Annotated in this window: 36 protein-coding genes; 25 read left to right on the top strand and 11 right to left on the bottom strand. The window is 71.1% G+C overall.

The genetic code is table 11. The features are described from left to right. Positions 1 to 240 precede the first annotated feature (240 nt). From ACZ45Z_RS32630 to ACZ45Z_RS32600, 7 genes are all read left to right on the top strand, one after another. Positions 241 to 2160 carry an acyl-CoA dehydrogenase family protein gene (locus tag ACZ45Z_RS32630; protein WP_468370310.1) on the top strand — a complete coding sequence of 640 codons (1920 nt, stop codon included), beginning with the start codon at positions 241 to 243 and terminating at the stop codon, positions 2158 to 2160. 100 nt (positions 2161 to 2260) lie between these two features. Continuing rightward, positions 2261 to 3535, top strand: a complete 1275-nt coding sequence (dxr, locus tag ACZ45Z_RS32625) for a 1-deoxy-D-xylulose-5-phosphate reductoisomerase (RefSeq protein WP_468370307.1) — start codon at positions 2261 to 2263, stop codon at positions 3533 to 3535. After that, positions 3532 to 4833 (top strand): M50 family metallopeptidase, encoded by a 1302-nt coding sequence (locus ACZ45Z_RS32620; protein ID WP_468370305.1) that lies wholly within the window; start codon positions 3532 to 3534, stop codon positions 4831 to 4833. The genes dxr and ACZ45Z_RS32620 overlap by 4 nt, the downstream gene beginning before the upstream one ends. 188 nt (positions 4834 to 5021) lie before the next feature. Then, positions 5022 to 6200, top strand: a complete 1179-nt coding sequence (gene ispG, locus ACZ45Z_RS32615) for a flavodoxin-dependent (E)-4-hydroxy-3-methylbut-2-enyl-diphosphate synthase (protein WP_468370302.1) — start codon at positions 5022 to 5024, stop codon at positions 6198 to 6200. A 173-nt stretch (positions 6201 to 6373) separates the two neighbouring features. Continuing rightward, positions 6374 to 7219, top strand: coding sequence for a GNAT family N-acetyltransferase (locus tag ACZ45Z_RS32610; protein ID WP_468370299.1), 846 nt, complete (start codon positions 6374 to 6376; stop codon positions 7217 to 7219). Between the two features lie 25 nt (positions 7220 to 7244). Continuing rightward, entirely contained in the window at positions 7245 to 7781 is a 537-nt protein-coding gene (locus tag ACZ45Z_RS32605) for a GNAT family N-acetyltransferase (RefSeq protein ID WP_468370296.1), read from the top strand. Positions 7782 to 7869: 88 nt separating this feature from the next. Continuing rightward, positions 7870 to 9579, top strand: a complete 1710-nt coding sequence (locus ACZ45Z_RS32600) for a proline--tRNA ligase (RefSeq protein WP_468370293.1) — start codon at positions 7870 to 7872, stop codon at positions 9577 to 9579. A gap of 69 nt (positions 9580 to 9648) precedes the next feature. On the opposite strand, the gene ACZ45Z_RS32595 is transcribed toward ACZ45Z_RS32600, so the two are convergent. The 3 genes from ACZ45Z_RS32595 to ACZ45Z_RS32585 all read right to left on the bottom strand — a co-directional run bounded on the left by ACZ45Z_RS32595 (position 9649) and on the right by ACZ45Z_RS32585 (position 11774). Next, a complete protein-coding gene (locus tag ACZ45Z_RS32595; RefSeq protein ID WP_468370290.1) occupies positions 9649 to 10560 on the bottom strand; it encodes an aminoglycoside phosphotransferase family protein in 912 nt (303 codons plus the stop codon). A 49-nt stretch (positions 10561 to 10609) separates the two neighbouring features. Next, on the bottom strand, positions 10610 to 11089 hold the full coding sequence (locus tag ACZ45Z_RS32590) for a ferritin-like domain-containing protein (protein ID WP_468370287.1): 480 nt from the start codon (positions 11087 to 11089) through the stop codon (positions 10610 to 10612). A 154-nt stretch (positions 11090 to 11243) separates the two neighbouring features. Then, the gene (locus tag ACZ45Z_RS32585) at positions 11244 to 11774 is read right to left on the bottom strand and encodes a hypothetical protein (RefSeq protein ID WP_468370285.1); all 531 of its coding nucleotides are present in this window, start codon (positions 11772 to 11774) and stop codon (positions 11244 to 11246) included. 118 nt (positions 11775 to 11892) lie between these two features. Between ACZ45Z_RS32585 and rimP the strand changes: the two genes are divergently transcribed. The 8 genes from rimP (at position 11893) to ACZ45Z_RS32545 (ending at position 20423) form a co-directional block, all read left to right on the top strand. Next, a complete protein-coding gene (rimP, locus tag ACZ45Z_RS32580) occupies positions 11893 to 12426 on the top strand; it encodes a ribosome maturation factor RimP (RefSeq protein WP_468370283.1) in 534 nt (177 codons plus the stop codon). 2 nt (positions 12427 to 12428) lie between these two features. Continuing rightward, positions 12429 to 13421: a transcription termination factor NusA gene (gene nusA / locus ACZ45Z_RS32575; RefSeq protein WP_468370281.1), complete on the top strand. Its 993-nt coding sequence runs from the start codon at positions 12429 to 12431 to the stop codon at positions 13419 to 13421. A 121-nt stretch (positions 13422 to 13542) separates the two neighbouring features. After that, positions 13543 to 13833 carry a YlxR family protein gene (locus ACZ45Z_RS32570; RefSeq protein WP_468370279.1) on the top strand — a complete coding sequence of 97 codons (291 nt, stop codon included), beginning with the start codon at positions 13543 to 13545 and terminating at the stop codon, positions 13831 to 13833. A 171-nt stretch (positions 13834 to 14004) separates the two neighbouring features. Continuing rightward, entirely contained in the window at positions 14005 to 17127 is a 3123-nt protein-coding gene (infB, locus tag ACZ45Z_RS32565; protein WP_468370277.1) for a translation initiation factor IF-2, read from the top strand. 124 nt (positions 17128 to 17251) lie between these two features. Next, positions 17252 to 17545, top strand: coding sequence for a DUF503 domain-containing protein (locus ACZ45Z_RS32560; RefSeq protein WP_468370275.1), 294 nt, complete (start codon positions 17252 to 17254; stop codon positions 17543 to 17545). A gap of 76 nt (positions 17546 to 17621) precedes the next feature. After that, the gene (gene rbfA / locus ACZ45Z_RS32555; protein WP_468370272.1) at positions 17622 to 18080 is read left to right on the top strand and encodes a 30S ribosome-binding factor RbfA; all 459 of its coding nucleotides are present in this window, start codon (positions 17622 to 17624) and stop codon (positions 18078 to 18080) included. Then, the gene (gene truB / locus ACZ45Z_RS32550) at positions 18077 to 19057 is read left to right on the top strand and encodes a tRNA pseudouridine(55) synthase TruB (RefSeq protein ID WP_468370269.1); all 981 of its coding nucleotides are present in this window, start codon (positions 18077 to 18079) and stop codon (positions 19055 to 19057) included. The genes rbfA and truB overlap by 4 nt, the downstream gene beginning before the upstream one ends. Before the next feature lie 418 nt (positions 19058 to 19475). Then, positions 19476 to 20423 (top strand): bifunctional riboflavin kinase/FAD synthetase, encoded by a 948-nt coding sequence (locus tag ACZ45Z_RS32545; protein WP_468370312.1) that lies wholly within the window; start codon positions 19476 to 19478, stop codon positions 20421 to 20423. A 102-nt stretch (positions 20424 to 20525) separates the two neighbouring features. Here the strand turns inward: ACZ45Z_RS32545 and ACZ45Z_RS32540 are convergent, their stop codons facing one another. The 3 genes from ACZ45Z_RS32540 to eccE all read right to left on the bottom strand — a co-directional run bounded on the left by ACZ45Z_RS32540 (position 20526) and on the right by eccE (position 25504). Beyond that, a complete protein-coding gene (locus ACZ45Z_RS32540) occupies positions 20526 to 23111 on the bottom strand; it encodes an SCO5717 family growth-regulating ATPase (RefSeq protein WP_468370266.1) in 2586 nt (861 codons plus the stop codon). A gap of 321 nt (positions 23112 to 23432) precedes the next feature. Beyond that, the gene (locus ACZ45Z_RS32535) at positions 23433 to 24281 is read right to left on the bottom strand and encodes a hypothetical protein (RefSeq protein WP_468370263.1); all 849 of its coding nucleotides are present in this window, start codon (positions 24279 to 24281) and stop codon (positions 23433 to 23435) included. After that, positions 24281 to 25504, bottom strand: coding sequence for a type VII secretion protein EccE (gene eccE, locus ACZ45Z_RS32530; protein WP_468370261.1), 1224 nt, complete (start codon positions 25502 to 25504; stop codon positions 24281 to 24283). Before eccE ends, ACZ45Z_RS32535 begins: the two co-directional genes overlap by 1 nt. A gap of 345 nt (positions 25505 to 25849) precedes the next feature. Here eccE and ACZ45Z_RS32525 point away from each other — a divergent pair, with 345 nt between their 5' ends. The 7 genes from ACZ45Z_RS32525 to ACZ45Z_RS32495 all read left to right on the top strand — a co-directional run bounded on the left by ACZ45Z_RS32525 (position 25850) and on the right by ACZ45Z_RS32495 (position 33365). After that, positions 25850 to 27490, top strand: coding sequence for a type VII secretion protein EccB (locus ACZ45Z_RS32525; protein WP_468370259.1), 1641 nt, complete (start codon positions 25850 to 25852; stop codon positions 27488 to 27490). Between the two features lie 379 nt (positions 27491 to 27869). Beyond that, entirely contained in the window at positions 27870 to 28193 is a 324-nt protein-coding gene (locus ACZ45Z_RS32520; protein WP_468370256.1) for a WXG100 family type VII secretion target, read from the top strand. A 126-nt stretch (positions 28194 to 28319) separates the two neighbouring features. Further along, positions 28320 to 28613, top strand: a complete 294-nt coding sequence (locus ACZ45Z_RS32515) for a WXG100 family type VII secretion target (RefSeq protein WP_393895579.1) — start codon at positions 28320 to 28322, stop codon at positions 28611 to 28613. A gap of 314 nt (positions 28614 to 28927) precedes the next feature. Further along, the gene (gene mycP, locus ACZ45Z_RS32510; protein WP_468370252.1) at positions 28928 to 30079 is read left to right on the top strand and encodes a type VII secretion-associated serine protease mycosin; all 1152 of its coding nucleotides are present in this window, start codon (positions 28928 to 28930) and stop codon (positions 30077 to 30079) included. Continuing rightward, positions 30072 to 30401, top strand: a complete 330-nt coding sequence (locus ACZ45Z_RS32505) for a hypothetical protein (protein WP_468370250.1) — start codon at positions 30072 to 30074, stop codon at positions 30399 to 30401. Before mycP ends, ACZ45Z_RS32505 begins: the two co-directional genes overlap by 8 nt. Before the next feature lie 66 nt (positions 30402 to 30467). Then, entirely contained in the window at positions 30468 to 31928 is a 1461-nt protein-coding gene (locus ACZ45Z_RS32500; RefSeq protein ID WP_468370248.1) for a hypothetical protein, read from the top strand. A 90-nt stretch (positions 31929 to 32018) separates the two neighbouring features. Continuing rightward, positions 32019 to 33365 carry a S8 family serine peptidase gene (locus tag ACZ45Z_RS32495; RefSeq protein ID WP_468370246.1) on the top strand — a complete coding sequence of 449 codons (1347 nt, stop codon included), beginning with the start codon at positions 32019 to 32021 and terminating at the stop codon, positions 33363 to 33365. Positions 33366 to 33519: 154 nt separating this feature from the next. On the opposite strand, the gene ACZ45Z_RS32490 is transcribed toward ACZ45Z_RS32495, so the two are convergent. Both ACZ45Z_RS32490 and ACZ45Z_RS32485 read right to left on the bottom strand, forming a co-directional pair. Then, positions 33520 to 34548 carry a WXG100-like domain-containing protein gene (locus tag ACZ45Z_RS32490; RefSeq protein ID WP_468370243.1) on the bottom strand — a complete coding sequence of 343 codons (1029 nt, stop codon included), beginning with the start codon at positions 34546 to 34548 and terminating at the stop codon, positions 33520 to 33522. Positions 34549 to 34647: 99 nt separating this feature from the next. Then, positions 34648 to 34977, bottom strand: a complete 330-nt coding sequence (locus tag ACZ45Z_RS32485) for a WXG100 family type VII secretion target (RefSeq protein WP_468370240.1) — start codon at positions 34975 to 34977, stop codon at positions 34648 to 34650. A 310-nt stretch (positions 34978 to 35287) separates the two neighbouring features. Between ACZ45Z_RS32485 and ACZ45Z_RS32480 the strand changes: the two genes are divergently transcribed. Then, on the top strand, positions 35288 to 35587 hold the full coding sequence (locus ACZ45Z_RS32480) for a hypothetical protein (protein ID WP_468370238.1): 300 nt from the start codon (positions 35288 to 35290) through the stop codon (positions 35585 to 35587). A gap of 40 nt (positions 35588 to 35627) precedes the next feature. Here the strand turns inward: ACZ45Z_RS32480 and ACZ45Z_RS32475 are convergent, their stop codons facing one another. The 3 genes from ACZ45Z_RS32475 to ACZ45Z_RS32465 all read right to left on the bottom strand — a co-directional run bounded on the left by ACZ45Z_RS32475 (position 35628) and on the right by ACZ45Z_RS32465 (position 40031). Beyond that, positions 35628 to 36968 carry an SUKH-4 family immunity protein gene (locus ACZ45Z_RS32475; protein WP_468370235.1) on the bottom strand — a complete coding sequence of 447 codons (1341 nt, stop codon included), beginning with the start codon at positions 36966 to 36968 and terminating at the stop codon, positions 35628 to 35630. After that, positions 36965 to 39196 (bottom strand): ATP-binding protein, encoded by a 2232-nt coding sequence (locus ACZ45Z_RS32470; protein WP_468370233.1) that lies wholly within the window; start codon positions 39194 to 39196, stop codon positions 36965 to 36967. Before ACZ45Z_RS32470 ends, ACZ45Z_RS32475 begins: the two co-directional genes overlap by 4 nt. A 430-nt stretch (positions 39197 to 39626) precedes the next feature. Then, positions 39627 to 40031 carry a hypothetical protein gene (locus ACZ45Z_RS32465; protein ID WP_468370230.1) on the bottom strand — a complete coding sequence of 135 codons (405 nt, stop codon included), beginning with the start codon at positions 40029 to 40031 and terminating at the stop codon, positions 39627 to 39629. Between the two features lie 238 nt (positions 40032 to 40269). On the opposite strand from ACZ45Z_RS32465, the gene ACZ45Z_RS32460 reads away from it, so the two are divergent. Both ACZ45Z_RS32460 and ACZ45Z_RS32455 read left to right on the top strand, forming a co-directional pair. Beyond that, entirely contained in the window at positions 40270 to 40578 is a 309-nt protein-coding gene (locus ACZ45Z_RS32460; RefSeq protein WP_468370227.1) for a hypothetical protein, read from the top strand. After that, positions 40575 to 41336: a WXG100 family type VII secretion target gene (locus ACZ45Z_RS32455; RefSeq protein WP_468370225.1), complete on the top strand. Its 762-nt coding sequence runs from the start codon at positions 40575 to 40577 to the stop codon at positions 41334 to 41336. Before ACZ45Z_RS32460 ends, ACZ45Z_RS32455 begins: the two co-directional genes overlap by 4 nt. Positions 41337 to 41534: the final 198 nt, after the last annotated feature.

The following is a 41534-nucleotide window of genomic DNA, read 5'->3' as shown; positions in this document are numbered from 1 at the left end:
CCCCCCCCCCCCCCCCCCCCCCCCCCCCCCCCCCCCCCCCCCCCCCCCCCCCCCCCCCCCCCCCCCCCCCCCCCCCCCCCCCCCCCCCCCGCCCCCTCCACCCGGAGCGCCACCGCCCGCATCGCCCCCGCGCCACCACTGGTGCAACCCGTACGGATCGGGAACCCTCTCAAGTAGCACTGACCGGCTGGCCGTCCGGCCCGCCGGTGCAGACCCGATCCGCGGCGAGGTGAGCTCCTGATGACCGCTCCGTCCACCCGCAACGTTTCCGAGCGCGAGGCGCGCCAGGTCGCCGAGGCGGCCCGCGAGCAGGACTGGCGCAAGCCCAGCTTCGCCAAGGAACTGTTCCTGGGGCGCTTCAGGCTCGACCTCATCCATCCCCACCCCACCCCCGCCGCGGACGACGTCCGCCGGGGCGAGAAGTTCCTGGCCACCCTCCGCGACTTCTGCGACACGAAGATCGACGGCGCCCGGATCGAGCGCGAGGGACAGATCCCGGACGAGACCGTCGACGGGCTCAAGCAGCTCGGCGCGCTCGGCATGAAGATCGACACCAAGTACGGCGGCCTCGGCCTCACCCAGGTCTACTACAACCGGGCCCTGTCCATGGTCGGCACCGCCAGCCCCGCCATCGGCGCCCTGCTCTCCGCCCATCAGTCGATCGGCGTACCGCAGCCGCTGAAAATCTTCGGCACCCAGGAACAGAAGGACGCCTTCCTGCCGCGCTGCGCCCGCACCGACCTCTCCGCCTTCCTGCTGACCGAGCCGGACGTCGGCTCCGACCCCGCCCGGCTCGCGACCACCGCCGTCCCCGACGGCGAGGACTACGTCCTGGACGGCGTGAAGCTGTGGACGACCAACGGCGTGGTCGCCGACCTGCTCGTGGTGATGGCACGGGTACCGGCCTCCACCGGCCACAAGGGCGGCATCACCGCGTTCGTCGTCGAGGCCGACTCGCCGGGCATCACCGTCGAGAACCGCAACGCCTTCATGGGCCTGCGCGGCCTGGAGAACGGCGTCACCCGCTTCCACCGGGTACGCGTCCCCGCCGCGCACCGCATCGGCCCCGAGGGCGCCGGCCTCAAGATCGCCCTGACCACGCTCAACACCGGCCGCCTCTCGCTGCCCGCCATGTGCGTCGGCGCGGGCAAGTGGTGCCTGAAGATCGCCCGCGAATGGTCCGGCGTCCGCGAGCAGTGGGGCAGGCCCATCGCCCGGCACGAAGCCGTCGGCGCCAAGATCTCCTTCATCGCCGCGACGACCTTCGCCCTCGAAGCCGTCGTCGACCTCTCCTCCCAGATGGCCGACGAGAACCGCAACGACATCCGCATCGAGGCGGCCCTCGCCAAGCTCTTCGGCTCCGAGATGGGCTGCCTGATGGCGGACGAACTGGTCCAGATCCGCGGCGGCCGCGGCTACGAGACCGCCGACTCCCTCGCCGCCCGCGGCGAACGCGCCGTCCCCGCCGAACAACTGCTGCGCGACCTGCGGATCAACCGGATCTTCGAAGGCTCCACCGAGATCATGCACCTGCTGATCGCCCGGGAGGCCGTGGACGCCCACCTCTCCGTCGCCGGCGACCTCATCGACCCCGACAAGTCCCTGGCGGACAAGGGGCGGGCCGCGGCCAGGGCCGGCGGATTCTACGCCCGCTGGCTGCCCAAACTCGTCGCCGGCCCCGGCCAACTCCCCAGCACCTACCAGGAGTTCGGCGAACTCGCCGGGCATCTGCGCTACGTCGAACGGGCCTCGCGCAAGCTCGCCCGCTCCACCTTCTACGCCATGTCCCGCTGGCAGGGCCGGATGGAGACCAAACAGGGCTTCCTCGGCCGGATCGTCGACATCGGCGCCGAACTCTTCGCCATGAGCGCGGCCTGCGTACGGGCCGAACACCTGCGCGTCACCGGCGACACCGGCCGCGAGGCCCACCAGCTCGCCGACGCCTTCTGCCGGCAGTCCCGCCTCCGCGTCGAAGAACTCTTCGGCCGGCTGTGGGCCAACACCGACGACCTCGACCGCAAGGTCGTCTCCGGCGTGCTCGCCGGCGACTACACCTGGCTGGAAGAGGGCATCGTCGACCCCAGCGGCGACGGCCCCTGGATCGCCGCGGCCACCCCCGGCCCGAGCACCAAGGACAACGTCCGCCGGCCGATCCGCTGAAGCGGGCGCGCGGGCCGCGACGCTCGTACGGGTGGCCGAGCCGGGCCGCCCGTACGAGGCGGTGCCCCGGGCCCCTCGCCGACCGGCCACAATGGACCGCATGACGGACTCCCTCGCCCACCCGCACCTGAGCTTCGAGCCGGCGCCCGCCGGCCCGGAAGCGCCGCGGGGCCCCCGCACCCTCGTCGTCCTCGGATCGACCGGCTCGATCGGCACCCAGGCGATCGACATCGTGCTGCGCAACCCCGACCGCTTCCGCGTGACCGCGCTGTCCGCGGCCGGCGGCCGGGTGGAACTGCTCGCCGAGCAGGCGCACCGGCTGCGGGTGGCGACCGTCGCCGTCGCGCGCCAGGACGCCGTTCCCGCGCTGCGCGAGGCGCTGGCCGCGCGGTACGGCGCGGGCGAGCCGCTGCCGGAGGTGCTGGCCGGCCCCGACGCGGCCACCGAACTCGCCGCCTCCCCCTGCCACACCGTCCTCAACGGCATCACCGGCTCCATCGGCCTCGCCCCCACCCTCGCCGCCCTCAGCGCGGGCCGGGTGCTCGCCCTGGCCAACAAGGAGTCGCTGATCGTCGGCGGACCGCTGGTCAAGGCGCTCGCCGCCCCCGGCCAGATCATCCCCGTCGACTCCGAGCACTCCGCGTTGTTCCAGGCACTGGCCGGCGGCGCCCGCGCCGAGGTCCGCAAGCTCGTCGTCACCGCCTCCGGCGGCCCCTTCCGGGGACGGACCAGGCGCGAGCTGGCCGGCGTCACCCCGGACGACGCCCTCGCCCACCCCACCTGGGCGATGGGCCCGGTCATCACCATCAACTCCGCGACGCTGGTCAACAAGGGCCTGGAGGTCATCGAGGCGCACCTGCTCTTCGACGTCCCCTTCGACCGCATCGAGGCCGTCGTCCATCCGCAGTCCTACATCCACTCGATGGTGGAATTCACCGACGGCTCCACCCTCGCCCAGGCCGGCCCGCCCGACATGCGGGTGCCGATCGCGCTGGGCCTGGGCTGGCCCGACCGGGTGCCCGACGCCGCCCCCGCCATCGACTGGACCACGGCGCACCACTGGGAGTTCTTCCCCCTGGACACCGAGGCGTTCCCCGCCGTCGACCTGGCCTGCCACGTCGGCGGCCTGGGCGGCACCGCCCCCGCCGTCTTCAACGCGGCGAACGAGGAATGCGTCGACGCGTTCCTCGCCGGCGGGCTGCCGTTCACCGGCATTGTGGATACGGTCGCCGAAGTGGTCGCCGAACACGGCACGCCCGCGGAGGGAACCTCCCTGAGCGTCGCGGACGTCCTGGAGGCCGACACCTGGGCGCGCGCCCGCGCCCGCGAACTGGCCGCCCGTGCGGCACGTACACCCTCGGAGGTTCGCGCATGACGACCTGGATGACCATCCTGGGCATAGTCGTCTTCGTCGTCGGCCTGCTCTTCTCCATCGCCTGGCACGAACTCGGCCACCTCTCCACCGCCAAGATGTTCGGCATCCGGGTGCCGCAGTACATGGTGGGCTTCGGACCGACGCTCTTCTCCCGCAAGAAGGGCGACACCGAATACGGCATCAAGGCCGTCCCGCTCGGCGGCTACATCCGCATGATCGGCATGTTCCCGCCCGGCGAGGACGGCAAGCTCCAGGCCCGCTCCACCTCCCCCTGGCGCGGCATGATCGAGGACGCCCGCTCGGCGGCCTTCGAGGAGCTGCGGCCGGGCGACGAGAAGCGGCTGTTCTACACCCGCAAGCCCTGGAAACGCGTCATCGTCATGTTCGCCGGCCCGTTCATGAACCTGATCCTCGCGGTCGTGATCTTCATGAGCGTGCTGATGGGCTTCGGCATCAAGACCCAGACCACCCAGGTCGGCTCCGTCTCCGACTGCGTGATCTCCGCCTCCGCCAAGACCGACAAGTGCCCCGCCGGCGCCAAGGACTCCCCGGCCAAGGCCGCCGGACTGCGCGCCGGCGACAAGATCGTGTCCTTCGACGGCCGGCCCGTCCCCGACTGGGGCACCCTCCAGCAGCGCATCCGCGACACCACCGGGCCCGCCACGCTCGTCGTCGAGCGGCACGGCGCCCGCATGACGCTGCACGCCGACCTCATCGAGAACAAGGTCGCCAAGACCGACGGACACGGCGGCTACGTCGTCGGCGAGTTCGTCACCGCCGGATTCCTCGGCTTCACGCCCGCCAGCGGCGTCGTCCCGCAGACCTTCGGACAGTCCGTGGACCGCATGGGCAACATGGTCGAGCAGGGCGTCAGCTCCCTGATCCACCTGCCCGACAAGGTCCCCGACCTGTGGGACGCCGCCTTCAACGGCGCCGAGCGCAAGCAGGACTCCCCGATGGGCGTGGTCGGCGCCGCCCGCGTCGGCGGCGAGGTCTTCTCCCTGGACATCCCGCCGGAGCAGCGCGTGGCGACCATGCTCTTCCTGGTCGCCGGCTTCAACCTCTCGCTGTTCCTGTTCAACATGCTGCCGCTGCTGCCACTGGACGGCGGGCACATCGCCGGCGCCCTGTGGGAGTCCGTGCGCCGCGCCTTCGCCCGCCTCTTCCGGCGCCCCGACCCCGGCCCCTTCGACGTGGCCAAGCTCATGCCGGTCGCCTACGTCGTCGCCGGCGTCTTCGTCTGCTTCACGCTGCTGGTGCTGGTCGCCGACGTGGTGAATCCGGTGAAGCTCACCTGAGTGCCCGGCCCGGCCGCCGCCCCTGGCGCGCGGCGGCCGGGCGCGAGGCCGGATGGGCGTGCGCGCCCGCCTTCTTTCGAGGGGGCGCCAGGGATCGATGTGCCGAGGGCGAGCCCCGTGCCGTAATCTCGATGGCTGGAGCCCGCCGAATTCGGGACCTTGATCCACACCTTGGGGTTGCTCGCCAGATGACTGCCATTTCACTGGGAATGCCGGACGTACCGACCAAGCTCGCCGACCGCCGGGTCAGCCGCAAGATCCAGGTCGGTACGGTCGCCGTGGGCGGAGACGCACCGGTCTCGGTGCAGTCGATGACGACGACACGCACGTCCGACATCGGCGCCACGCTCCAGCAGATCGCCGAGCTGACCGCCTCCGGCTGCCAGATCGTCCGCGTCGCCTGCCCGACCCAGGACGACGCCGACGCGCTGCCCGTCATCGCCAAGAAGTCGCAGATTCCCGTCATCGCGGACATCCACTTCCAGCCCAAGTACGTCTTCGCCGCCATCGACGCCGGCTGCGCCGCGGTCCGCGTCAACCCCGGCAACATCAAGCAGTTCGACGACAAGGTCAAGGAGATCGCCAAGGCGGCCTCCGACGCGGGCACCCCGATCCGGATCGGCGTCAACGCCGGCTCGCTCGACGCCCGGCTGCTGAAGAAGTACGGCAAGGCGACCCCCGAGGCCCTCGTCGAGTCCGCCCTGTGGGAAGCGTCCCTCTTCGAGGAGCACGGCTTCCGCGACATCAAGATCTCGGTCAAGCACAACGACCCGGTCGTGATGGTCAACGCCTACCGCCAGCTCGCCGCCCAGAGCGACTACCCCCTCCACCTCGGCGTCACCGAGGCCGGCCCCGCCTTCCAGGGCACCATCAAGTCCGCCGTCGCCTTCGGCGCGCTGCTCGCCGAGGGCATCGGCGACACCATCCGCGTCTCGCTGTCCGCGCCGCCCGCCGAGGAGGTCAAGGTCGGACTCCAGATCCTGGAATCCCTCAACCTCCGCCCGCGCCGCCTGGAGATCGTCTCCTGCCCCTCCTGCGGCCGCGCCCAGGTCGACGTCTACAAGCTCGCCGACGAGGTCACCGCGGGCCTGGAGGGCATGGAGGTGCCGCTGCGCGTCGCCGTCATGGGCTGCGTCGTCAACGGCCCCGGCGAGGCCCGCGAGGCCGACCTCGGCGTCGCCTCCGGCAACGGCAAGGGCCAGATCTTCGTCAAGGGCGAGGTCATCAAGACCGTCCCCGAATCGAAGATCGTCGAGACCCTCATCGAAGAGGCCATGAAGCTCGCCGCGCAGATGGAGAACGACGGCATCGCCTCCGGCCCGCCGGTCGTCACCGCCGCCGGCGAACCGGCCGGCGCCACCGGCTGACACCCCCCGCACCGCGCCGATGAGCCCCGCCGCCCACCCGGGCCGCGGGGCTCACCGCTGCCATCTCACCGGCCGCCCCGCGGGGCCGGGCCCCGGCGCGCGAGGGGAGGTAAAGTGCCAAGACCTGCTCCCGCCTGGCCTCCCAGGCCCGCAACGGTGAGGCTTTCCGACACGTGCTGACGACCACCACCATCAAGGTCCTCGAGCCCGGGGAGCTCGACGACGCCCTCGCGGTCCTGGACCGCGATCCGGTCGCCAACGCCTTCGTCGCCGCCCGCGTACAGGTCGCCGGCCTCGACCCCTGGCGGCTCGGCGGAGAGATGTGGGGCTGGTACGTCCAGGGCCGCCTGGAATCCCTCTGCTACGCCGGCGCCAACCTCGTCCCCGTCTGCGCCACCTCCGAAGCCGTCCGCGGCTTCGCCGAACGCGCCCGCCGCCAGGGCCGCCGCTGCTCCTCCCTCGTCGGCCCGGCCGGCCCCACCGCCGAACTGTGGTCCCTCCTCGAACCCCACTGGGGACCCGCCCGCGAGGTCCGCCCCCACCAGCCCCTGATGGTCACCGCCTCGCCCTCCACCGAGATCACCCCCGACCCGTACGTACGGCGCATCCGCAAGAACGAAATGGACATGATCATGCCCGCGTGCGTGGCCATGTTCACCGAGGAAGTCGGCATCTCCCCGATGGCCGGCGACGGCGGCCTCCTCTACCAGGCCCGGGTCGCCGAACTCGTCGGCTCCGGCCGCTCCTTCGCCCGCATCCAGGACGGCAAGGTCATCTTCAAGGCGGAGATCGGCGCCGCCACCCCCAAGGCATGCCAGGTCCAGGGCGTGTGGGTCGACCCCGCCCACCGCGGCCGGGGCCTGTCCGAAACCGGCATGGCCGCCGTCCTGCGCTACGCCCTCAGCGACGTCGCCCCAGTCGTCAGCCTCTACGTCAACGACTACAACACCGCCGCCCGCGCCTCCTACCGCCGCGTGGGCTTCCGCGAAGTCGGCGCGTTCATGAGCGTGCTGTTCTGACCCGCCGCCTTGTACGCTCCCGCACATGGATGACGTCGCGGTCGGCCCCCTTGACCTCGCTGCCCGCGTGGACGAAGCGCTCGCGGTCCAGGCGCGCGCGTTCGGCCTGAACGACGACGAGATCGCCGTCCGCCGCGAGATCGTCCTGCGCCACCTGGGCTGCCCCGGCGCCCGCGCCCTCGGCGCCACCACCCCCGACGGCCGCCTCCTGGGCTTCGTCTACGGCATGCCCAACGACCGCGCCCACTGGTGGTCCACCGTCGTCGAGCCCTACCTGCGCGGCGAGGGCCTCGACCACTGGCTCGACGACTCCTTCGTCGTCACCGAACTCCACGTCGACCCCGCCCACCACAACCGGGGCATCGGCCGCGCGCTGATCACCCGCCTCACCGACGAGGCCCGCCAGCCGCGCAGCATCCTCTCCGCCATCGACACCGAGAGCCCCGCCCGCGGCCTGTACCGCTCCCTGGGCTACCGCGACCTCGCCCGCCGCGTCCTCTTCCCCAGCGCCCCCACCCCGTACGCCGTGATGGGCGCGCCCCTGCCGCTGCTGCGCCCCTGACGCCCGCCGGCGCGGAACGCATTTCCGTGCGCCACATCCCTGCGGCTAACCTCCAGGGAGTCACCTTTCTTACGCAGGAGAATCTCCCATGGCCAACGCCGCACAGGTCCAGCGCATGTCCCGCTTGATGATCAAGACGCTGCGTGACGACCCGGCCGACGCCGAGACCGCCAGCCACAAGCTGCTCGTGCGCGCCGGATACGTCCGCCGTACCTCCGCCGGCGTCTGGAGCTGGCTGCCGCTGGGCAAGAAGGTCCTGGAGAACGTCTCCCGCGTCGTGCGCGAGGAGATGGACGCCATCGGCGCCCAGGAAGTCCTCCTGCCCGCCCTGCTGCCCAAGGAGCCCTACGAGGCCACCGGCCGCTGGGAGGAGTACGGCGACCAGCTCTTCCGCCTCAAGGACCGCAAGGGCGCCGACTACCTCCTCGGCCCCACCCACGAAGAGATCTTCACCCTCACGGTCAAGGACCAGTGCACGTCCTACAAGGACCTGCCGGTGATCCTCTACCAGATCCAGACCAAGTACCGTGACGAGGCCCGCCCCCGCTCCGGCGTGCTGCGCGGCCGCGAGTTCCAGATGAAGGACTCGTACAGCTTCGACACCACCGACGAGGGCCTCGCCGAGTCCTACGCCCTGCACCGCGCGGCCTACGCCAAGATCTTCGAGCGCCTCGGCCTGGACTACCGCATCGTCTCCGCCGTCTCCGGCGCGATGGGCGGCTCCGCCTCCGAGGAGTTCCTCGCCCCCGCCGCCGCCGGCGAGGACACCTTCGTCGACTGCCCGGCCTGCGACTACGCCGCCAACACCGAAGCCGTCACCGCCAAGATCGCGCCCGTCGACGGCTCCGCGCACGGCCCCGTCGAGGAACTGGACACCCCCGACACCCCCACCATCGAGACGCTCGCCGCGTACCTCGACGTCCCCGCCTCCGCGACCCTGAAGAACCTCCTGGTCAAGGTCGACGGCGAGATCGTCGCCGTCGGCGTCCCGGGCGACCGCGAGGTCGACCTCGGCAAGCTCGGCGAGCACCTCGCCCCGGCCACCGTCGAGCTGGTCACCGCCGACGACTTCACCGACCGCCCCGACCTCGTCCGCGGCTACGTCGGCCCGCAGGGCCTGGCCGGCAAGTCCTTCCGCTACATCGCCGACCCCCGCGTCGCCCCCGGCACCTCCTGGATCACCGGCGCCAACAAGCCCGGCACGCACGCCAAGAACGTCGTGTGCGGCCGCGACTTCGAGGTCGACGACTACCTCGACGTGGTCGTCGTCGAGCCCGGCGACCCCTGCCCCGAGTGCGGCACCGGCCTGCGCATCGACCGCGCCATCGAGATCGGCCACATCTTCCAGCTCGGCCGCAAGTACGCCGACGCCTTCGAACTCGACGTCCTCGGCCAGAACGGCAAGCCCACCCGCGTCACCATGGGCTCCTACGGCATCGGCGTCTCCCGCGCGGTGGCCGCCCTCGCCGAGCAGACCCACGACGAGTCCGGCCTGTGCTGGCCCCGCGAGATCGCCCCGGCCGACGTCCACGTCGTCGCCGCCGGCAAGGCCAAGCAGACCGAACTCGCCCTGGAGGTCGGCGAGCGGCTCGGCGCCGCGGGCCTGCGCGTCCTGGTCGACGACCGGGCCGGCGTCTCGCCCGGCGTGAAGTTCACCGACGCCGAACTCCTCGGCGTCCCGACCATCCTCGTCGCCGGCCGCCGCGCCGCCGAAGGCATCGTCGAGGTCAAGGACCGCCGCACCGGCGAGCGCGAGGAACTGACGGTCGAGGAGGCCGTCGCCCGCCTCAGCGCCTGACCCCCACGCGCAACGGGCCGGCCGGGAACCTCCCCGGCCGGCCCGTTCGCCGTCGCACCCCGCGGCCCCCTACAACCAGGCCGCGAACTCCAGCAGCAGCTCACCGCGCTGCCGGTCACCCGCCGCCGACTCCCGCACGCCCGCCGCCACCGCCCGGTACAGCGTCCAGTCCCGCAGCCGGTCCCGGTCCACCTCCAGGGAGTCGGCCAGCTTGGCCACCCTGCGCCGCGCCGCCGCGGCCGCGCCCGAGCCGGCCGCCAGATCCTCGAACCGGTCCAGCACCAGCCGCGCCAGGTCGTACGCCCGCTCCCCGACCACCGGCGCCGGGCCGATCGCCAGCCACGGCATCCGCTCACCGGCCAGCACCTTGCCCTGCCGGAACGCGCCGTGCAGCAAGAACTCCTCCGTGCTGCCCGCCGGCAGCGCCCGGCGCAGCTCCGCCGCCTCCTCGACCAGCGGCCCCGCCACCGCCGTCAGCGCGCCCGCCGCGCGCAGCGCCGCCACCGCGCTCTCGGTACGGCCCGCCAGCGTCTCGAAGGGATGCCCCTCGGCCGGCGCCACCCACAGACGCCGCACCGTGCCGGCCGCCTCCAGCAGCGCCTTGGCCTCCGGCAGCGACCGCAGCGACACCGCGCCCCGCAGCTTCTCCAGCAGCAGCGCGCCGCCGGCCTCGTCCTGCCGCAGCAGCCGCACCGCGCCCCAGCCGTCCCACGCCTGAAGCGCCGCGCCCTCGTGCGCGGAGACCCGCCCCGGCACCGGGAACTTCAGCGCCGCGGGCGTCCCGTCCTGCTGCCGCACGAGCGCCACCAGGCTGCTGCGGCCGCCGGGCGCGTGGATCCTCTCCAGCGTCAGCTCCCAAGCGTCCAGCCGCTCCTGAACCCGCGTGGGCAGCGACTCCAGCCAGTCCCTTACGGAACCGTCCGGATCGCCGCTCAGCGAGTTCACCAACCGTTGCGGCGGTTCGATGGGTGCCGTTGCCATACTTGAGCTGTCCCTTTCCTGGGGCGGTGACCGCGGGGCGGCCGGTCGTTCAGAGCGCGTCCGAGGAAGCGCTCGCGGAATCGGAGGGAACACCGGCCGCGGCCCGTTCCACGAGCCCAGGGAAGGCTACGCCGCTGCCCCGCCAGCGCACCGCCCGCACCGCCGCCTCACGCAGCGCGGCCGCCGCCTCCGCGCGGCGCGCCTCTCCGCCGGCCCGTACGAGGTCGGCGTAGACGGCCGCCAGACGGTCCTCCAACTCCGCGGCGAGCCGGGCCGCGGCGGCCGCGTCCGGTACCGGGAAGGGCAGTTCGTACGCGGCGGCCGCGGCGCGCGGCTTCCCGCCCAGATCCCGCACCGTACGCCGCAACGCGTCCCGGCGCGCACGGTGCCCGTCGTACGCCGCCCGCGCCTCCTCGCTCCGCTCCCCGGCGATCCGCCCGCCGACCACGCCGTACCCGTACACGGCCGCGTGCTCGGCGGCCAACGCGGCCTGCACGGCGGTGAGCTCGTCGCTCGTCTCGTCTGTCATTGTCTTGTTCGCCCTGTTCGTTCTTGTTACCGGTGTGTGGGGGCCCCGGTGCGCGGCCCCCCGTGGAACACACGAACCCCGCCCGCCCCCGGCGGCACATCAGCCACAGCCGGCCCGCACGGCAAGACGCGGCCCGGCCCCGCCAGGCCCCCGCTCACGCCCCCGTCTCCCCGAGCAGGTACGCGTGCGCCGCCCCCGCCGCCGCCACCGAGGCCAGCAGCCGGGCCAGCTCCGGCGGGGCGGCGGTCAGGGCCTTGGCGCGGGTGTCGGCCAGCCGGCGCTCCGCTTCGGCGAGGGCCGCGCGCGCCGCCTTCTCGTCGGGCGGTACGTCCGGCGCCGCGCGGCCGGAACGGGTGGCGGCGGGGGAGCGGGTCGCGGAGGCGCCGCCGAACGCCTCGGCGTGCCGGGCGACTTCGGCGCGCAGCGGCCGCAGCCGCGCGCCCAGCGCCGGGTGCGCGCCCAGCGTCGCGTCGTAGCGCGCGAGCAGCGCCACGCTGTCGCGCGCCGCGTGCCGGCGCAGCCGGGCGGCGGCGGAGGAGTGTTCGACCGGCTGCGGGCCGGAGTCGTCGGAGCAGCCCGTCAGCAGGGCCGCGCCCCCGAGCGCGGCGCCGGCCAGCAGGGTCCTTCTACGCGTGAGCGCGACGTTCGGCACGTTCCACTTCCCGGGGTCTTCCGTAGTGATCACCGCTGGCGAGCGTAGCCGTGACGAGTCACCGAATCGTCAGTACCCCGCCGGAACCGATAGGCTTTGACCCGACACGCGACCTACCCACAACAGCACACGCGGCCGAGGAGTCACCCGGATGAGCACCACCCAGAGCGAGAGGCTGCGCGGATTGCTTGAACCGCTCGTCGCCGCGCGAGACCTGGATCTGGAAGAGATCGAGGTGACGCCCGCAGGCAAGCGGCGTGTGCTGAGGATCGTGGTCGATTCCGACGACGGCGTCCAGCTCGACGAGTGCGCCGAGCTGAGCCGCGAGGCCTCCCAGGTCCTGGACGACTCCGATGTGATGGGTGGCGCCCCCTACACCCTTGAGGTGACCTCTCCCGGCGCCGACCGGCCGCTGACCGAGCTGCGGCACTACCGCCGCGCCGTCGGCCGGCTCATCAAGGCCCAACTCCACGAGGGCGGAGAGCTGGTGGCGCGGATCACCGCCGCCGACGACGAGGGTCTGGACCTGGAGATTCCGGGTGTCAAGGGCCGCAAGCCGACCGCCCGCCGGGTCTCGTTCGACGAGATCGCCAAGGCGCGCGTCGAGCTGGAGTTCAACCGCAAGTCCGACAAGCGCGACGCGCAGCACGACGAGAAGATCGACGAGAACAAGGAGGAGGCGTAGCCGTGGATATCGACATGAGTGCCCTGCGGGGCTTGGTGCGGGAGAAGGAGATCTCGTTCGACCTGCTGGTCGAGGCGATCGAGTCGGCCCTCCTCATCGCGTACCACCGCACCGAGGGAAGCCGCCGGCAGGCGCGGGTGGAGCTGGATCGCGCCACCGGACATGTGACGGTGTGGGCGAAGGAGGACCCGGCCGAGCTGGAGGAGGGCGCCGAGCCCCGCGAGTTCGACGACACTCCGTCCGGGTTCGGGCGGATCGCGGCGACCACCGCCAAGCAGGTCATCCTGCAGCGGCTGCGGGACGCCGAGGAGGAGATCACCTTCGGCGAGTTCGCCGGGCGTGAGGGCGACGTCATCACCGGCGTCGTCCAGCAGGGCAAGGACCCCAAGAACGTCCTGGTCGACATCGGCCGCATGGAGGCCATGCTGCCGGTCCAGGAGCAGGTCCCCGGCGAGGACTACTCCCACGGCACCCGTCTGCGCTCGTACGTCGTCCGGGTGGTCAAGGGTGTCCGCGGCCCGTCGGTGACGCTGTCGCGCACGCACCCCAATCTGGTGAAGAAGCTGTTCGCCATGGAGGTGCCGGAGATCGCGGACGGTTCGGTGGAGATCGCCGCCATCGCCCGCGAGGCCGGTCACCGCACCAAGATCGCCGTACGGTCCACCCGCTCCGGCCTGAACGCCAAGGGTGCCTGCATCGGCCCGATGGGCGGCCGGGTGCGCGCCGTCATGGCCGAGCTGCACGGCGAGAAGATCGACATCGTGGACTGGTCGGACGACCCGGCCGAGCTGGTGGCGCACGCGCTGTCGCCGGCGCGGGTCAGCAAGGTCGAGATCGTGGACCTGGCGGCCCGGTCCGCCCGGGTGATCGTGCCCGACTACCAGCTTTCGCTGGCCATCGGCAAGGAAGGGCAGAACGCCCGGCTCGCCGCCCGTCTCACGGGCTGGCGGATCGACATCCGCCCCGACACCGAGCAGCCGGCACCACAGGACTGAACCACCGGGCACCGCCGTGGCCGAAAACAAGCGGTCGCGGCGGTTCACCGGGAATTCTGAGAAGCCGTTCGGGCTTTACCCCATCAGGGGTGAGGCCGGCTCGGGGAGGTAGACTTAAGCAGTGTCTGGTCGGACGCATGCCCGCGCATGCCCTGAGCGAACCTGTCTGGGATGCCGGGAGCGAGCGGCCAAGGGCGATTTGCTGCGCATCGTGGCGATCGAGGGTGAGTGTGCCCCCGATCCGCGCGGTACGCTGCCCGGCCGGGGTGCTTACGTACACCCGACACTGGTCTGTCTCGACCTGGCGGTCCGCCGCCGGGCGTTTCCCCGGGCCTTTCGGGGCCGGGGGCCGTTCGACACGACGGCCTTGCGCCGGCATGTCGAGCGCACCGAGCAGTCACCGTTGCACTAGCGCACGACGAACGCACAGCACGAAACGCACAGCGCACGGAAAACCGTGCGGTCAGGTACCTCGCGAGTCGGAAGTAGGTCGAGATTGCGATGAGCACTCGATGAGTACGCGATGAGTACGCCCATGAAGTAGCGACGGTCCGGTGGACAACCCGGACCTAGAAGGAGCGAAGTGGCTAAGGTCCGGGTATACGAACTCGCCAAGGAGTTCGGCGTTGAGAGCAAGGTCGTCATGGCCAAGCTCCAAGAACTTGGGGAATTCGTCCGTTCGGCGTCCTCGACGATCGAGGCGCCGGTTGTTCGCAAGTTGACCGACGCTTTCCAGGCAGGCGGCGGCAGTGGCCGCGCCTCTGGCAAGCCCGCGGCGCCGCGCAAGTCGGCGCCCGCCAAGCCGTCCCCGTCGGCCCCGTCGCCGGCGCAGGCGGCCCGTCCGGCTGCCCCGAAGCCGGGCGCCCCCAAGCCGGGCCCCGCGGCTCCGGCCCCGGCCGCCCCCGAGGCGCCGCAGGCCCCCGCGGCCCCGAAGAGCACTCCCGCCGCCGGCCCCACGCCGGGCCCGCGCCCCGCGCCGGCGACTCCCGCGGCGCGTCCCGCCGCGGCTTCCAAGCCCGCTCCGGCCGCCCCCGCGCAGCCCGAGTTCACGGCTCCGCCGTCCGCTCCGGCAGCTCCGGCCGCCGGTCAGTCGGCTCCCCGCCCCGGTGCCACTCCCGGCCCGCGTCCGGCCCGTCCGGCGCCCGCCCAGGGTGCGCAGGGTGGTCAGCGCGGTAACGCTCCGCGTCCCGGTGGCGACCGCCAGGGCGGCCGTCCCGGCGGTGCGCGTCCGTCCGGGCCCCGTCCGGGCAACAACCCCTTCACCTCCGGTGGCTCCACGGGCATGGCCCGTCCGCAGGCCCCCCGTCCCGGTGGCGCCCCGCGTCCCGGTGGCCAGGGTGGTCCCGGCGGCCCACGTCCGCAGGGCGGCGGCCAGGGTGCCCCCCGTCCCCAGGGCCAGGGTGGCGCGCGTCCCACTCCCGGTGGGATGCCCCGTCCGCAGGGTGCGGCCCCCGGTGGCGCTCCGCGTCCCGGTGGCGGCGTTAACCGTCCGAACCCGGGCATGATGCCGCAGCGTCCCGCTGCCGGCCCGCGTCCGGGCCCCGGTGGCGGCGGCGGTCGCGGTCCGGCCGGTGCCGGTCGTCCCGGCGGCGGCGCGGGTCGTCCCGGTGGCGGCGGCGGCTTCGCCGGTCGTCCCGGTGGCGGCGGCGGTGGCGGTCGTCCGGGTGGCGGCGGTGGCTTCGCCGGTCGTCCCGGTGGCGGCGGTCCCGGTGGTGGCGGCGGCTTCGGCGGTCGTCCCGGCTTCGCGGGCCGTCCCGGCGGCCCCGGTGGCCGTGGTGGCACGCAGGGCGCCTTCGGTCGTCCCGGCGGTCCGGCGCGTCGTGGCCGCAAGTCGAAGCGGCAGAGGCGCCAGGAGTACGAGGCCATGCAGGCCCCGTCGGTCGGCGGCATCATGCTGCCGCGTGGCAACGGTGCGACGGTTCGCCTGTCGCGCGGTGCCTCGCTGACGGACTTCGCCGAGAAGATCAACGCCAACCCGGCGTCGCTCGTCCAGGTCATGCTGAACCTGGGTGAGATGGTCACCGCGACGCAGTCGGTCTCCGACGAGACGCTGCAGCTCCTCGCCGACGAGATGAACTACGTCGTCGAGATCGTCAGCCCCGAGGAGGAGGACCGCGAGCTTCTCGAGTCCTTCGACATCGACTTCGGTGAGAACGAGGGCGGCGAGGAAATGCTCGTCGCGCGTCCGCCGGTGGTGACCGTCATGGGTCACGTCGACCACGGTAAGACGCGACTGCTCGACGCGATCCGCAAGACGAACGTCATCGCGGGCGAGGCCGGCGGCATCACCCAGCACATCGGTGCCTACCAGGTCGCGACGCAGGTCAACGACGAAGAGCGTCGGATCACCTTCATCGACACCCCCGGTCACGAGGCGTTCACCGCCATGCGTGCCCGTGGTGCCAAGTCGACCGACATCGCGATCCTCGTGGTGGCGGCCAACGACGGTGTCATGCCGCAGACGATCGAGGCGCTGAACCACGCCAAGGCGGCCGACGTGCCGATCGTGGTCGCGGTCAACAAGATCGACGTCGAGGGTGCCGACCCGACCAAGGTGCGCGGTCAGCTCACCGAGTTCGGGCTGGTGGCCGAGGAGTACGGCGGCGACACGATGTTCGTCGACATCTCCGCCCGTGAGGGTCTGAACATCGACCAGCTCCTGGAGGCCGTGGTCCTGACCGCGGACGCCTCGCTCGACCTGCGCGCCAACGCGGAGCAGGACGCGCAGGGCATCGCGATCGAGGCTCACCTCGACCGTGGCCGCGGCGCCGTGGCGACCGTCCTGGTCCAGCGCGGCACGCTGCGCGTCGGCGAGACGATGGTGGTGGGCGACGCCTACGGCCGCGTCCGGGCGATGCTCGACGACAAGGGCAACAACGTCGAGGAAGCGGGTCCCTCGACCCCCGTCCTCGTCCTGGGTCTGACCAACGTGCCGGGTGCCGGCGACAACTTCCTGGTTGTCGACGAGGACCGTACGGCCCGCCAGATCGCCGAGAAGCGCGCGGCGCGTGAGCGCAACGCGGCCTTCGCCAAGCGCACCCGCCGGGTGTCGCTGGAGGACCTGGACAAGGTGCTCAAGGCCGGCGAGATCCAGCAGCTCAACCTCATCATCAAGGGCGACGCGTCCGGTTCGGTGGAGGCTCTCGAGTCCTCGCTGCTCCAGCTCGACGTCGGCGAAGAGGTCGACATCCGGGTGCTGCACCGCGGCGTCGGTGCGGTCACGGAGTCCGACATCAACCTGGCGTCCGGCTCCGACGCGATCGTCATCGGCTTCAACGTGCGCGCCGAAGGCCGTGCCACGCAGATGGCCGACCGCGAGGGCGTCGACGTCCGGTACTACTCGGTCATCTACCAGGCGATCGAGGAGATCGAGGCGGCCCTGAAGGGCATGCTGAAGCCGGAGTACGAGGAGGTCGAGCTCGGTACCGCGGAGATCCGCGAGATCTTCCGCTCGTCCAAGCTCGGCAACATCGCGGGTGTCCTCATCCGCTCCGGCGAGGTCAAGCGCAACACCAAGGCGCGCCTCATCCGCGACGGCAAGGTGGTCGCGGAGGACCTCAACATCCAGGGTCTGCGCCGCTTCAAGGACGACGTCACCGAGATCCGGGAAGGCTTCGAGGGCGGTATCAACCTCGGAAACTTCAACGACATCAAGGTCGACGACGTCATCGCGACGTACGAGATGCGGGAGAAGCCGCGCGGCTGATCACGTAGCGCGTACCGGGGCCGGTCGGCGGAGCATATTTCCGTCGATCGGCCCCGGCCGTTGCGTGTACGGTTTCGAGTGACTCCCACGCCTAAGGCCCCACGGGTGGCTTGACCCGTCATACATGTACGTAGGGACGCTGTCCTTCGACCTGCTTCTCGGCGACGTTCGGTCGCTCAAGGAGAAGCGCTCCGTCGTCCGCCCGATCGTCGCCGAGCTGCACCGCAAGTACGCGGTGAGCGTCGCGGAGGTCGGGGACCAGGACCTCTACCGCAGGGCCACCATCGGCCTCGCGGCGGTGTCCGGGGACGCCGGGCACCTCACGGAAGTCATGGACCACTGCGAGCGCCTGGTCGCCGCACGGCCCGAAGTGGAGCTGCTGTCGGTACGACGGCGGCTGCACGGCGACGACGACTGAACGCACCGGGCCCTCCGGGCCGGGCGCGTCGTCGCCGGTGGAAGCACAATTGTGGAAACAAGAAGGAGACGGACCAGTGGCCGACAATGCGCGGGCGAAGAAGCTGGCGGACCTCATCCGGGAGGTGGTCGCCCAAAAGCTCCAGCGCGGAATCAAGGACCCGCGGCTGGGCACGCACGTGACCATCACGGACACCCGGGTCACCGGCGACCTGCGGGAGGCGACGGTCTTCTACACGGTTTACGGCGACGACGAGGAGCGGGCCAGCGCCGCCGCCGGGCTGGAGAGCGCCAAGGGCATCCTGCGCTCCGCGGTCGGGGCGGCGGCGGGGACGAAGTTCACGCCCACCCTGACCTTCGTGGCGGACGCCCTGCCGGAGACCGCCAAGACGATCGAGGACCTGCTCGACAAGGCACGGGCCTCGGACGCCAAGGTGCGCGAGGTGTCCTCGGGCGCCCAGTACGCCGGCGAGGCGGACCCGTACCGCAAGCCGGGCGAGGACGACGAGGACGACGAGGGCACAGCGGCAGAATGAAGCGTCAGAGCGACAAGCCGATCGGGAGTGGCGAGCACGCGGCGCCCTCCGGCAAGGACGGCGGGGGGCGACGGGCGGGACTCGTCATCGTCGACAAGCCGTCCGGCTTCACTTCGCACGACGTCGTGGCGAAGATGCGCGGTATGGCCCGCACCCGCCGGGTCGGGCACGCCGGCACGCTCGATCCGATGGCGACGGGCGTGCTCGTCCTGGGCCTGGAGCGGGCGACGAAGCTGCTGGGCCATCTCGCGCTGACGGAGAAGGAGTACGTCGGCACGATCCGGCTGGGGCAGACCACGATCACCGATGACGCGGAGGGCGAGATCACCGCGTCGAAGGCGGCGCACGGTCTGGCCCGCGCGGACATCGATGCCGGTGTCGCCGAACTCTCCGGCGCGATCATGCAGATCCCGTCGAAGGTCAGCGCCATCAAGATCGACGGCAAGCGGTCGTACTCGCGTGTCCGCGACGGCGAGGAGGTGGACATCCCGGCCCGGCCGGTCACCGTCTCCTCCTTCGTCGTGCACTCCGCGCACGAGTCCGAGGCCGAGGACGGCACCCCGGTGACCGACCTGCTGGCCTCCGTGGAGTGCTCCTCCGGCACCTACATCCGCGCCCTCGCCCGCGACCTGGGCGCGGCGCTGGGCGTCGGCGGCCACCTCACCGCGCTGCGGCGCACCCGGGTCGGCCCGTACAAGCTGGACCGGGCCCGCACTCTGGAGCAGCTCCAGGCCGCGGTGGACGACCCCGAGGGCGAGGGGTTGCCGGTGATGCCGATCGGTGACGCGGCGGCCGCGGCGTTCACCCGCTGGGACGTCGCCGAGCAGCAGGTGCGCCTGCTGCTGAACGGCGTACGGATCCCGATGCCGCTGTTCGACGGGGACGGGCCGGTCGCGGCCTTCGCGCCGGACGGCACGTTCCTGGCCCTGGTGGAGAACCAGGGCGGGAAGGCCAAGAGCCTGGCGGTCTTCGCCTGACGGCGGTAGGACCCCAACGGGCTTCGCCCGCAAGGCGGTTGAGGGCTCTTGCCCCGCCGCGCGGGAGGCGGGGGAGGGTGGTGGAACGCGGGCCCGGACGGGCGCGCGGAGCCGGTCCGCGCTCCACCATCCCCCTCCCCGAGTCTCTTTCCGCGGCGGCCCGCGGATTCACTCCTTCGGGCAGGCGCTCGGAGTGACTCAAGGGGCGGACGGGGGCGCGTCCGCCGCCACCGCGGCGGGCTCCCGGCCCACCCGCTCCGGCCGTGCGCCCGCCCGCCGGCCCGGAGGTGCCCCGGTCACAGAGCCGAGGCGACCCTTCGCGCGAAGCATCACCCCCGGCATGGCAGTCTTAGACCTGCGTCATGCCGATTGGGTGGCGCAGTGGACGGACAAGAGTTCGGGCGAGGAGCGGGCAACAGTGCAGCGCTGGCGTGGCTTGGAGGACATCCCCGAGGGTTGGGGACGCAGCGTCGTCACCATCGGCTCGTACGACGGTGTGCACCGCGGCCACCAATTGATCATCGGCAAGGCGGTGGCCCGCGCCCGTGAGCTGGGGATTCCCGCGGTGGTCGTCACCTTCGACCCGCACCCGAGCGAGGTCGTGCGCCCCGGCACCCACCCGCCGCTGCTGGCCCCGCACCACCGGCGCGCGGAACTCATGGCCGAGCTGGGCGTGGACGCCGTCCTCATCCTGCCCTTCACCAAGGAGTTCTCGAAGCTCTCCCCGGCGGAGTTCGTGGTCAAGGTACTGGTCGACAAGTTGCACGCGCGGGTCGTCGTCGAGGGCCCCAACTTCCGCTTCGGTCACAAGGCGACCGGCACCGTCGACACGCTCACCGAGCTGGGCGGCACCTACGACTACTCCGTGGAGGTCATCGACCTCTACGTGAACGGCGCTGCGGGCGGCGGCGAGCCGTTCTCCTCCACGCTCACCCGCCGCCTGGTCGCCGAGGGCGATGTGACCGGCGCCAGGGAGGTCCTGGGGCGCCCGCACCGCGTCGAGGGCATCGTCGTCCGCGGCGCGCAGCGCGGACGCGAGATGGGCTTCCCGACGGCCAACGTCGAGACGCTGCCGCACACCGCCATCCCCGCCGACGGCGTCTACGCCGGTCTGCTGCACGTCGGCGACGAGGCGATGCCGGCGGCCGTCTCGGTCGGCACCAACCCGCAGTTCGACGGCAAGACGCGCACCGTGGAGGCGTACGCCATCGACCGCGTCGGCCTGGACCTGTACGGCCTGCACGTCGCCGTGGACTTTCTCGCCTACATCCGCGGCCAGGAGAAGTTCGACACCCTCGACGCCCTCCTGGAGCGGATGGCGGTCGATGTGGAGCAGGCGCGCGGGCTGATCGCCGAGGCGATCTGACGCACGCGCCGTACAGCGCCCGCAGAACGTAGAACGGGGCAGGGCCCGGCACACAAGTGCCGGGCCCTGCCCCGTGAGCGTCACCGCCCGACCGTCACCGTCTCACTGCGGAGGCGGCTGCTGCTGCCAGCCCGGCTGGAGCCCGGGCTGCTCAGGCTGCTGGGGCGCGTCCGGAGCGGGCTGCTGCTGCCAGTGGGCGGGCGGTTGGGCCGGCTGTTGGGTCCAGCCGCCCTGCTGGGGCGGATAGCCGGCCGGCGGCTGCCCCTGGGGGGCGGGCTGGCCCTGCTGCGGCTGCTGCCCCGGGGCGTACTGCTGCTGGGCGTACGGGTCGCCGCCCATCTGCTGGCCCATCTGCTGCTGGGGATACATCCCCTGCGCCTGCTGCGCCCGCGCGAAGTCCTCGGCCACCAGGGCGGAGAGGTTGAAGTACGCCTCGCGCGTCTTGGGCCGCATCATGTCCAGGTCGACCTCCGCGCCGGCGGCGAGGTGCTCGTCGAAGGGGACGACGACCACGCCGCGGCAACGGGTCTCGAAGTGCGACACGATGTCGTCGATCTTGATCATCTTGCCGGTCTCGCGGACCCCGGAGATGACCGTGATGCCGCGCTGCACCAAGTCGGCGTAGCCGTGCGCGGACAACCAGTCCAGGGTGGTGCTGGCGCTGCTCGCGCCGTCCACGGACGGGGTGGAGATGATGATCAACTGGTCGGCGAGGTCCAGGACTCCGCGCATCGCGCTGTAGAGCAGACCCGTACCCGAGTCGGTGAGGATGATCGGGTACTGCTTGCCGAGGACGTCGATCGCCCGCCGGTAGTCCTCGTCGTTGAACGTCGTGGACACCGCCGGGTCCACGTCGTTGGCGAGGATCTCCAGACCCGAGGGGGCCTGCGAGGTGAACCGGCGGATGTCCATGTAGCTGTGCAGATGCGGGATCGCGTGCACCAGGTCACGGATGGTCGCACCGGTCTCGCGGCGCACCCGTCGGCCGAGCGTGCCGGCGTCCGGGTTGGCGTCGATCGCCAGGATCTTGTCCTGCCGTTCGGACGCGAGGGTCGAGCCCAGCGCGGTGGTCGTCGTGGTCTTGCCGACGCCGCCCTTGAGGCTGATCACCGCGATGCGGTAGCAGGACATCACCGGAGTGCGGATGAGTTCCAGCTTGCGCTGGCGCTCCATCTCCTCCTTCTTGGCGCCCAGCTTGAACTTCGACGGCTGCGCGTTGGCACCCGGCTTGCGCTTCTTGGGCTGGTTGCGCAGCAGTCGGTCGGAGGTCAGCTCGACGGCGGCGCTGTAGCCGAGCGGCGCACCCGGCGCGGCCCGCTGCTGCGGCTGCTGCTGGCCCGGCTGGGAGTACGACGCGTAGTTCGCCGCCGCGTTCGGGTCGCCGACCTGCTGGCCGGGCAGCGGCTGGTGCGGGCTCTGCGGCTGCTGGGCCTGTGCTGCCTGCTGCGCCTGCTGGGCTTGTTGAGCCTGCTGGGCCGCCACCTGCTGGTCGTAGCCGGGCGGTGCCTGCTGCGGCTGACCCTGCTGCGGGTAGCCCTGGGCGCCGGTCTGCGGGTAGCCGTAACCGGACTGCTGCACGGGCGCGTTGGGCTGCTGGTACGGCTGCGCGGCCGCCTGCTGCGGCTGCCCCTGCTGGGGATAGCCGTACGCGGGCTGCGGATAGCCGTACGCGCCCTGCTGCTGCGCCGGCGCACCCTGCTGAGGATAACCACCCTGCTGGACAGGAGCCTGCTGCGGATGGCCCTGCTGCGGCTGCCCCTGCTGGGGGTAGCCGGCCTGCGGATGCTGCGGGGCGGGCGCCTGCTGCGGCATCTGCTGCTGGGGCTGGGCCTGCTGCTGGGGCTGCTGAGCACCCTGCGCCTGGGCCACCCGCGGGTCGGCGGGCTGGAACTCCGGCGGCAGCGGCGGCAGTCCGCCCTGCGCCGGCACGCCCGGCTGCTGACCGTCCGCGGCCGCGCCCCAAGGAGTGCCCTGCTGCGGCGCCCCTTGCGGGACACCCTGCTGCGGTACGGCCGGCGGCGCCTGCTGCGGAGCCGGCTGCTGCGGCGCGCCCTGCGCGGGCACACCTTGCTGGGGCTGCTGGCCCTGACCGGTCGGCGCTGCCTGCACGGGGGCGGGCGCGGTCGGTTCGGGCGTCGGCGCGGGCGCCTCAGGAGCCGCCGCGCCCCCCTCGGCGGCGGGGGCCGCCTCGGGCTCCGGCGCCGCGGAGGGCGCCGCCTCGGGCTCGGAGGAGGGCGCTGCCGCCTCCGGCTCGGTGTCCTCGTCGTCGTCCCACAAAGAAGCCGAGGGGTCGACGCCGGTGCCGGCGCGTACGTTGCCGGAATCCGCGGGCGGGCCGGCGTCCGCGGGAGCGGCCTGCTCGGCCGGGGGAGTCGCGGCCGCAGGCGCCTGTTCGGCCGCGGTGTTGGGGCGCAGCATCGGGAAGCCGGGCGGTGCCGCCTCCACGGGCGGCGGCGCCATCGGCGGCGGAGAGCCCAGCGGCTGGGCGCCGTTGGGCGGCGGGGCGGGGGAAGGCGCAGGAGGAGCCGCAGGAGAGGCGGCGGCACCCGCGCCACCTCCACTGGTGTCGTTGCTCGCGTACCAGGCCGGTGCGGCAAAATCGATCTTGAACTCACCGGTCAGGTCGAACTCGGACTGGTCGTCGTCAGGATCGTTCCCGTCCGGGCGGAAAGCCTCCTGCTCGTTCACTGTGCCTCCTGGTGTACTGCAACGCACCTGAACGGCAAGACCGGATACAGGCGGATCGATCGGATGTTGCGGAAGTCGGAGCACGCCCCCCGGGGTAGTGCCAACACTAACGAGTCTCCATCCCCGTATCGGCTGCCGTCGCGGTGTGCTCCTGCGGCTCTTCACACAGCCTAATCAAGAGTCGGCCCATAACGGCAGCCGGTGTCATATCGTCTGACGCCTTCGAGCCCCGTCGGCGCGCCTGCGGGCGCACCCAAGGATGCGCCCGCAGGTCAAGTCCGAGGCCGGTCGCCGGCATGGTGAACCGGCCTCTGGGAACGGTCAGTCCATCCGGCGCGCCCCGCCGAGCAGGTTGGTCTCCGCTTCCGTGGGCTGCGTCATCACGAACTGGTGGCCGTCGCGCGAACACCACAGCATGGCGTTGTCGCTGAGCGTCGGCAGCACCGCGCCGACCTGCTCGGGCAGCCGCATGATACGCGTCACCACCTCGGCCTCTTCGGGCGAGAGCCGCTGGAGACCGACCAGGTCCGCGCGGCTGAGCATCTGCGGCGAGCGCGGTCCCAGGAACGGCAGCACGGTCAGCACCGACTGCCAGGGGCTGGGCGCGAGCTGGTTGCGCGGCGGCCGCGCGCCCATGTCCCGGATGACGAGCACGGGGCTGGAAACCGACGGTCCCTGCGGCGCGATCTGGCGCACCTCATGGACCGACACGCACTGCTGCCCGCCTCCCGCGGCCTGCGCCATCTGCCCCCAGGCCGGCGGCCGCGCGGTCTCCACCGCGACCCGGGCGCCGGTGGCGACCGTACGCAGCGCCAGCACCTGCGCCATCCACATGCTGCCGACCAGCGCGATCTCCATCGGCGCGGGCCGCAGCACGCTCAGCACCGCGGGCTGGTTCTGCGGGTCGATGCCGATGATCACGCCGTCGTCGCCGACCGGCAGCGTCAGCGAGGCGAGCGACTCGGGCGTCAGGATGTGCGGGCTGCGGCGCGGGCCGCGCAGGCCGTAGCCGGGCTTCGGCTTCGGGCCGGTCGGGCCGGCCTGCTCCTCGTCCGGCCGCGGCTGGTGCGACAGCCGGCGGCCGCCGCCGGACGAGGACGCGCCGAGGGGAGGATTGCGCCAGCCGTTGCCGCTGGTGTTGACACGGGGCTGATAGGTGGGAGTGGCCATCAGCGGGTACCTCCGAGGGGAAGCGTGGCCAGAAGGCCGGGCAGTTGCTCGCGGTCGAGCCGTACGAGCCCTACCTTCACCGAACCGGAACGGCGCTCCAACTCGCTCTGGGCGGCGGAGAGTTCGTTCTCACTGCGAGTCGACAGACGGACGTAACCCGAGATGGCCGGGGCCCGGCCGCCGCCGTGCGAGGCGGTCAGCGCGAACGTGCTCGCCATCGCCGCCGTACTGGTCAGAAGCTGGGTGACGGCGGCCAACGGCGCACCGCCCTGGCCCAGTTGGGGCCATCGGCCGATCCAGTACGTCGTGTGCCAGCGGTCGTCGCAACGCCAGGCGCGGGTCGTCTCCTGGGTGCGGCGGGCCGCCCGGCCGTCGCGGCCCATCGCGCCGTTGGCGGCACGCGGGCTGACGCACACGGCGGTGCCGATCGCGGCCACGACCTCCCGCTCGTCGAGCACCCGGGCGCGCACGCCCTGCGCGGTGAGGCGGCTGACGAGCTGGTCGGCGGCGCGCAGCAGGGACCGCTGGGCGCCGTCCATCCCGCCGCCGCGGGCCTCGATCGCCTCCGCGCACAGTTCCGGGTCGAGCTTGAGCGCGATCCACGTCAGCTGCACGGCGGGCGTCTGCGACTGGGCCTGCAGCGGCGCGTACGAACGGGCCGCCACGGCCTGTTCGGGCAGGTGCGGCGCCGGCGCCGGCTGGGTGTACTGCACGAACTGCACGGACTCCAGGTGGATGTCCTCGACGTCGAGCGCGGTGTGCAGCACGTCGAGCGGCAGCATGTGGCTGCCGCGCTGCGGTCGCAGCGGCTCGTCGCGGGCGTCCACCTGGATGAGGGCCGTCAGGAACGTGCCGTCGCCGACGAAGCCGATGGCACGCTGCTCGGCGTCGGTGTACTCGTAGGTGCGCAGCGCCGGTTCGCACTCCACGACCGGGGCGAACGCCGGGTCGACACCCTGCGTCGCGGCGACCGCCGCGGCGCTGTTCTTGCCGCGGCGCTTCATGGCGCGCACGGTCGTGATCCACTCCGGCAGCGGAATCCTACGGCGCCGGCCGAGCGCGAAGACGATGAGTACGGCCGCCACCACCACGGCCGCGGTCAGCGCGGCGGGGTGGATCGACCAGCCCACCAGCACCAGTGCCGCGGCGAGTTCGATGATGGCCAGCTGCTGGACACGGATCCCGCCGATGTTTCCGGCCTGCTGGCGCAGCCGGGGAACCACCGGGCCGGCCGCACGGGCCGACGAACCCCGGCCGCCATTTCCTCTTCTGCCCGGAGCTGTACCGTTTTGGCCAGCGTTTCCCGCGTATTGCGGTGCAGCGGAAGGCTGTTGCTGCTGTTGCCGCCCATTGCGGCGTCGAGCCCTGGTGGCGCTGGACATCCCCCGGCCTGCTCCTCTACTGGTGGTGTGGCCTCTAGGCGTATCGGCCGCCGCTGAGACTGGTGCGTTGGAAGGTGGCACCCGTACCGTACGGGTCGATCGACACACGGCATAGTAGAGGGCGCTGCGGCGTGAGTGCCGGGTGCGGTCGATGGTGGATCCGACAGGCGGGGAGAGAAAGCAACAATGGCATCACGTCGGGACGAGCTGAATGCGTATTCGTTCGCACGAAAGCGAACGAATGCGGCATTTCTGAAGCCGCTGCCGAACGGCTCGATCGAGAGTGCGCCAAGGCCGCTGAAGGCGGTGTTGCCGAGCGTCATGGTGGGGGTCCTGATCCTGGTGGGATTCGGCGCTTGCGGCATTCTCAAGCCTGTTGCTCCGAAGGGCTGGGACGAGGTGGGGAAGAACGTCATCGTCGGGGACGAATCCACCACCCGCTATATCGTCCTCAACAACACGGATGCGAACGGCCATAAGCAGAAACTGCTCCACCCGGTCCTCAACCTCGCCTCGGCCCGACTTCTCCTGGACCCGAAGTACAACGTCGTGAAGGTGAAGGAATCCGAGCTCGACGGAAAACTTCCACACGGGCCGGCCATCGGCATTCCCTTCGCCCCGGACCGGCTGCCCAGCGCGCAGGAGGCCGACAAGCCGAAGACCTGGGCGGTGTGCAACCGGCCCGGCAGCGGCGTCAACAACAAGCCGCAGCAGGCGGTGTTCGTGCTCGGCGGCAAGGACAAGGAGCTCGTCGAGGACAAGGGGAAGCTCGACATCGACCAGGCGCTGTACGTCGAGGACCCCAAGGGAGAGGACTGGCTGGTCGACCAGAACGGCCTGGCGTTCAAGTTCGACTCCACCATCGGGGGGCGCGAGGCCCCGAAGGGCGGCAGGGAGGCGACCGACGACCAGCTCAAGCGCATCATCTTCGGCTCCGCCGAGCCGCAGCGGGTCACGCAGGAGTGGATGGACACCCTCATCAAGAGCCCCATCCCGATCTACATGCCGTGGGTGGCGGACGCGGGGCAGCGGACGCCCGCCCAGGCCGTTCCGCAGAAGTTCAACACCATCGGCACGGTGCTGGAGGACGACAACGGGCAGAAGTACGTCGTCAAGGCCGACGGCGTGTACCAGGTGTCGAACTTCATCGCGAAGCTGCTGCTCGCGGGGCGGAACGCCGCGGAGTTGCACAGCGACGGAAGTCACCTGGAGACCGAGCGGGTCGCCACCGGCAGCTTCGAGCCGAAGAAGGACGACGCCGGCCGGTACATCAAGTTCATGGGCAAGGTCGGGAACACGGACTTCGACCTCCCGTGGCCGACCGAGGTCGTCAGCATGGCGAACAACTTCAAGGAAGGCTCGCAGACCGGTGGCGTGATCACCCCCACGGACAACGGTGTGAGCTGCAGCGTCTACGACGGCACCACCAACAAGTACTCGGGCGAGGCCGGCAAGGCGCTCGGCTACCCCAACGGCGTGCCGAACATGGGCACGTGGGTCGGCAAGGACTACCCGGCGGAGATCGCCGCGGGTGCCACCTCGTACGTCACCCCGGGCAGCGGACTGCTGTACCAGCAGGTGTCCACCCCCGCTCTCAAGAGCGGCAGCCTCTTCCTCGTCACCGATACCGGACTGCGCTATTCCGTTCCCGTGAACAACGACAGCGAAGACAAGGGAGGTAAGGCGGATCAAGACCAGAACCAGGCTCAGATCCACCTCGGCTACGAAGCCGTCCACCCGCCGACCCTCCTGAAGACCTGGTCCGAGCTGCTCCCTGAGGGCCCGTCCCTGGACGTCACGAGCGCGAAGAAGCCGCAGTCGTCCTGACCCGGCGGGTGGCGCCGCGGCGGGGACCGCGGAATGCCTGCGGCGAGACAATTGGCGCGGCCGCGCCGGAGAGCTCTTAACGGGTTCCCGGCGCGGCCGCGCCACGCCGGGAACCAACCCGGTGTGATCTTCGTCTTGCTCTTCGCCATGACCCGGTCCAGGCCGATAGCGTCTGTTCTGTCCCTTTCCCCTGAACAACGTTTCCGCCACGGGTAGTTGACAATGTTGTGATCCCGTCACAAGAGGCTCTCCGCTGTTGGGAACAGACGTGTGGAGTGGTTAAAGTGGCCTAAGGCATCAGCAACAGATGCCAACCGCGCGAGTGCCTTGGTGGGTGCAAGCCCGGTACGACGTACGAGTCTCATGGGGGACGTTGACTATGGCTGGTCAGCAGTACACAACCACTGAAGAGGAGATGGTCGCGTTCAGCGGCAAGATCTCCTCGGTCAACCAGTCGATCCAGGGCGAGATCTCGCGCCTGAACACGGTCGTCGACACCATCACGTCCGGGTGGAAGGGTGCTGCGGCCTCCTCGTACAACCAGCTCCAGACGCAGGTGAACGAGGACGCCAACCGTCTCAACCAGCTCCTGGGTGAGATCAAGGAAGCGATCGACTCGACCACGAAGAACTACTCCGCCTCGGAAGAGGAGCAGGCTCAGTCGATCTCGCACATCACCGCCTCGGCTTCCCCGTTCGGATGATGGGGCCCGCGCCGCTTCCCGCGGCGTAACGGCCCAGCAGCCGCAGGCCCGGGCCGGCCGGCCAGTTCCACAGGCCCGCTGCGGTATGTGAATCGACCAGGCATTATCAACTCCTGAGGAGACACCATGTCAGGCCAGATCCTCGTCAATTTTGCGACGATCTCGCAGGCCAGTTCCGACGTGCGCGGTACGGCCAACAACATCCGCCAGCAGCTCGATGACCTCGAGGCCGGCGTGAAGAAGATCGCCGCGAGCTGGGAAGGTTCGGCGCAGGAGGGCTACCAGGCCCGCCAGCGCGAGTGGGACCAGCGCGCCGCTTCCCTGCACTCGACGCTCGAAGCCATCGCCAAGGCGCTGGACCAGGCTGCTCAGAACTACCAGAGCACCGAGTCGAAGAACGCCGGTATCTGGGCGGGCTGACCTCAACGTCAGCACGAAAACGGATGGCTAACGGCTGAGCAGCCCCGACGGCTCGCACAGTGGTCAATGAGGGCGGGCGCGCTGCGACAGTGCGCTCGCCCTTCTGCCGTCCACACTCCGGCACTCCTCCGTTTTCCCCATTCCCTTTTCGTTCCCGTCCATCCGCACACATGGAGAGCAGACAACCCGTGGGATCTCGCGCCATTGGTCACCGAGCCGGGCACCGCCGACGAGCGGCGGTAGCACTGGTTACGGCGGCGTGCGCCGTCGGCCTGTCCTGCGCCACCGCCGCGCCGGCGGTCGCGGACGAGAACGTGCCGCTCAACAGCGGCGAGTGCAAGTTCGGCGCCGATGACATCAAAGAGACCCCCTGGTCGCTGCAACGCCTCCTGACCAAGCAGATGTGGGCCGACACCAAAGGGAAGGGCGTCCGGGTCGCCGTCATCGACACCGGCATCGACGCGGGTAACCGGCAGCTAGAGCAAGCGATCGGACCCGGCGGCCAGAGCTACGTCAAGGACGGCAAGAAGACTGACGACAGGGTCGGCCACGGCACCAAGGTCGCGGGCATCATCGCCGCCCGCCCCGTAGCGTCCTCCGGTTTCGTCGGTATCGCGCCCGAAGCGAAGGTCATTCCCTACCAGCAGACCAGCGACGAGACGGCCGGCACCGCCGACACTCTCGCCAAAGCCATCACGGACGCCGTGAAGGCGCGGGTCGACGTCATCAACATCTCGCAGGGCACCGGCGCCAGCGAGGACAAGGTTCCGCAGCTCAAGGCGGCGATCGCCCTCGCCCAGCAGCGCGGCGTCCTGGTGGTGGCCTCGGCGGGCAACGGCGGCGCGGACGGCGACGAGAAGAACATGTTCCCGGCCGCGTTCACCGAGTACAACAACGTGCTCGCCGTGGCCGCCTCGGACCGCAACAACGAGCGCGCGCCCTTCTCGCAGCGCGGCGCCTTCGTGGACATCGCCGCCCCGGGCGTCGAGATGGTCTCCACCGTCCCCGACGGCGGCAACTGCGTGGACCAGGGCACCAGCTTCGCCGCTCCGTACGCCGCGGGCGCGGCGGCACTCCTGATCGCCAAGCACAAGGCCGAGCACGATCCCTGGACGCCGGAAGAAGTCATCTGGCACCTGGAGCAGACCGCCGAGCGCGTGCGCCGGGGTCGGGACAACAACATCGGCTGGGGCGTGGTCGACCCGGTGGCCGCCCTCAGCGACGACACCCGCCCCACCGCAGCTCCCAAGCCGGACAAGCCCTCCAACCTGGCTGACGGATCCAACATCGAACCGGCCGCCCTCACCCTCGGCGAAAGCACCGAGGATCGACGGGCCCGGATCGCCATCTACATCGTCGGCGGCGGACTTTTGGCCGTTGCCGTGGTCGTAGGCTCCGCCGTCGCGCTCCGCGATTGGCGACGGAAGACTGGTTTCAAGACACACGGGGAGTCAATCCATGGGTGAGCAATATCGGGTAGACCTGAGCGCGTTGGAGGAGACCATCAGGAAGCTCAACGGCGTCCTGAAGGACCTGGGGAACGCCAACGCGGACACCCGGTACAAGACCTCGCTGTCGCCGAGCGCGCTGGGGGCGGACGCCCCCGGAGCCTCGTTTCTTGAGGCGCGGAAGCTTACTGCGGCGCACAAGGACATGAAGTCTCATATCGAGGAGATCGTGCAACATCTCCACGATGTGACCAATGAATTCGGCACAAAGACGCGGAAGGTGCACGGGAACTACCAGAATCAGGAAGCCGAGACCGCAGCGAACATGTCCGGTAGCTGACATGGCGCCAGGTTGGGCCACGATGGATTCGGGTCAGCGTGGAGAGAAGCAGAGGGGGATTGAGTAATGAGTAGCAAAAGCGCCGAACACGAGTACATCCCGGCGACGATGTGCTATGCCGCCGAGCATGAGACCAACTTCGCCGAGATGGACATGGACACCATGCAGGCGATGGTGAAGGCGTCCAATCCGAGCGAGGTGCACAACGTCTCACGGGGCTGGAAAGACGTTCACACTCAGCTTGTTGGTGGCAGTGGCGGCGGAATCAAGGGTGCCTTCGAAGCCGCCGTGAACGAGGTGCTCCAGCACTGGCACGGCGACGCCGCCGAAAAGTTCAAGGCGCAAGCACAGAAGATCAGCAAGAAGATCGCGGACGGCGCACTGTACGCGCAGTACACCTCCACCGCTATGGGCAATGCGGCCAAGATCCTCGAGCAGCTCAAGCCCGAGATCGAGTCGATGGAGAAGCCGGGTGACGTCAATAGCGCCGTCAACTGGGTTCAGGACGGCGGAAGCCGGGACGACTCAGGTGTGAAGCGCGACCTGGCCGATCCCAACAAGACGACCCAGGAGGCTCTGGACAACAACTCCGGCAGCCTCTCTGCGGGTAAAGAGCAGCAGCTACGCATGGCCGTCAAGATGGAACAGCTAGGCGCGGCCTATGTGTCTCAGGCCAAGTCGATGGGGACCTGGAACACGAAGAAGGTTCGTGACAACAGCGAGGACTACCCGGGGCCTCCCGGCGGCGACCCGCCGTCGGCCATCGCGATGCCCATGCCGACCGGTTCTTCGGGAACGCACAAGGTCGGCAGCCCGTCGATCGCCGGCATGGGCAAGGGGCCTGGTTTCTCCTCCGGAGGGATCAAGTCTCCCGGCGACCCCGGCATCAGCGGCGGCATCGGTTCGCCCCAGCCCGGAAAGGGCTCGCTGACGCCCACCCCGCACATCGGCACCGGCCTTGACAGTTTCAATCCCCCCGGTGGCACTGGTGGCGGTCTGGGCGGCGGTGGCGGTGGCGGTGGCCTGAGCGGCGTCAGCGGCATCGGTGGTGGAGCCGGCGGTGGACACGTCGGCGGAGGCTCGGGAGCCGGCGGCGGTATCGGTCCCGGCGGTGCTCTGGGTGTGGCCGGCGGTGGAGCCGGCGCGAGCGGCGGTGCGCGTGGCGGCCGCGCGGGTATGCCCGGAATGGGTGGAGCCGCGGGTGCAGGCAAGGGCGCCGGTGGTAAGGGCATGGGCGCCGGGCGCGGAGGTGCGCTGGCCCGTCAGAAGGGCGGCGTCATCGGTGCCGGTGGCGGCAAGGCCAGTGGCGCGGGACAGGGCGGATCCGGTCTGCACCGTAGTCGCGGTGGGGCCCAGGCCGGCGCTGGGACGGGTGGCCGTCGTCCTGCGGGTATGGCCGGAGCACCTGGTGCTCACGGCGGCAAGGGCAAGGACAAGGGAGCGAACGGCGAGCGTCCCGACTACCTTGTTGAGGACGAGGAGACCTGGACGTCGGAGCGTACCGTTGCGCCGAAGGTCATCGAGTAGGAATCTGACGTCAGCAATCCGGTAGCAACAAGGCGGGGCCCGCTGCTCTCTGGGCGGAGGGCCCCGCCGTGTCACGAGAGGTGTTACAGCATGAGCTTCACGCGGACGCTGCGTGCGGTCGGCGGCGCGGTTGTGGCGGGAGCGCTGCTCTTCGGCACTGCACCGGTTGCATCGGCGGATCAGATCAGAGATGCCCAGTGGCCTCTGAAAGCATTCAAAGCCGAGGAAATCTGGAAGATCTCAACAGGAAAGGGGGTGACTGTTGCAGTCATTGACGAAGGAGTCAACTCCCGCCATCCGGACCTAAAGGGTAATGTGCTGGCCGGGAAGGACTTCATCGATGGAGGGTCCGCCGAGCCGGAAGGTGACGATACCCACGGCACTCAGATGGCTGCGGAGATTGCGGGTCATGGGCATGGGCCGGGTGGCTCGGCGGGGGTAAAGGGATTGGCGCCAGACGCCAAAATCTTGCCGGTGCGCGACCGTGGGTTGAAGGCGGGCGGGTTTTCCGCATCCATCCGCTATGCGGTGGATGCGGGTGCATCCGTAATTAATATTTCGCAGGGAGGCAGCGCTTCGGAGGGTGAGCCTGCAGCTATTGCTTACGCCTTGAAGCACGACGTTCTCATCGTTACTGCTTCTGGTAATGAAGGTAAAGGGCCAGAGGCTATCGAATACCCGGGTAACTACCCAGGTGTTTTGACCGTTGGTGGGGTCCAGAACACAGGAGAAATTTGGTCCGGCTCCAACTACGGACCCAGTGTCCTGTTGACCGCCCCTGCGGTTGACATCGTGTCAGCCGGCGGCAGTGGCAGTTCTCTGTACCAGAAGGGAACCGGCACGTCAGACTCAACCGCTTACGTGTCGGCCGCCGCCGCGCTCCTCCGAGCCAAGTTCCCCAACCTGTCAGCCGGTCAGATCGTCAACCGTCTGACGAAGACCGCCGGTCTTCCTGACTCGGCCAAGGGGACCTCGCTCCCGGACCAGAAGTACGGCTACGGCTTCATCCAGCCGCTCGCGGCGCTCAAGCGTGACATTCCCGCCGGGGCGAAGAACGGTCCGCTGAAGATGCCGAAGGCGTCCTCGTCGCCGTCCGCCGGTAATCCGGGGGCGTCCCAGGGGACCGACGGTAAGGGCGACACTTCCCAGGCCGTGGAGAAGCCCGGTGTGAGTCCGCTCTTCATCGCGCTGGTCGCCGTGGCCGGTCTCATTGTGTTGGGTGTCATCCTGGCGATTGTTCTGGTGGTGCGGCGTAAGAGCCGGCGCAACGGTCCGCCTCCGGGTGGCCCCGGGGGCCCCGGTGGGCCTGGCGGATACGGTGGTGGTGGCCCCGGTGGTCCCGGGTTCGTGCCTCAGCCGCACAGCCCGTACCAGCAGCAGCCCAGCGGCCCGGATGGGTACCCCCCGGCGCCGCCCACGCAGCCCCCCGGGCGATAGCAGGCGGCCTCGGCAGCCCGGGTCAGGGCGGCGCGGCGCGGGGAGCGTGACGCGCATGTGCCCGCCCTCCGGGTGAACCGTGTGAGGCCGAGAAGTGAAATGAGGGGCCCCAGCCTGCCAAGGCTGGGGCCCCTCATTTCTTGTCCGCTGTCGCTCAGCCGAAGACCGAGCGGACCTCGTCCGTGACGCCCTGGTGGCGGGTGGCGGCGCCGCCCGTGCGGCGGTCGACGTGCCGTTGGGCGTGGTCGAGGCCGCGGTTGGTGAGGTCTTCCTTGGCGTGGTCGATGTAGGTGTTGGGGTCGGCGAGGCTGGTGACGCCGTCCTTGTACTCCTGGGCGCCTTCCTTGATGCCGTCGATGTACTCGCCGGCCTTTTCCTTGCCGATGTCGGCGGTTTCGCCCCAGTCCATTCCGTCGCGGGCCCCGAAGTGGTTCTCGATGCCCTGCTGCGCGACGTTCTGGGCCATCTCGGTGGCGGCTTCCGTAGCCTTTTCCTTGCCCGCCTCGACGATTTTCTCCCGGGCGATGTCCTTGGCCCCGTCGACGACCTTTTCCTTGACGGTCTCCTTGACCGTGGTCTTGACGTAGTCCGCCGCCAGCTTGCGGGCTTCCTTGGAAACGGCCTTCTTGGCCATCTTCTTGATGGCGTCCATCGTGGCGTGTTCCATCGCCTTGGTCGCCGCTTCCATGACCTCGCGTTTGATCTTGTCGAGGATCTGGCGGACGATCAGACGGGTCGCCTGGGTTGCGCCGGCCGCGCCGATTTCGGACAGGCCGAGGGTGAACGGTGCCGCGGCCTGGGCCGCGATGATTTCGGCGGCCAGGATGACGAGCTGTGCAATGACGGCGATTTTGCCGGCGAGCACGGCGATGGCGGCCGCGTCGAATGCCATCGCGATCACCTCGGCGGCCGCCGCCGCGTCGCGGAGGTAATTGTCGCCGCCGCCCGCACCGCCGGAGAACGCCCCCCACTCGGTGGCGAAGCCGTCGATCGCGTCACCCGAGTTGGCGGCGACGACTTCATTGGCCGCCGACGAGCCCTGGGAGGCCGCCTCGTTCACCTGGTTGGCGAAGTTGCGCCATACCGTGGCACATTCGTGGAGTTTGTCCTCGTCGGCATCCGGCCAGTTGTATCCGAGAAGATCCAGGATCCAGGCAACCTCGCCTGGCAGCGTCAATGACACAGTGGTCGTCCCCCGTGCGGTGATAGCCGAATGCTGAGTGGAAGTGAGTGGTGCGGGTCTGTCCCGCGTGCGCCCGCGCCGTACGCGGTGGCGCGTGCCTTAGATGGCGGGGCGACCCACGGCGCTGATGGCGTGGATGCCCTGCTCATCGGAATCGGCATAGGTGCTGGCCATCGTCTGGAGTTTGTCGCCGATGCCCTCGAGGCGCTCTCCGAGCGAGTCCATCGACGTGAACATACCGTCCCTGATGGGCGTATAGATGATTTCGAACGCGGCGCCGAAATCGCAGTTCTCCCACGGGCTGCCGAGCGCCTCGAGGTCGTCCTGGAGTTTCTTGGACGCCTTCGAGAAGTTGCCGCCGATGTCGACGAACGCGTCACCCTGCGTTCGCAACACATCCGGGTCTACGTCGAATGCCTTGCCTGCCACCGAGGCCCCCGTTGTTCATCTGTCCAAAAACCGCGTTTGTCACGTCTAACGATCCCACCTTAGGCGGTCTGAGCGCAGGCATGTCAAGGCGAGGGTTGTGTGGAGACTGTGGCGTGCGCCCCGCGCGTCGCGCCGATTGTGTCCCCCGTGTGTCGTACCGGTTCCCGGTCGGTCGCGGCTCAACAACTCCCGCTCCTTTTCGGTGCGTTGACGGAAGTGGTCGATGGGGGAGGGGGCGTACCTCGTCGACGTTCGCCGGTGGGGGAGTGGGCGCGCGTAGGTGATCACCGGTCCCGTAGCATTCCCGGTCATGGACGCACCCGAAGATGAACAGCCTCTTCCGGAGGGACGTGCGGGGTTGACACCCCGCCAGGCGCGGCGAATACGCATCGTCCTGGCCTCGGTTCTGATGGGGGCGATGGCGCTGGTGCTCGTAGTGCGCCTCGCGTCGCGTACGTCGGTGCTGGTGGTCGGGGTCTACGGAGCCGCGCTCGTACTCTGCGGCATTGTGATCGAACTCAGCCGGAACGGGCGTACGCGCCTGGGCACCTGGTTGCTCGGCGTGGGCCTGGCGGCGGCGCTGGCCGCGGACTGGCTGCTGCTGCCCTGAGTCCGGCCCCCTCGGTGGCGGCCGGCCCCGGGGAAGCGGCTCAGAACAAGCCGTGCCACATCTGCTCGATGATCAGTGACCACCAGTTGCCCTGGTCGTCCAGCGCCCAGGAGTCGATCGCCGCGATCTGCTCCTGGAAGGCCGCTACCGCCGCGCCCGCCGCGTACGGGTCCATGCCCTGCATCTGCTGCCGCGTGGTCACCAGCAGTGCCAGCGAACGCAGATACGCGGCGAGGGTGCGGTTGACGAAGAGGCCGCCGCCGGAGGATGGCTGGACGGCCCAGACGGTGCCGATCAGGCTCTGGTTCTGTTCCGGCGCGGCGCACTGCACCGCGATCGTGTAGAGGCCGTCCGTGCCGAGGCGGACGTAGCCGGCCAGGGTCTCCAGCGTCGTGTCCGCCGCCTGGGTCCCGGTCTCGCGCAGGTGGGTGGCCACATCGGTGAACAGGCCCCCGGCCGGCGGAGCGGCGACCTGGTCGGCGGTGAAGAAGTACGGCACATGGGTGGGCAGTCCGGCCCACGTCAGCGTCTTCTTCGAGGACTCGGGCAGCGGGGTCGCGGCGATGTCGTCGGCGTCCGGACGTACCACGCCGTGGGGCCCGAAGATCTCCGTCAGGTGCTTGCCGAGCGCCACATCGCGCAGCGGTTCCGCCGCCGCGACGTTCTGGGACAGGGGCACCCGGTGAGGCCGCGGCGGCGCCTGCCGGCCCGCCAACTGGTGCGTCATCTCGACGTGCCGCAGCAGCCCGGCGATGCCCTCGGCGCGCTCCTCGGGCCGCATGCCGTACCCCTGGGTGCACGAGAACGAGGCGTTGGGGAAGGCCCGGAAGACGAAGTCGCCCGGATAGCCGCCGGGCAGCAGCGCGGGGCGCAGGTCGGTGTGCACGGCGCGGACGTCCTCGCCGCGTACGCCGAGCCTGCGCAGCTCCGCGTGGAGCTGGTACTCGGCGGGCGGCAGGCCCGGGGCGGAGAGCTTGAAAAGGGTGGTCTCCTCGCCGGTGGACGGGTCGTTGTGCGTCGCGACGGCCGTGTTGCCGGGGCCGGTAACCGGTGGCTCGGCCGGAGCGGGAGCGGCCGCCGGCGCGGCACCCGCGCCCGCGCCGTGCTTCTGCCGGTACATCCGCACGACCTCCTCGACCGGTACGGACGGCCAGACCGTCAGCTCGCCCGAGGCGCGGTCGACGACGCCGCACGCGGTGCCGATCTCGGCGGGCGGACGCCGCTGCCCGGTCCGCGGGTCGACCTCCGGGGGCGGCGGCATGGCCCACACCACCCAGCCGAGATCGAATTCCTGCATGGCCACCTCGCGCGGCGGGCCCTGATGCCCCTCGGGGTTGAGCCAGCGGGCGGCGGTGGCGTGTGCCTGCGCCTGGGTGATCACGAGGGGTCTCCTTCGAGGCCAGGAGAAGCGTCTGTGCCGGTGGGGGCGGTGGCCTGGGCCGGCACCCTGGAGGCGGGAGCGGGGAGGGGGACGGTGATCCGCCGGGCGGTCACGCCGCGCGCGGTGGCGACGACGAGGACGCCGTCGCCGGAGATGTCGGCGCCGGTCAGGGGCGTGTCGGAGACCAGCGCGGCCAGTACCCGCCGGCTCTCCCGTGCCCAGACTCGCAGATAGTCGCCGCCCCGGCTGATCCCGAACGGCGTCGCCGCCCGTTCCTCGTCCGAGGGCGCGAGGACGCGCGCCGGGTCGGCGTCGACGTACTGGGGCCGCACCAGGTCGTGGAGGAGGAGCGACGGGCCGCCGCCGGCCGGGCTCTCGCCTTCGCGGGCCAGGGTCCGGGCGCCGGGCGTTCCCTCGGGAACGAGGAGGGCGACCACCGGGCGCGCCACGCCCCCGTCGACCGGCCCGTCCGAGGCCATGCCCTCCGAGACCACTCCTTCCGAGACCGTGGCCTCTGAGACCGTGCCCCCGTCGGCCCTCCCCGCAGCCCCGGGGAGGGAGCCCGTCGTCACCCCGCTCACCCCGGTGACCGGCACGCTCCACAGCGTCCGCCACGGCAGCGGGAAGCCGAGGCGGTGCAGCGCCTCGGCGTACGACGGCAGGCCGTCCTCGACGAACGCCGTCTCCAGAAATGCCGCCCGCATGGTGACGGATGCCTGGGAGCGGGTCAGCAGGGGAGCGGTACGCAGGTACGTACGGGCCGGCGCGCCGAGCTGTTCGAGCGGTACGGCCTCGACGGCGGTCCGCAGCGTCACCGGGTCGGCGTGCGCGAACAGGCCCGGATCGGTGAGGAGTTGCGGCAGCAGACCGGCGTCGAGGGTGTGCGAGGCGAGGTGGTCGCGGATGTACGGATCGGCCTTGGACCAGTCCTGGTCCGGCACCGCCGCCAGCAGTGCCATGGCGATCTTGGTCTGGGCGTCGCGGGCGTCCGGCAGGCCGTCGCGGATCTCGTCGGCGAGCGCCGGGTGCGTCAGGCACAGGAACGCACGACCACCGGCCCGGCGGCCCCCAGCGTCTGACGCCCCGCCGCCCTCAGCGCCAGCACCCCGGCCGTCAGCACCTCCACCGTCAGCACCTTCGCCGTCGATGCCCTCGCTCTCCGCTCCGTCCGCTCCGTCCGCCTCCGCCCTCTCGACCGGCTCGACGAACGGCGCCGCGAGCAGCATGCCGTCGGCGATGTCCTGGCCCATGTCCCGGCCCGCGACGGCGTCCGCCAGCATCCCCCACAGCGCGACGGGCAGTCCCTCACCCTCCGCGAACGCCAGCGGGGCCAGCATCAGCCGCAGCGTCTGGGGATCGGCGCCGAGGCGGCGCGCGTGCAGATCGAGGGCCTCGCCGAGGCCGGCCGGCAGCAGGCTCTCGTCCGCCGGGTCGAAGCCGTCGGGCCGCATCAGCAGCGACCGCACGGCGAGTTGGACGGTCAGGTGGCTGCCCCCGGCGCGCCGGGCGAGCGTCTCGGCCAGTGCCCGGCGGACGGCCGGGTCGGTGGTGAACGGCAGCTCCGGCGCGCCGGCCTCGGGGTCGAGGGCGGTCTCGGCGTGCAGCGCCAGCCCCTCGGGGTCGGCCCACTCGGGCGCGTCGAGGTCGATGATCTGCACCTGGCCGCTGGGCAGCGAACCGGCGAGTTCCGCGGCGAGTTCCCGGGGTACGTCGGCGAGGAGCTGAACCGTTTCCGTGGCCGCGAGCGGCTTGAGTACCTCGCGCACCAGGCGGGCCGGCTCGTTCGCGGCGCGTACGGGGCCGGCCGTGTCGACGCCCGGTACGACGACGGTCACCGGCTCCTCAAGGGCGGCGAGTTCGGCGAAGACGTCCTCGGTGCGGCCGGCGCGCAGCGCGAAATGGTCCGCCAGGACCCACAGGAGCTGTGCCGCGGTGAGCCCGCGCGGGTTGGGCACGGCGGGCGCCGGGAGGTCCGGCGGTATGGTCGCGGGGTCCAGGTCGTCCAGCGGCAGCCGCTTGCGGTACTCGGGGTCGCACAGCATCAGGAAGCCGGTGACCAGGCGCGAACGCCCGCTTCCCGGGCTGCCGGTGAGGACGATGACGCGGGGTGCGCCGGGCCACCGCATCCGCCAGGCCGCGAGGGCGCGGAGCACGGGGGTACGGCCGCCGACGAACGGATGCGGCGCGTACCGGGCCGTAGCGGCGTTTCCTTCATCCAAGGCGCTCATGACTTCCTCGTCCCCCATGAAATCCCGCTCTCCACAGTCGTGGATTCCTGCGTCTACCAGGTCGATCCTATGATCAGCCCGCCGTCCGAGGGGCTGCCGGGGCCCGGCTGTTCCGGAACCGGAACATGCCCGGCGGGGACGGTGCGCGCGGCACGCGGCCGCCCGATCGGAGCCCGCCGACCGCGGCCGGCCCGGTGTGCGGAAAACGGGATCACCGTGTGCGGAAAGAGCGCAGATCTTCGGGAAATGCCGCGACCGGCGATCCGCCGGGGGATCCGCTTTCTTCCGTATGGGCTATTTCGGATCATGATGCAGCCGGAGGCGGCGGAAATTCCCTTTAGTCGCGAGGAAGGGGACCGTCCCGGGACGATCCCCTTTCCGCATTGCGTGCCGGGCGGCATTCGCAAGCCGTCCGCGTGACGAGGCCGGCTCAGCCCCGGTGGCTGCCGCCCCGCCCGCGCCGCGGCGCGGTCACGATGTTGCCCGTCGGACCGTCACGCTCGGCGCGCTCCTGGTCCTCCTTCTCCTCCTGCTGCTTCTGCCACACCGCGAACTGCTCGCGCGACGCCTCGCGCTCGGCCTGCGTCTGGTTCTCCGCGGCCCGCCGGATCTCGGTCATGCGGTCGCCCAGCGCGTCCATGTAACCCGGCGTCTGGATGGCCTCCTTCATGCCGATCCGCCCGGCGAGGACCTCCTGGGCCATCTCCTTGAGCTTGCCGCCCACATTGGGGTTGTCCGACAGCGTCTTCAGCGCCTTCCGCAACCGGTGCGCCTGCTCCGGGTCCGCCGCGACGTCCATCAGATCCTCGTCCCGGATCTCCCGCTCACTGCTCATGTCTGCCCCCTTGAACGTGGTGGCACAGCAACCACGTGTGCTGCACCGGCGTCCAGAGTCTAATGACGGGTACGAAGCGGCCGTCAAGGCGGGGTTGTCGGTATTGCCGGTTATTGATCCGTATGCATTCCGTGCGTGGGCGCCGGCCGCTGCGCCGGGCACCCCGCGGCCTATTGCGGATGTGCTAGACCTGTGCCGGTGTTCGGCAGGTCGCTGTCATTCAATTCGGGGAGAAATGATGTCCGATGAGGTCCGGATCGGTACCGAGGAGCTGCACAAGCTCGGTACGTCCTTCGAGATATACGCGGACGATCTGGGCCGGCAGCTCACCGCATTCAGACGGCGGGCGGACGCCGAGGCGTTGCGTGACGGATTCGGCAGTGACGAAGCGGCCCGGCCCTACCGCGAGTTGTACGAACAGGCCGAGCACGCCCTGGCCCAACTGCGGCAGCGGCTCGCCGAGGTCGGCGGCGGCCTGAAGGAGACCGTCGCCAACACGCAGGCGGCGGAGGAAGAGCTGGTCGAGATGATGCGGAGCGTCAAGTGACCGAGCGTCGCAACCCCGCGGCCCTGCACGAAGCGGCGGCCGGCTGGCGGGAGATGGGCAAGCACCTCGACGGACTCGTCCGCGACCTGGACCGGCAGGTGGGCAGTGCCGCCGCCGCCGACTGGGACGGCCCGGCGGGCGAGGCGTTCGCCGCGGACTGGCACCGCCTGAAGCGTTCCGTCGACGAGTCCCTGCCGGCCTTCGAACTGGCCGCGGCCGATCTGGAGACCGCGGCCGCCGCCCCACCCGCCGACGACAAGGGGGACCACGGCGCACCGCCGGCGGACCACTCTTCCGACAACGGGCAGTCCTCCGGCGGCACCAACGCCGCGTACGGCTTCATGGCGCTCGGCCAGCTCGCCGGCTCCCTGGGCGGCGCGTTCGGCAAACGCGGGGGCGGCGGCAACGGCGGTCAGGGCCAGCGGCCGGCCGTACGGCACCAGTGGGACACCTCCACGGCCGCGCACGGCCCCGATCCGTTCGGGCCGTCCGCGGCGGGCGACGCCAAGACGCGCGGCGGCGAGGGCCTCGCCAAGGGCGTGCGCAGCGCCCCGGCCGTCCCCGGCGCGGCGGGCGGGGAGCGGGGCGCCGAGGACCGGCCGGCGAAGAAGGGCGCGCAGAGCGCCCCGGCGAGCGGCACGGCAGCCGCTCCCGCCGCCCCCGCCGGTGACGCCAAGCCCCAGGGCACGTCCGCGGCGGGCGACCAGGCCCCCGCCGAGCCCCGGCCCGACGTCAACCAGCACGGCGCCTTCGGCTGACACCCGGCCAGGACCCACCCCGCGCCGGCGCGCGGAACGACGAAACGGCGGTGGGGGGGGGCCCCCCCCCACCACACCCCCCCCCCCCCCCCCCACCCCCGCCCCACCCCCCCCCCCCCCCCCCCCCCCCCCCCCCCCCCCCCCGGGCCCGTCACGCTGGGGGCATGAGAGGAATCATCGGCTTCATCGCCATGCTCC

This window comes from Streptomyces sp. NPDC031210 (genome assembly GCF_055570395.1).
This window is presented reverse-complemented; position numbering and strand designations above follow the sequence as displayed.

Bases quoted from the DNA above. Each gene is read 5' to 3' on its own strand.
- ACZ45Z_RS32630 (WP_468370310.1), top strand. From the start codon at position 241: ATGACCGCTCCGTCCACCCGCAACGTTTCCGAGCGCGAGGCGCGCCAG.
- dxr (WP_468370307.1), top strand. From the start codon at position 2,261: ATGACGGACTCCCTCGCCCACCCGCACCTGAGCTTCGAGCCGGCGCCC.
- ACZ45Z_RS32620 (WP_468370305.1), top strand. From the start codon at position 3,532: ATGACGACCTGGATGACCATCCTGGGCATAGTCGTCTTCGTCGTCGGC.
- ispG (WP_468370302.1), top strand. From the start codon at position 5,022: ATGACTGCCATTTCACTGGGAATGCCGGACGTACCGACCAAGCTCGCC.
- ACZ45Z_RS32605 (WP_468370296.1), top strand. From the start codon at position 7,245: ATGGATGACGTCGCGGTCGGCCCCCTTGACCTCGCTGCCCGCGTGGAC.
- ACZ45Z_RS32600 (WP_468370293.1), top strand. From the start codon at position 7,870: ATGGCCAACGCCGCACAGGTCCAGCGCATGTCCCGCTTGATGATCAAG.
- ACZ45Z_RS32595 (WP_468370290.1), bottom strand. From the start codon at position 10,560: ATGGCAACGGCACCCATCGAACCGCCGCAACGGTTGGTGAACTCGCTG.
- ACZ45Z_RS32590 (WP_468370287.1), bottom strand. From the start codon at position 11,089: ATGACAGACGAGACGAGCGACGAGCTCACCGCCGTGCAGGCCGCGTTG.
- rimP (WP_468370283.1), top strand. From the start codon at position 11,893: ATGAGCACCACCCAGAGCGAGAGGCTGCGCGGATTGCTTGAACCGCTC.
- ACZ45Z_RS32560 (WP_468370275.1), top strand. From the start codon at position 17,252: ATGTACGTAGGGACGCTGTCCTTCGACCTGCTTCTCGGCGACGTTCGG.
- truB (WP_468370269.1), top strand. From the start codon at position 18,077: ATGAAGCGTCAGAGCGACAAGCCGATCGGGAGTGGCGAGCACGCGGCG.
- ACZ45Z_RS32535 (WP_468370263.1), bottom strand. From the start codon at position 24,281: ATGGCCACTCCCACCTATCAGCCCCGTGTCAACACCAGCGGCAACGGC.
- ACZ45Z_RS32525 (WP_468370259.1), top strand. From the start codon at position 25,850: ATGGCATCACGTCGGGACGAGCTGAATGCGTATTCGTTCGCACGAAAG.
- ACZ45Z_RS32520 (WP_468370256.1), top strand. From the start codon at position 27,870: ATGGCTGGTCAGCAGTACACAACCACTGAAGAGGAGATGGTCGCGTTC.
- ACZ45Z_RS32515 (WP_393895579.1), top strand. From the start codon at position 28,320: ATGTCAGGCCAGATCCTCGTCAATTTTGCGACGATCTCGCAGGCCAGT.
- ACZ45Z_RS32505 (WP_468370250.1), top strand. From the start codon at position 30,072: ATGGGTGAGCAATATCGGGTAGACCTGAGCGCGTTGGAGGAGACCATC.
- ACZ45Z_RS32500 (WP_468370248.1), top strand. From the start codon at position 30,468: ATGAGTAGCAAAAGCGCCGAACACGAGTACATCCCGGCGACGATGTGC.
- ACZ45Z_RS32495 (WP_468370246.1), top strand. From the start codon at position 32,019: ATGAGCTTCACGCGGACGCTGCGTGCGGTCGGCGGCGCGGTTGTGGCG.
- ACZ45Z_RS32480 (WP_468370238.1), top strand. From the start codon at position 35,288: ATGGACGCACCCGAAGATGAACAGCCTCTTCCGGAGGGACGTGCGGGG.
- ACZ45Z_RS32470 (WP_468370233.1), bottom strand. From the start codon at position 39,196: ATGAGCGCCTTGGATGAAGGAAACGCCGCTACGGCCCGGTACGCGCCG.
- ACZ45Z_RS32465 (WP_468370230.1), bottom strand. From the start codon at position 40,031: ATGAGCAGTGAGCGGGAGATCCGGGACGAGGATCTGATGGACGTCGCG.
- ACZ45Z_RS32460 (WP_468370227.1), top strand. From the start codon at position 40,270: ATGTCCGATGAGGTCCGGATCGGTACCGAGGAGCTGCACAAGCTCGGT.